Origin of the sequence: Acinetobacter sp. Brlt_5 (assembly GCF_051949055.1) — a bacterium.
In the GTDB taxonomy this organism is placed as follows: domain Bacteria; phylum Pseudomonadota; class Gammaproteobacteria; order Pseudomonadales; family Moraxellaceae; genus Acinetobacter; species Acinetobacter indicus.
Genome location: NZ_JAYJLP010000010.1, coordinates 57672 through 115342, shown reverse-complemented (window position 1 = coordinate 115342; position 57671 = coordinate 57672). Strand labels below are relative to the sequence as shown.

Annotated in this window: 52 protein-coding genes, 6 tRNA genes and 1 other RNA gene (1 of these 59 only partly in view); 28 read left to right on the top strand and 31 right to left on the bottom strand. The window is 46.7% G+C overall.

The window, feature by feature from the left end:
* The 3 genes from trpS to VF685_RS08685 all read left to right on the top strand — a co-directional run.
* A protein-coding gene (gene trpS / locus VF685_RS08695; RefSeq protein ID WP_005176282.1) for a tryptophan--tRNA ligase crosses the window boundary here: on the top strand, positions 1–782 show its 3' portion. The gene continues 232 nt to the left of window position 1, outside the view; the window shows 782 of its 1014 coding nt (coding positions 233–1014); its start codon lies beyond the left edge, outside the window; the stop codon is at positions 780–782.
* 405 nt (positions 783–1187) lie between these two features.
* The gene (locus VF685_RS08690) at positions 1188–1835 is read left to right on the top strand and encodes a YqiJ family protein (RefSeq protein WP_005176281.1); all 648 of its coding nucleotides are present in this window, start codon (positions 1188–1190) and stop codon (positions 1833–1835) included.
* A 25-nt stretch (positions 1836–1860) separates the two neighbouring features.
* Positions 1861–3591 carry a flotillin family protein gene (locus tag VF685_RS08685; protein ID WP_242911955.1) on the top strand — a complete coding sequence of 577 codons (1731 nt, stop codon included), beginning with the start codon at positions 1861–1863 and terminating at the stop codon, positions 3589–3591.
* A 59-nt stretch (positions 3592–3650) separates the two neighbouring features.
* Here the strand turns inward: VF685_RS08685 and pgaD are convergent, their stop codons facing one another.
* Genes pgaD through pgaA form a run of 4 tightly spaced genes read right to left on the bottom strand, consistent with a single transcriptional unit; the run spans position 3651 to position 9709 of the window.
* Positions 3651–4139, bottom strand: coding sequence for a poly-beta-1,6-N-acetyl-D-glucosamine biosynthesis protein PgaD (gene pgaD / locus VF685_RS08680; protein WP_242911954.1), 489 nt, complete (start codon positions 4137–4139; stop codon positions 3651–3653).
* On the bottom strand, positions 4132–5400 hold the full coding sequence (gene pgaC, locus VF685_RS08675) for a poly-beta-1,6-N-acetyl-D-glucosamine synthase (RefSeq protein WP_171521968.1): 1269 nt from the start codon (positions 5398–5400) through the stop codon (positions 4132–4134). The genes pgaD and pgaC overlap by 8 nt, the downstream gene beginning before the upstream one ends.
* Positions 5400–7250: a poly-beta-1,6-N-acetyl-D-glucosamine N-deacetylase PgaB gene (pgaB, locus tag VF685_RS08670; RefSeq protein ID WP_242911953.1), complete on the bottom strand. Its 1851-nt coding sequence runs from the start codon at positions 7248–7250 to the stop codon at positions 5400–5402. Before pgaB ends, pgaC begins: the two co-directional genes overlap by 1 nt.
* Entirely contained in the window at positions 7250–9709 is a 2460-nt protein-coding gene (pgaA, locus tag VF685_RS08665; RefSeq protein ID WP_242911952.1) for a poly-beta-1,6 N-acetyl-D-glucosamine export porin PgaA, read from the bottom strand. The genes pgaB and pgaA overlap by 1 nt, the downstream gene beginning before the upstream one ends.
* Before the next feature lie 219 nt (positions 9710–9928).
* On the opposite strand from pgaA, the gene VF685_RS08660 reads away from it, so the two are divergent.
* A protein-coding gene (locus tag VF685_RS08660) for an IS3 family transposase (protein WP_440203607.1) occupies positions 9929–11316 on the top strand; the annotation gives its coding sequence in 2 pieces (ribosomal slippage) (positions 9929–10423 and positions 10426–11316; 1386 coding nt in all).
* A gap of 59 nt (positions 11317–11375) precedes the next feature.
* Here VF685_RS08660 and sucD read toward each other — a convergent pair.
* From sucD to sdhC, 9 genes are all read right to left on the bottom strand, one after another.
* Entirely contained in the window at positions 11376–12266 is an 891-nt protein-coding gene (sucD, locus tag VF685_RS08655; protein ID WP_005176265.1) for a succinate--CoA ligase subunit alpha, read from the bottom strand.
* Positions 12267–12277: 11 nt separating this feature from the next.
* A complete protein-coding gene (sucC, locus tag VF685_RS08650) occupies positions 12278–13444 on the bottom strand; it encodes an ADP-forming succinate--CoA ligase subunit beta (protein WP_005176263.1) in 1167 nt (388 codons plus the stop codon).
* Between the two features lie 170 nt (positions 13445–13614).
* Positions 13615–15048, bottom strand: coding sequence for a dihydrolipoyl dehydrogenase (gene lpdA, locus VF685_RS08645; protein ID WP_045796462.1), 1434 nt, complete (start codon positions 15046–15048; stop codon positions 13615–13617).
* 99 nt (positions 15049–15147) lie between these two features.
* Entirely contained in the window at positions 15148–16356 is a 1209-nt protein-coding gene (odhB, locus tag VF685_RS08640; RefSeq protein ID WP_242911951.1) for a 2-oxoglutarate dehydrogenase complex dihydrolipoyllysine-residue succinyltransferase, read from the bottom strand.
* 16 nt (positions 16357–16372) lie between these two features.
* On the bottom strand, positions 16373–19198 hold the full coding sequence (locus VF685_RS08635; RefSeq protein WP_216075455.1) for a 2-oxoglutarate dehydrogenase E1 component: 2826 nt from the start codon (positions 19196–19198) through the stop codon (positions 16373–16375).
* 817 nt (positions 19199–20015) lie between these two features.
* Positions 20016–20726, bottom strand: a complete 711-nt coding sequence (locus tag VF685_RS08630; RefSeq protein WP_005176256.1) for a succinate dehydrogenase iron-sulfur subunit — start codon at positions 20724–20726, stop codon at positions 20016–20018.
* 14 nt (positions 20727–20740) lie between these two features.
* The gene (locus VF685_RS08625) at positions 20741–22639 is read right to left on the bottom strand and encodes an FAD-binding protein (protein WP_005176254.1); all 1899 of its coding nucleotides are present in this window, start codon (positions 22637–22639) and stop codon (positions 20741–20743) included.
* Positions 22640–22651: 12 nt separating this feature from the next.
* Positions 22652–23017, bottom strand: a complete 366-nt coding sequence (gene sdhD / locus VF685_RS08620; RefSeq protein ID WP_005176252.1) for a succinate dehydrogenase, hydrophobic membrane anchor protein — start codon at positions 23015–23017, stop codon at positions 22652–22654.
* Positions 23017–23415: a succinate dehydrogenase, cytochrome b556 subunit gene (gene sdhC / locus VF685_RS08615; protein ID WP_005176242.1), complete on the bottom strand. Its 399-nt coding sequence runs from the start codon at positions 23413–23415 to the stop codon at positions 23017–23019. Before sdhC ends, sdhD begins: the two co-directional genes overlap by 1 nt.
* Positions 23416–24426: 1011 nt before the next feature.
* Here sdhC and gltA point away from each other — a divergent pair.
* Positions 24427–25701, top strand: a complete 1275-nt coding sequence (gltA, locus tag VF685_RS08610) for a citrate synthase (protein ID WP_005176240.1) — start codon at positions 24427–24429, stop codon at positions 25699–25701.
* A gap of 119 nt (positions 25702–25820) precedes the next feature.
* Here the strand turns inward: gltA and VF685_RS08605 are convergent, their stop codons facing one another.
* The 5 genes from VF685_RS08605 to VF685_RS08585 form a co-directional block, all read right to left on the bottom strand.
* Positions 25821–27275: a flavin-containing monooxygenase gene (locus VF685_RS08605; RefSeq protein ID WP_168383302.1), complete on the bottom strand. Its 1455-nt coding sequence runs from the start codon at positions 27273–27275 to the stop codon at positions 25821–25823.
* 175 nt (positions 27276–27450) lie between these two features.
* A complete protein-coding gene (locus tag VF685_RS08600; RefSeq protein WP_034597594.1) occupies positions 27451–28302 on the bottom strand; it encodes an SDR family NAD(P)-dependent oxidoreductase in 852 nt (283 codons plus the stop codon).
* 15 nt (positions 28303–28317) lie between these two features.
* Complete coding sequence (locus tag VF685_RS08595) at positions 28318–29274, bottom strand: metal-dependent hydrolase (protein ID WP_016659915.1); 957 nt, start codon at positions 29272–29274, stop codon at positions 28318–28320.
* Positions 29275–29483: 209 nt separating this feature from the next.
* Positions 29484–30947: a VWA domain-containing protein gene (locus VF685_RS08590; RefSeq protein WP_286384962.1), complete on the bottom strand. Its 1464-nt coding sequence runs from the start codon at positions 30945–30947 to the stop codon at positions 29484–29486.
* Positions 30935–32437: an AAA family ATPase gene (locus VF685_RS08585; RefSeq protein ID WP_286384963.1), complete on the bottom strand. Its 1503-nt coding sequence runs from the start codon at positions 32435–32437 to the stop codon at positions 30935–30937. The genes VF685_RS08590 and VF685_RS08585 overlap by 13 nt, the downstream gene beginning before the upstream one ends.
* Before the next feature lie 154 nt (positions 32438–32591).
* On the opposite strand from VF685_RS08585, the gene VF685_RS08580 reads away from it, so the two are divergent.
* The 3 genes from VF685_RS08580 to VF685_RS08570 all read left to right on the top strand — a co-directional run bounded on the left by VF685_RS08580 (position 32592) and on the right by VF685_RS08570 (position 35618).
* Positions 32592–33092 (top strand): hypothetical protein, encoded by a 501-nt coding sequence (locus tag VF685_RS08580; RefSeq protein WP_087662150.1) that lies wholly within the window; start codon positions 32592–32594, stop codon positions 33090–33092.
* 374 nt (positions 33093–33466) lie between these two features.
* Positions 33467–35092: an NAD+ synthase gene (locus VF685_RS08575; RefSeq protein ID WP_005176221.1), complete on the top strand. Its 1626-nt coding sequence runs from the start codon at positions 33467–33469 to the stop codon at positions 35090–35092.
* Positions 35093–35345: 253 nt separating this feature from the next.
* Positions 35346–35618 carry a hypothetical protein gene (locus tag VF685_RS08570; protein WP_016659913.1) on the top strand — a complete coding sequence of 91 codons (273 nt, stop codon included), beginning with the start codon at positions 35346–35348 and terminating at the stop codon, positions 35616–35618.
* A gap of 115 nt (positions 35619–35733) precedes the next feature.
* On the opposite strand, the gene VF685_RS08565 is transcribed toward VF685_RS08570, so the two are convergent.
* Positions 35734–35810, bottom strand: a tRNA-Met gene (locus VF685_RS08565).
* Positions 35811–35996: 186 nt separating this feature from the next.
* On the opposite strand from VF685_RS08565, the gene VF685_RS08560 reads away from it, so the two are divergent.
* Complete coding sequence (locus tag VF685_RS08560; RefSeq protein WP_225876425.1) at positions 35997–36410, top strand: hypothetical protein; 414 nt, start codon at positions 35997–35999, stop codon at positions 36408–36410.
* 40 nt (positions 36411–36450) lie between these two features.
* Here the strand turns inward: VF685_RS08560 and VF685_RS08555 are convergent.
* The 4 genes from VF685_RS08555 to coaD all read right to left on the bottom strand — a co-directional run bounded on the left by VF685_RS08555 (position 36451) and on the right by coaD (position 37763).
* A tRNA-Met gene (locus VF685_RS08555) sits at positions 36451–36527 on the bottom strand.
* Positions 36528–36600: 73 nt separating this feature from the next.
* Positions 36601–36979, bottom strand: an RNA gene (rnpB, locus tag VF685_RS08550) — RNase P RNA component class A.
* Positions 36980–37006: 27 nt separating this feature from the next.
* Positions 37007–37270, bottom strand: a complete 264-nt coding sequence (locus tag VF685_RS08545; RefSeq protein ID WP_034597403.1) for a YfhL family 4Fe-4S dicluster ferredoxin — start codon at positions 37268–37270, stop codon at positions 37007–37009.
* 1 nt (position 37271) lies between these two features.
* The gene (gene coaD / locus VF685_RS08540) at positions 37272–37763 is read right to left on the bottom strand and encodes a pantetheine-phosphate adenylyltransferase (RefSeq protein WP_005176208.1); all 492 of its coding nucleotides are present in this window, start codon (positions 37761–37763) and stop codon (positions 37272–37274) included.
* Between the two features lie 181 nt (positions 37764–37944).
* Here coaD and smpB point away from each other — a divergent pair, with 181 nt between their 5' ends.
* Entirely contained in the window at positions 37945–38421 is a 477-nt protein-coding gene (gene smpB / locus VF685_RS08535; protein ID WP_005176206.1) for an SsrA-binding protein SmpB, read from the top strand.
* A gap of 80 nt (positions 38422–38501) precedes the next feature.
* Here the strand turns inward: smpB and VF685_RS08530 are convergent, their stop codons facing one another.
* The 3 genes from VF685_RS08530 to rluD all read right to left on the bottom strand — a co-directional run bounded on the left by VF685_RS08530 (position 38502) and on the right by rluD (position 40965).
* Positions 38502–39065, bottom strand: a complete 564-nt coding sequence (locus tag VF685_RS08530; RefSeq protein WP_104500249.1) for a flavodoxin family protein — start codon at positions 39063–39065, stop codon at positions 38502–38504.
* 33 nt (positions 39066–39098) lie between these two features.
* Positions 39099–39848, bottom strand: coding sequence for a peptidoglycan editing factor PgeF (gene pgeF / locus VF685_RS08525; RefSeq protein ID WP_163146056.1), 750 nt, complete (start codon positions 39846–39848; stop codon positions 39099–39101).
* Between the two features lie 64 nt (positions 39849–39912).
* Positions 39913–40965, bottom strand: a complete 1053-nt coding sequence (gene rluD, locus VF685_RS08520; RefSeq protein WP_104470400.1) for a 23S rRNA pseudouridine(1911/1915/1917) synthase RluD — start codon at positions 40963–40965, stop codon at positions 39913–39915.
* A gap of 71 nt (positions 40966–41036) precedes the next feature.
* Between rluD and VF685_RS08515 the strand changes: the two genes are divergently transcribed.
* Both VF685_RS08515 and VF685_RS08510 read left to right on the top strand, forming a co-directional pair.
* Positions 41037–42020 carry an outer membrane protein assembly factor BamD gene (locus VF685_RS08515; RefSeq protein ID WP_286384965.1) on the top strand — a complete coding sequence of 328 codons (984 nt, stop codon included), beginning with the start codon at positions 41037–41039 and terminating at the stop codon, positions 42018–42020.
* Positions 42021–42480: 460 nt separating this feature from the next.
* Positions 42481–44379 (top strand): DNA primase, encoded by a 1899-nt coding sequence (locus VF685_RS08510; RefSeq protein ID WP_104488032.1) that lies wholly within the window; start codon positions 42481–42483, stop codon positions 44377–44379.
* Positions 44380–44414: 35 nt separating this feature from the next.
* On the opposite strand, the gene hemA is transcribed toward VF685_RS08510, so the two are convergent.
* Positions 44415–45698, bottom strand: coding sequence for a glutamyl-tRNA reductase (gene hemA, locus VF685_RS08505; protein ID WP_016659909.1), 1284 nt, complete (start codon positions 45696–45698; stop codon positions 44415–44417).
* Positions 45699–45776: 78 nt separating this feature from the next.
* On the opposite strand from hemA, the gene VF685_RS08500 reads away from it, so the two are divergent.
* From VF685_RS08500 to panD, 11 genes are all read left to right on the top strand, one after another.
* Entirely contained in the window at positions 45777–47489 is a 1713-nt protein-coding gene (locus VF685_RS08500; protein ID WP_035363052.1) for a tetratricopeptide repeat protein, read from the top strand.
* A gap of 5 nt (positions 47490–47494) precedes the next feature.
* Positions 47495–48073: a lipoprotein insertase outer membrane protein LolB gene (gene lolB / locus VF685_RS08495; RefSeq protein WP_016659907.1), complete on the top strand. Its 579-nt coding sequence runs from the start codon at positions 47495–47497 to the stop codon at positions 48071–48073.
* Positions 48074–48085: 12 nt separating this feature from the next.
* On the top strand, positions 48086–48916 hold the full coding sequence (ispE, locus tag VF685_RS08490; protein ID WP_005176175.1) for a 4-(cytidine 5'-diphospho)-2-C-methyl-D-erythritol kinase: 831 nt from the start codon (positions 48086–48088) through the stop codon (positions 48914–48916).
* Positions 48915–48989: transfer RNA gene (locus VF685_RS08485), tRNA-Gln, on the top strand. The genes ispE and VF685_RS08485 overlap by 2 nt, the downstream gene beginning before the upstream one ends.
* Positions 48990–49015: 26 nt before the next feature.
* A tRNA-Gln gene (locus VF685_RS08480) sits at positions 49016–49090 on the top strand.
* A 19-nt stretch (positions 49091–49109) separates the two neighbouring features.
* A tRNA-Gln gene (locus VF685_RS08475) sits at positions 49110–49184 on the top strand.
* 91 nt (positions 49185–49275) lie between these two features.
* Positions 49276–49350, top strand: a tRNA-Gln gene (locus VF685_RS08470).
* Between the two features lie 36 nt (positions 49351–49386).
* Entirely contained in the window at positions 49387–50340 is a 954-nt protein-coding gene (locus VF685_RS08465; RefSeq protein WP_286384966.1) for a ribose-phosphate pyrophosphokinase, read from the top strand.
* A 99-nt stretch (positions 50341–50439) separates the two neighbouring features.
* Positions 50440–50736: a 50S ribosomal protein L25 gene (rplY, locus tag VF685_RS08460; RefSeq protein ID WP_005176167.1), complete on the top strand. Its 297-nt coding sequence runs from the start codon at positions 50440–50442 to the stop codon at positions 50734–50736.
* A gap of 19 nt (positions 50737–50755) precedes the next feature.
* Complete coding sequence (gene pth / locus VF685_RS08455) at positions 50756–51340, top strand: aminoacyl-tRNA hydrolase (RefSeq protein WP_016659905.1); 585 nt, start codon at positions 50756–50758, stop codon at positions 51338–51340.
* A gap of 134 nt (positions 51341–51474) precedes the next feature.
* A complete protein-coding gene (panD, locus tag VF685_RS08450) occupies positions 51475–51855 on the top strand; it encodes an aspartate 1-decarboxylase (RefSeq protein ID WP_005176160.1) in 381 nt (126 codons plus the stop codon).
* Between the two features lie 77 nt (positions 51856–51932).
* Here the strand turns inward: panD and VF685_RS08445 are convergent, their stop codons facing one another.
* The gene (locus VF685_RS08445) at positions 51933–52550 is read right to left on the bottom strand and encodes a LysE family translocator (RefSeq protein WP_171065068.1); all 618 of its coding nucleotides are present in this window, start codon (positions 52548–52550) and stop codon (positions 51933–51935) included.
* Positions 52551–52599: 49 nt separating this feature from the next.
* Complete coding sequence (locus tag VF685_RS08440; RefSeq protein ID WP_075174416.1) at positions 52600–53091, bottom strand: DUF1289 domain-containing protein; 492 nt, start codon at positions 53089–53091, stop codon at positions 52600–52602.
* A gap of 199 nt (positions 53092–53290) precedes the next feature.
* On the opposite strand from VF685_RS08440, the gene trhO reads away from it, so the two are divergent.
* The 5 genes from trhO (at position 53291) to VF685_RS08415 (ending at position 56714) form a co-directional block, all read left to right on the top strand.
* The gene (trhO, locus tag VF685_RS08435; protein ID WP_005176153.1) at positions 53291–54223 is read left to right on the top strand and encodes an oxygen-dependent tRNA uridine(34) hydroxylase TrhO; all 933 of its coding nucleotides are present in this window, start codon (positions 53291–53293) and stop codon (positions 54221–54223) included.
* A 209-nt stretch (positions 54224–54432) separates the two neighbouring features.
* Positions 54433–54735, top strand: coding sequence for a hypothetical protein (locus tag VF685_RS08430; RefSeq protein WP_005176151.1), 303 nt, complete (start codon positions 54433–54435; stop codon positions 54733–54735).
* Positions 54736–54809: 74 nt separating this feature from the next.
* On the top strand, positions 54810–55424 hold the full coding sequence (locus VF685_RS08425; protein ID WP_005176142.1) for a DedA family protein: 615 nt from the start codon (positions 54810–54812) through the stop codon (positions 55422–55424).
* A 39-nt stretch (positions 55425–55463) separates the two neighbouring features.
* On the top strand, positions 55464–55871 hold the full coding sequence (locus tag VF685_RS08420; RefSeq protein ID WP_075167535.1) for an ABZJ_00895 family protein: 408 nt from the start codon (positions 55464–55466) through the stop codon (positions 55869–55871).
* Between the two features lie 282 nt (positions 55872–56153).
* Positions 56154–56714, top strand: a complete 561-nt coding sequence (locus tag VF685_RS08415) for a glycine zipper domain-containing protein (protein ID WP_016659900.1) — start codon at positions 56154–56156, stop codon at positions 56712–56714.
* 60 nt (positions 56715–56774) lie between these two features.
* Here the strand turns inward: VF685_RS08415 and VF685_RS08410 are convergent, their stop codons facing one another.
* Both VF685_RS08410 and VF685_RS08405 read right to left on the bottom strand, forming a co-directional pair.
* Positions 56775–57299: a YecA/YgfB family protein gene (locus tag VF685_RS08410; RefSeq protein WP_005176137.1), complete on the bottom strand. Its 525-nt coding sequence runs from the start codon at positions 57297–57299 to the stop codon at positions 56775–56777.
* Between the two features lie 69 nt (positions 57300–57368).
* The gene (locus tag VF685_RS08405; protein WP_005176134.1) at positions 57369–57575 is read right to left on the bottom strand and encodes a PA3496 family putative envelope integrity protein; all 207 of its coding nucleotides are present in this window, start codon (positions 57573–57575) and stop codon (positions 57369–57371) included.
* Positions 57576–57671 lie beyond the last annotated feature (96 nt).

Genomic DNA, 57671 nt, shown 5'->3' with positions numbered 1-57671 from the left:
ACCCGACCAAAACCACCATTTGTGTTCAGTCTTGCCTGCCGGCCTTGAATGAACTGACTATGCTGTATTTAAACTTTGTCACTGTGGCACGTTTAGAGCGCAACCCGACCATTAAATCTGAAATTCAGATGCGTGGTTTTGAACGTGATATTCCAGCTGGTTTCCTGTGCTATCCAGTTGCCCAAGCGGCCGATATTACCGCGTTTAAAGCGACTGTAGTGCCCGTGGGTGAAGATCAGATTCCTATGATCGAACAGACCAACGAAATTGTACGCCGCATTAACCGTCAGGTAGGTCAGGACCTGCTGCCTGAATGTAAAGCACTGCTGTCGAATGTGGGCCGTTTACCTGGTTTTGATGGTAAAGCCAAAATGTCAAAATCATTGGGCAACACCATTGTGCTCGATGCTACTGACAAAGACATTAAAAAAGCAGTAAATGCCATGTACACCGACCCGAACCACCTCCGCATTGAAGATCCGGGCCAGGTTGAAGGCAACGTGGTATTTACCTACCTAGATGCTTTCGATCCGAACAAAGAAGAACTGGAAGAATTAAAAGCCCATTATCGCCGTGGTGGTCTGGGTGATGGTACCGTGAAAAAACGTCTGGAAGGTATTTTAAAAGAGCTGATTGGTCCAATCCGTGAACGCCGTTTAGAACTGGCCAAAGATCCAGATTACATCATGGATATCTTAAAGACCGGTACCGATAAGTGCCGTGACATTACTCAAGCCACTTTAGATGAAGTTAAAGCCGGTTTAGGGGTGTTCCGCTTCTAAGCCCCACGCTGATCTTGAAAAGCCTTTCCTCGCGAAAGGCTTTTTTATGCCACGTTTACAATGATGGAGGAAATATGGAGAGAAATGTCACACAATTTTTATAGAAGCAACAATCTTTAACATGAATTTACCTGAACGCTGCTGAACCCAGCCCAACGCCGGCGTATTATAGTCACATGTTCTAGGAGCAATCCTAATTCATAACATTTCTCCTTTACCGAAACTGTGCAAGCAGATTCGTTGTTCTACGCAATGATCACCCCAATCATTGCGTATTTTTTTGCCTAAAATATGCAGGTTTTTTAGACAAAAACGCGACCTAATGCTATGCTAGGCGCATTCAATAATAATATATATTTTGAATATCAATAATTTAAACACAACAGAACAATAGAGTATTCAGTTATGTGGGATTTGCTCACTCACCCTTCCAATCTGATTTTTAGTGTCTGTATCTGCCTGCTGTTTTTCTTTGCCCTGCTGGAAGTGTTTCTGTTACTGGCCGGTGGCGGCAGTCAGGGCATTCTGGACCAGTTTCTGCCAGATGACTTAATTCCGCATAAAGATGTAGAAGTGAATATTGATGGTTCTAGTGGCCTGTTGGTCCAGTTTCTGGACTGGCTGTACATTGGCCGGGTACCGCTGCTGATCTGGCTGATTATTTTCCTGACCTTATATGGTTTGTCTGGCCTGATTTTACAATCAGTGCTGTTTCAATGGATCGGTCAATATATTACCGCCTGGATAATGGCACCGGCCTGTCTGTTTCTGAGCATGCCCCTGGTGCGTTATAGCGCCATGCTGATTGCCCGCATTTTACCGCAAGATGAAACCACCGCCATTTATAGTGACGAGCTGATTGGCCGCACAGCCACCATTATTTTAGGTGTGGCTACTCCCAATTCTCCGGCAGAAGCCAAAGTGCAGGATCAGCATGGTCTGACCCACTATATTCTGGTAGAACCGGAACAGGACGAAAGTTTTCAACAGGGTCAATCCGTAATTTTAACGGGGAGAACCAAAATTGGCTTTTATGCCATGCATTTAAATTAACAACTGAAAAACACAAGAGATAACAATGTTAAGTTCAAATATGTATAACGTCTTGATTATTGCCGGAATTATTTTTCTGGCCTTATTTGTGATTGGTTTAATCCTGGCCCGCCTGTATCGCCGCTCTAGCAAGGAAATTTCCTTTGTGCGTACCGGTTTTGGCGGTGAGCATGTCATTCTCGGCGGGGGGGCGATTGTGTTACCGGTGCTGCATGAAATTATTCCGGTCAATATGAATACCCTGCGTCTGGAAGTGCGCCGTGCTGAAGATCAGGCCCTGATTACCCGCGACCGTATGCGTGTCGATGTCATGGCCGAATTTTATGTGCGGGTTAAACCGACCGCTGAATCTATTGCCACCGCAGCACAAACGCTGGGGCAAAAAACCATGTCCCCGAATGAATTAAAAAATCTGGTCGAAGGCAAATTTGTCGATTCTTTACGTGCCGTAGCCGCAGAAATGGCGATGGAAGAACTGCATGAAAAACGCGTCGACTTCGTACAGAAAGTACAGCAGGTGGTGTCGGAAGATCTGTTTAAAAACGGTCTGGAACTGGAAACTGTATCTTTAACCGGACTGGATCAGACCAGTTTCCGCTACTTTAACCCGCAAAATGCTTTCGATGCCGAAGGTCTGACCAAATTAACCGAAACCATTGAAGACCGTCGTCGTAAACGTAACGACATTGAACAGGATGCCGACTTAGCCATTAAAGCCAAAAACCTGGAAGCCGAACAGGCGCGCCTGCAGATTCTTCGTGAAGAAGAATATGCCAAGTTACAGCAAGAACGTGAAATTTCGGTACGCCGTGCTGAACAGCTGGCGGAAATTGCAGCCCAGGAAGCAGCCAAAAAACGTGAAGCGGAAGAAGCCCGCATTGCTGCTGAACGTGAAATTGAACTGAAACGGATTGGCTCAGCACGTGATGTCGCCAATGAAAATATTTTAAAAGAACAGCTAGTCCAAAAAGCCCAAGTGGAACAGAAGAAAACCATTGAGCTGGCCGAACAGGACCGCGCCATTGCCATTGCGGAAAAATCCCGTGCCGAATCTGAAGCCAAAGCGCAGGCCGATTTAGCCCGTGCTCAAGCGGTAAAAGCAGAAGAAGAAGTGATTACCGTACGTGAAACCCAGCGCGCAGAACGTGCCAAGGCAGTCGAGCTGGTGGCTGCCAAGCAGGCCGCTGAGAAAGATGCGATTGCCATTACTGTTGCTGCTGAAGCGGGCAAACAGGCGGCGGTCGATGAAGCGGAAGCGGTGCGGATTACCGCAGAAGCCAATGCAGAACAGCTGCGTTTAAAAGCGCGTGGTGAAGCCGATGCCAAAGTCCTGCTGGCACAAGCGATGGAAAAACAGTATCAGGTTGATGCTGAAGGTACCCGTGCAGTCAACGAAGCCAATAACATCCTGTCGACGGAACAGGTCGAAATGCAGGTACGTCTGGCCATGCTGAAATACCTGCCAGAAATTATCCGTGAAAGCGTCAAGCCAATGGAAAATATTGATGACATCAAGATTCTGCACATCAATGGTTTAAATGGGATGGGCAGCGCACATGTCGATGGCAGCGAATACGGTCATGGTCAAGTGGCCCTGTCTGATCAGGTGGTGAACAGTGCCCTGCGCTATCGTTCGCAAGCGCCGTTAATTGACAGCCTGATGAGTGAACTGGGTATTCATGGCGGTGATATTAACGGTCTGACCCAAAGCCTGAAATCTCAGCCGAAAATCAATCAGGAAACTTCATCAACTTAAATGAGGTGAATAAAAAAACGCAGCTAAGGCTGCGTTTTTTATGGCTGTTTTTCAATGTTCTATGATGAAGACAGTGTCTGATGAACTTCAAATTTTTCCAGCTGTCCATCTTGATCATAATGTAAGGTCAGATTTTTGGCCTGCTGCAAATACGCCATTTCAGTTGTGTCGACCTGAAAACTTTCCGCCAGCTGCTCAGTCTGAATATGCTCCGGAAAAGCCCGGCGCTCATTATCACGAAAACGCAGCCAGTTATACACAGCCCAGATCAGCAGAATCAGAATAAACACCATAATCGCCAGCCCCAGATAAAACAGGCTGAACGAGCTTTGCGGCGCCGACATCACAAACAGCTGCTCATATACAGTATAGCCCTGAAACAGCCACAGCAACATAGTGATCAGAGGCAGGAATAACCAGATCCAGGCCAACCAGCCCAGAAAGAATAGTCCATAGCCTGCGGCCTTGTTACGTACATAGCGCGGCTCATCAATATATTCTGGTAGCTCCAGCTGAGCTTCATCCTCAATCATTTTAAATTTAGCCATGCTCGTGCTCCTTGGTAAAACCACGGTCCGGGCTGACCCAGCGTGCACGTTTCTGCTTTTTCAGCAAAATTTTTGGCACAGACACCACCGTGGTCAGCGCGGTAATCAGCCAGAAAAATAGCGGATACCAGATTACCCAGAAATAGGTTCTCAAGGTACGGTTTTTATCATATTGATGATCGATCATTAAGCTGACCAGAAACTGCAGCAAACAGGTCAGGCCCAAAATCACCCCGTACCACTGCGGCAGAATCGATTGAATTGCCCACTCGCCCGGCAAGGGGAAAAACAGCCCATAAAAATACAGCACAAAGATGCCCATAATCACATAGGCCCATAGCACGCTGATGATCGATTCAATCACAATCGGCCACATCCGTCTAAGGCGCCATTTAAACAGTTTTGGCACATAGGCAATCAGCACTTCAATCCCGCCTTGTGCCCAGCGTAAGCGCTGTTTCCATAACCCTTTGAAGGTTTCCGGCATATAGATATAACACAGGGCTTTGGGCACATACTGCAAATCCCAGTGGTCGAACTGCAAACGCCACGAAACATCAATATCTTCAGTAATCATGTCATCACGCCAGTAGCCAATCCGGTCCAGCGCGGTTTTACGAAAACCGGCAATCGCACCTGATACGGTAAAAATCCGGCCATAGGTACGCTGCGCGCGTTTAATCAATCCAATAATTGAAGAGAATTCACCGACCTGAATTTTACCGAGCACGCTGGAACGGTTAATAATCCGTGGATTACCGGTAACCGCCCCGACACGCGGAAAGCTGGTCAGCTGATGCATCATCCAGAATACTGCGTGTGGATGCAGCAGCGCATCACCATCAATACAGACCAGAAATTCATAGCGACTAACCATTGCCCCGGCTCTTAAGGCATAGGCTTTGCCCTGGTTTTCGGCCAGATGGACCACCCGTAGCTTTGGATATTGCGTGGCCAGCTCATCCAGAATTGCTGCAGTCCGGTCCTGACTACCATCATTGACTGCAATCACTTCAAATTCCGGATACTGGCTTTGCATGGCAAACTTGATGGTACGTCTGACCTGCTCTTCTTCATTGAAGCAAGGAATGACGATACTGCAGCCTTCATCGCTCGGTTCAGGGAAATGATCCTGACGATGTTCCCGTTTAAAATAAAACCAGATCCCGCCCGCAATCCACAGCCAGGCCATCAACAAGGGATATAAAAATGCAAAACCAAAATAAAAATCGTTAAAACTCAATTTCGAGAACACTTCCATCATTGCGGCTCTCCCTGTTCCAGGACATAGGGATCACGATAACTCAGCGGACTTGTATTCAGGCTCAACGCCCGGTACAGGTGCTGATGCACGGCCTGCCCATGGGTCGGCTGATAATTATCAATACCAATTTTTTGAATGCCCTGACGTCTCAGCTGCTGATATATCTGCTGATAATGTCGCCAGTCTGCTGCAGTGCTGTCCGGATTAATCTGCAAGTTAATCATCAAATGCTGCTTTTCACGATCATTTAACTGGTTTAAAGCCTGATGCAGATGTTTGATGGCTTGGGGTGATGCCAACGGATCGACAGCCAGATACAGGAAATCGGCATGATCCGGCAGTTGCTGCAGCAGTTTTTTCAGTCCGTCAAGTGGCTGATTCTGAATCTCCAGCTTTAATGCAGTCTGATAGTTGTTACTGATATTGGCATAGTATTTACCCTGGCTTTTGGTCCGGTTCTTGATGCTCAATACCTGTTGCAGCTGTGCCTGACAGCTTGCATTCCATTCGGCCTGAAATACGGCGCAATGTAACGCATCGCCGGTTTCAATCATCAGTCCTTCAATCGAGCTGTTGTTTTTCACCAGATCTGCGGTCAATTCTGCCAGATCATAACCTTGCCGGGTTTCCAGACTCAGCGGCATTTCTGCATATACCCGATTAGCAATCCGGGTCCGGGCCTGCCATACCACCCGGTTCAGCAAATCCTGAGCCACCGGCAAGGTCCGATTCGGAAAATAAGCCACATCAATTTTACCATCGGCATTCTGATCGGCCACCGCATTTAGGACCAGCGTATTGGATTGAAAGGCATTGACCTGATTGAGCAGCTGGCTCAAATGTGCTTCTGATGCGGTGATATTGCTCCCTGCCAGATCTGCCAGGTTGATGCGTAATAAACTTTTACGCTGCTTATGCGGCGCCCGGCTATTCATCAAGAAGTCTTTAATTTCACCAAACACTTCTTCTGGCGATGGGTTTTCCGTAATCAGGGCACGCTGATAGGTGGTATCGGCATCGCCCAATGTCAGTACGCTGCCCAGACTAAACGACATTGGTAGACCGGCTTCACGGGCCAGCGCTTCAGTTTCCTTGGTCACCGCACCATACGGCCAGAAAATAGCACGGGTATTAATTCCTAATTCACGATCTAGAATCTGCTTCGATTGACGCAAGTCTTTTACCACTCGCGTCGCATAGGCGCGATCAGATTCATAACGCTGCTGGGCCGGGAAATATTCACGGGTAATCGCGGCTGGCTGCTGGTTTAGCTGCGGATTGGCAATAATCCCGTGATGCAAGTCATCACTGTGTGAGGCAAACTCGACCAGACCGGATTGCTGCATTTCACGCATCTGCGGCCAGTTCATCAGGTTGCCCTCCCCGTAGGCTTCATAGGCATCTTTGGTATTGCCATTAATCCAGCTGGTCGGAATAGCAAAAACAGCCGGAACCTGATGCAGTTTTAATAAGGGGAAAATATGGCTATAGCTGCTGAGCGCGCCATCATCAATAGTTATTAATACTGCTTTTTCCGGTAAGGCTGTCTTATGCTGACGGGCCTGCCAGACATCTTCTAACCGAATAGGCTGCCAGCCATGTTCCCTGATCCATTGCAGGAACTGGGCAAAGTTATGGGTGCTGATGGCGTATAGATCACGGTCACCCTGTTTGGCAACGTCATCACGCACATCATGAAAAGTTAAGGTAACAAATTCATAGGCCTGCGCATCAAGCGGCGCTGTAGTTGCTGCTGGCGCTGTGCTGGTCTCGGCCTGCACGGTCAAAGGAGAATAAACACATGCAGCGATACAGGCACTCAGGAGTAAAGCGGGTTTCATTTGCATTAGAATCGTCCTTCAAAGCCGAATACTGCATAGGTTTTTTCTTCTGTTTTGCCATCGTATGGATGGCTGCCCCAACCAATGCCATAGTGCAGTTTCCAGGTTCGTGACACATGCCAGTCATGGCGATACAACAGGTTATATATCGGCTCATTGGAATAGTCTTTCTGTCCAAATGTGCCCAGCGTCAGTTCAAAATGCTGATTAAAATGTTGCTCATAACGACGCCAGGTCATCCAATCATGTTCCAGTTTCAGCTCTAAACTATGGCTGGATTCAGGATTAAAATAATCCACGGCGACGGGCTTATTTTTTCCATAATAGCCGCTGAGCGTGGCACGACTCAGATGATGCGGGGCCTGATAAAACTGCTGGCTAAAATAGGCCTGATATTCCTGACGGGTGTTGCCATCATCAATATCGGTCAATTGAAATTGTGCACCGGCTTTACGCGACTCGTTGGCCTGCCAGTTAAAAGCCGCCCGATACGACTGTCCTTCATGTGCTTTGGCCATTGCCTGCAACGGAATATCGGCCTGGGTATTCACCGCCAGATGATATTGCCAATGATCATTTAACCAGTGTGACCAGTCCAGTGCAGCGCCCACACGGTCTTCATCTAAAGATTGAGACAGCAACAGGCTGGCATACTTGCGATCTTTGGACCAGGCCACACCCAGACCTAAACGCGGATCATCCAGGGTGCCATCTTCATAACGCCCCTGCCGATGCTGATGGTCAATAAAAACCTGATAATGTTTATTCATCCATGGACTGTTAAGACGGGTCCAATGGGTACGCTCTTCTGAACCTTTTAAACGGTTCAGTAACTGTTCCTGATCGGAACGACTTTCAGAAAAATAACTTTCATGCTGAATGCTGAAATGATCGCGATCCTTTAATTCTTTGCGGCTTAATTGCACACCGGTATCATCTGCAGCCGTCTGTAACAAGGCCTGATTCAGCTGACGCCAGCCCCTAATATCATTCAGGGCTTGGGCATTTTGCATCTGGTTAATCTGGGTGATTTGACTGACCTGATCCAGACCATTCCACTGCTCCAGCGTTTGTTGGGAAGTCAGTGGTTTTTCACGCCAGCGCTGAATTTGTGCCAGATTGTTCTGATAGGCCAGATTATTCGGTGCAATTGAAACCAGGGTTTCAAAATACTGCTCGGCTTTGGCATGTTCGTTGCGGTAGGCATAGTTCAGCCCTTTTAAAGCCAGATACTGCTCCCGGTCTTCATGGGTACTGCGGTCCACGCCTTTGGCCTCGCTATAACGATAACGCGGTAACTGACGGTCCATGTCCTGAATCAGCTGATCAGCCTGCTTGAATTTTTCCTGTTCGATATAGGCATAATACAAACCGGCATACACCGTATAGTCTGCATAGTTCTTTTCCTGAAACAGGCTTAAATACACCGGTTCAGCCAGTTCCGGTTGTCGGGTGGCCAGATAGGCATCGGCAATGGCATGGCGTACATAAGCCGGCCAGTTTGCAATTGGCTGATGCTGCTGTTGCACAATTTTCAAGACCTGCTGATGACGCTTACGCTGTCCCAAGGCATACAGATAATCGGCATAGAATGCGCGCTGCAGTTCGGCGTCAGCTGCCACCTGTGGTTCATGTGCAGCCATATCGGCCAGTACCGCATCCAGCTCGGTATAGGCTGTTGCATATTCACTGCGCAGTTGTGCCGTTTTATAGGCCTGTACTGCAGTCTGAATCCGGGTAGAAAACTGGTGCTGTTTGACTTGCAATAATAAACGAGGATGGCTCTGTGCTAACTGTTGTTGCAGCAGATAGTTCTCTGCTGCATAATGCTTGCCATTAAGCATCAGCGACAGTACATATTGTTCATGGCCTGCAATGCTGCTTTGCTTTTTTAATCCGGCTTCGGCTGCCTGCAAGGCTTGTACCGGCATATTCAGGATACGATAGGTATAAGACAATAAACTCAGGTCATCGGCACTAAGCTGTTGCCATTGCAGGTTTTTCAGCAACGTTTTAGCGGCTGCTGCCTGACCCGACTCGGCTTCCAGTACCGCGTGCCAGACTTTGCCGCTGGCCTGGGTATTTAAAGGCTGAAACCGGGCCAGATACGCTTTGGCCTGAGCGTACTGCTTGGCATCACGGAGCACCTTGATAGCGCTGACCTGGGCATAGGCAGGAAAGGTTTTAGGTTGAATCTGCTGCGTTAGGCGGTATAAATCCTGTGGATGTACCACAGGCTGACCATAGGCCAAAACTAGATAATCCGCAATTAACTTTTGATCTGTGGGAAATTGAGCTAATAACGCCTGCAAGCGATTGAGTCCAGAGACCACCTGCCCGGACCGAACCATCTCCACCGCGTGCTCACGTTGCTGATCAAGCGTATTGGCATGAGCAGAAGAAAAAAATAAAAAAGAGCAAAGCGACAGACACTGAATCGGCATGATCGTTGTTATTTTGATCATATAAATTCTCAAGTTTCTGATAATTATTGTTCGATATTCTATTAAAGTGTGATGTAAATCACAATTACTAAAACAATCATTTTATTTGTTTTGTATGCTTTACTTTTTCCTCAATAGAAGCGTCATCATTATCTATGTTCTTTGCCATAAAAAACCCGCTCTAATGATCTGCACCCCGAAAGTTGGACACTCTTAGTCCAATTTGAAGGGTGCTTTTCTATGGCTAAATATTCTCAACAGTTTAAACTTGAAGTTGTTCAAAATTATTTATCAAATAAAAATGATGATGGGTTTAGAAAAACAGCTAATAAATATAAATTAGACAGAGCTACTATTCGACAATGGGTTGCTATATACCAGACTCTTGGCGAAGACGGCTTGAAACCTCAATCTCATCGCATAACCTACTCTACAGAGTTCAAACTTAAAGTTGTTCTTAAAATATTGAATGATGGCTTGTCACTTATCGATGCTTTAAGATTTTTTAAATTAAAAGAAGTTGGAACTCTTTCTACATGGTTGCCCAAATATCAGGCACACGGTATAGATGGCTTAAAATCTAAGCCCAAAGGACGCCCCAAACAGATGCCAAAGCCACAGCGACCTAGAATTAAAACCTCACAAGAAGATCGAAATAAAACTCAAGAACAGCTACTTGAGGAATTAGCGTATCTACGGGCAGAGGTCGCTTATCTAAAAAAGCGGAGAGCCTTGATTCAGAAGCGCAAAGAACAGGAAAAAGCCGAACAGCAACGGCTGCAAGATTCATATCTGAATTAAGGCAAAGCTATCAATTAAGGCACTTGTTACGTACATCAGAAATGGCTCGAAGCACTTACTTTTATCATGAGCAGCAATCAAAGCGTGAAGATAAATATAGTGACCTTAAACAGCAAATTAAGGCGATATATCATAAACATAAGGGACGATACGGGTATCGCAGGATTACACTTGCCTTGAAGAATTTGGGGTTTACCATTAACCATAAGTGTGTTCAACGCTTGATGCAGCCCATGCAGCTCAGATCATGTATTAGAGCTGTAAAGTATCGCTCTTATAAGGGGCAAATTGGTAAAATTGCCAATAATGTGTTGCAGCGTCAATTCAAGGCAGACAAGCCCAATCAGAAGTGGGTAACAGATGTAACTGAATTTAATGTACGCGGTGAAAAACTTTATCTGTCACCCATCATGGATTTGTTTAATGGTGAAATCATTGCGTTTCAGCTCCAACGTAGACCACTGTTTGGTTTAGTTAAAGATATGTTGAAAGATGCTATCGCCAAGCTCAGCCCGAATGATAAGCCAATTATTCATTCAGATCAGGGCTGGCAATATCAAATGAGATTTTATCAGCAACAGCTTCAACAGCACGGGCTTATTCAAAGTATGTCGCGTAAAGGTAACTGTCTGGACAACGCTTCAATGGAAAGCTTCTTTGGAATACTTAAATCAGAATGTTTCTATGGTGAGGAATTTAATTCAGTTGAAGAGTTGGAACAGACCGTGAAAGAATATATTCATTATTACAACCATGAACGAATCAAGGTTAAATTAAAAGGACTGAGTCCTGTAGAATACAGAACTCAGTCCTTAAAAGCTGCTTAATCAAACCGTCCAACTTATTGGGGTCAGATCAGAACTGGGGTTTTTTAGTCAGGTAGGTTTTACACCAAACCTTTGTCCTGCAATACTTTCAGCATGGTTGAACCGAGCTCGGCCGGGCTACGGGTATAAGCCATTCCGGCACGTTCAAAGGCAGCAAATTTCTCCTCTGCGGTTCCTTTACCGCCAGAAATAATCGCGCCAGCATGGCCCATGCGTTTGCCTTTTGGTGCGGTTACACCGGCAATATAGCCCACCACAGGCTTGGTCACATGCGCCTGAATGTATTCGGCTGCTTCTTCTTCGGCTGTGCCGCCAATCTCACCAATCATGATAATGGCTTCAGTTTGTGGATCGTCCTGGAACAGCTTCAGACAGTCAATCTGGTTCATGCCCGGAATCGGATCACCGCCGATGCCGATACAGGTTGACTGGCCCAGACCCAATTTGGTAGTTTGCGCAACCGCTTCATAAGTCAGCGTTCCTGAACGCGAGATAATCCCGATTTTCCCTGGCTGATGAATATGACCTGGCATAATCCCGATCTTACATTCGCCCGGGGTAATAATACCCGGACAGTTCGGGCCTATTAAGCGTGTACCATTACCATTGGTTTCTAAATAGCGTTTGGCTTTTAGCATATCTAGGGTTGGTACACCTTCGGTAATTACCACAATCAGTTCAATACCGGCATCGACTGCTTCAACAATCGAGTCCAGTACAAAAGGTGCGGGTACATAAATCACCGAAGCATCGGCCTGAGTTTCACGAACTGCCTGCTTCATGGTGTTAAATACTGGCAGGTCTAAATGGGTTTGACCACCTTTACCTGGAGTTACACCGCCGACAACACGCGTGCCATAATCCAGCGCCTGAGCCGAATGAAAGGTTCCGTTTTTACCAGTGAAACCCTGAACCAATACTTTTGTGTCTTTATTTACTAATACGCTCATGATGCATCTCCTTAAGCTTTTACCGCAGCAACAATTTTTTCTGCAGCATCGGCCAGGCCATTTGCAGAAATTAAGGTCAGGCCAGATTCATCCAGTAATTTGGCCCCCAGTTCAGCATTGTTTCCTTCCAGACGTACCACCACCGGCACGCTGACATTGACTTCCTGAACTGCTGCAATAATCGCTTCCGCAATCATGTCACAACGTACAATCCCACCAAAAATATTGATTAATACTCCCTGAACCGAATTGTCGGCCAGAATAATTTTAAATGCTTCAATCACGCGCTCTTTGGTTGCACCGCCACCGACATCAAGGAAGTTGGCCGGTTGACCACCATACAATTTGATGATGTCCATGGTTGCCATGGCAAGACCGGCACCATTGACCATACAGCCAATATTACCTTCTAGCGCTACATAGTTCAGATCGAACTCAGAGGCTTTCAGTTCGCGCTCATTTTCCTGACTCTTGTCACGCAGCGCCGCCACTTCCGGCAAACGGTACAGCGCATTGGAATCAATGCCAACTTTGGCATCGACACATAAAATTTCACCGTTTTCACGTACAGACAACGGGTTAATTTCAAACAGGGCAAAATCGTTTTCAATAAAGGCCTGATACGCCGCGGTCATGATTTTGACAAACTGGTTGATTTGTCCATCTTTTAAGTTCAGGGCAAACGCAACTTCACGTGCCTGAAATGGTAATAAGCCGACTAGTGGATCAACTTCGACTTTAATAATTTTTTCTGGGGTTTCTTCTGCGACTTTTTCAATTTCGACCCCACCTTCGGTTGAGGCCATAAAGGTCACGCGACGGCTAGAACGATCCACCACGGCACCCAAATATAATTCACGCTCTACCGGATAGACATCCTGGGCCACCAGAATACTGTTCACCGGCTGGCCATTGGCATCGGTCTGATAAGTGACCAGTCGAGTACCGATCAGCTGATTAGCATACTCTGCCGCTTCTTCAGCCGATTTCACCACTTTCACACCACCCGCCTTACCACGGCCACCCGCATGCACCTGGGCTTTCATGACAGCGAATTTGCCACCGAGCTGTTCAAATGCCTGTACTGCTTCATCTGCATTGGTTGCAAGCAGACCTTCCTGCACCGGCATACCATATTTTTTTAATAGCGCTTTGGCTTGGTACTCATGTAGATTCATTTATTTACCTTTTACTACTTTTCACGTTTTTTTATGACTCGCTAAAACTCCAACATCCATCGTCGTGAGTATTAACATTTATACAGTTTTATCGTTTTAGTTTTAGATGATTATTCAAACAAAAACAACCACCAAATGAAAAAGAGCGGTCGAAACCGCTCTTTTTTTATTTATTTACGCTTACGCTGAATCGCGTGGATGGCACGTCCATCGACGGCCAGTGCCGCTTCGTGCACCACCTCAGAGAAGGTTGGGTGACCGAATGTCATTAATTGTAAATCTTCAACTGAAGATACAAATTCAAGCGCGATCATACCTTGGTGAACAATATCAGACGCCGCAGGTCCGATCACGTGCATACCCAGTAAACGGTCAGTTTTTGCATCGGCAACAAACTTCACGAAACCCGCACCTTCACCGGCAGCTAAAGCCCGGCCGTTGACTGCGAAACCGAATTGACCGGTTTTCACTTCATGACCTTTTTCTTTGGCCTGCTCTTCTGTTAAACCTACCCACGCCGCTTCAGGGTGTGTATAGATGACAGAGATGATGGTGTCATAGTTCACTTGAGCAGCATGACCGTGAATACGTTCAACTGCCATTACGCCTTCTTCCATGGCTTTGTGTGCCAGCATTGGACCGCGTACCAAGTCACCAATTGCGTATACGCCTTCAACAGAAGTCGCACACCAGTCGTTCACTTCAACCAGACCACGTTCAGTCAGTTTGATACCACAGTCATCAGCCAGTAAGCCTTCAGCATACGCACGACGACCCACACACACGATCAGCTTGTCGAAAGTCTGTTCTTTCTCTTCGCCGCCTTGGGTGTATTTTACAGTTACTTCACGACCGTTGACTTCAGTGCCAGACACTTTCGCGCCTACACGGATATCCAGACCCTGTTTGGTCAGCAGTTTCTGGTAGTCTTTTGCCAGCGCTTTATCCGCCATTGGCAAGAAGGCATCCATTGCTTCAAATACAACAACTTCAGCACCTAGACGACGCCATACTGAACCAAGCTCCAGACCGATCACGCCGGCACCAATCACACCTAAACGCTTCGGTACTTCAGGGAACTCAAGCGCGCCAGTAGAGTCAACAATAATGTCTTGATCAACAGGAGCTACCGGAATGTTCACTGGTACAGAACCAGACGCAAGAATTACGTATTTTGGTTCTAGAACCTGAGTTTCACCTTCGTGAGGAACAAACTCAACTTTCTTACCCGCCAGTAATTTACCAGTACCTTTTAACCATTCGATACCATTGCCTTTCAGCAACTGGTCAATACCGCCAGTCAACTGGTCAACAATCTTGTCTTTACGTGCCAGTAATTTAGACAGGTCAAAGTTTACTTCACCTGTCGTAATACCATGATCAGCCAGGTGATGAACGGTATCTTCATAACGGTGTGAAGAATCAAGCAGTGCTTTAGACGGGATACAGCCCACGTTTAAGCAGGTACCACCTAAAGATGGTTTACCTTTGTGGATGCGTTTTTCGATACATGCCACTTTAAAACCAAGCTGAGCCGCACGAATGGCTGCTTCATAACCGCCTGGACCACCGCCAATAACAACTAAATCAAATTGTTGAGACATTTTTATCTCCAATCAATCTCTCTAAATTCCCCCTTTTGCTCAAGGGGGAACCTTTCCCCTCTTTTTTAGAGGGGTTAGGAGAGATTTTTAATTAATAAATTATAAGTCAAGGATAAGTTTAGCTGGCTCTTCTAACAATTCTTTGATTGTTACAAGGAAACCTACCGCTTCTTTACCATCGATTAAACGGTGGTCATAAGACAGCGCTAAATACATCATTGGCAAGATTTCAACCTGACCATTGACTGCCATAGGACGTTCCTGGATTTTGTGCATACCCAGAATAGCAGTTTGTGGTGTATTCAGAATTGGCGTAGACAGCAGTGAACCGAAAGTACCACCGTTAGTAATGGTGAATGTACCGCCAGTCATGTCTTCAATCGCAAGTTTGCCTTCACGCGCTTTCGCAGCATAAGCACCAATGCCTGATTCAACTTCAGCGTAGTTCATACGGTCTGTATCACGTAATACAGGAACCACCAGACCACGGTCAGAAGATACAGCTACACCGATGTCATAGTAACCGTGATAAACGATATCGTCACCATCAATTGATGCATTTACTGCTGGGTAGCGTTTTAGCGCTTCAGTCGCAGCTTTTACGAAGAATGACATGAAGCCAAGACGCGCACCGTGGCGTTTTTCAAATGCGTCTTTATATTGCTTACGCATTTCCATGATTGGTTTCATGTTCACTTCGTTGAACGTCGTCAACATTGCAGTTTCTTGAGTCGCTGCAAGTAAACGTTCAGCTACACGCTTACGTAAACGCGTCATAGGAACACGTTTCTCGATACGCTCGCCTACTGCTGCAGTTAAAGGCGCAGCCGCTGGTTTCGCTTGATGGTTGGCCACATCTTCTTTGGTGATGCGACCGCCACGGCCTGTACCTTGTATGTCAGCAGCGTTGATACCTGTTTCAGTCAATGCTTTACGCACTGCTGGTGCCTGGTCCGCAACTGGTTGAGCACGCTCAACTACAGGTGCTGCACCTGCTTCAGTTTTCGCAGCGGCCTGTTCAACTTTCTCTTCAGACTGAACTGCTTGAGTTTGCGCAGCGCCAGATACAGCACCTTCTTCAAACTGTGCAATCACTTCGTTTGAAAGTACAGTATCGCCTTCATTTTTAATGATTTGAGCAATCGTACCGTCTGCAGGAGCTACAACTTCCAGAACAACTTTGTCAGTTTCAATGTCACAGATCACTTCATCACGTGATACTGCTTCACCTGGTTGTTTGTGCCAAGTCGCGATTGTTCCATCTGCAACTGACTCTGGAAATACCGGTGCTTTAATTTCGGTTGCCATTACTTCGAATCTCCTGTTATTCAGCTACGATCGCAAGCGCGTCATTAATGAGCTGAGCTTGTTGTTTTGCATGCAAATATGGTGAACCACACGCTGGAGCGGCAGAAGCCTCACGACCAGCAAAGCTGATACGAACCTGTTTACCAGCTTTCATCACGTCATCATATAGACGCGGCGCGATGAACAACCAAGCACCTTGGTTCTTCGGTTCTTCCTGAGTCCAAACCAGTTCTTTCACGTTTGGATAAGCTTCAAGAATTTCCGCAATGCGTTGTTCTGGGTATGGATACAACTGTTCAATACGAACAATTGCCGTGTTGTTCAATTCTTTTTCACGACGTTTTTCAAGCAGGTCGTAATACACTTTACCACCACAAAGTACCAGACGGGTCACGTCGGCCTTGTTGATGTTGCTGTCGATTTCGTCAATCACGGTCTGGAAGGTACCAGTTGCCAGCTCATCAAGAGATGAAGTTGCCAGCTTGTGACGCAGCAATGATTTCGGTGACATCACAATCATTGGCTTACGGATTGGACGAATTGCCTGACGACGTAAAGCGTGGAAAATCTGTGCTGGTGTAGTCGGGGTAATCACTTGCATGTTGTCTTCAGCACACAGCTGTAAGAAACGTTCTAAACGTGCAGATGAGTGTTCCGGACCTTGACCTTCAAAGCCGTGTGGCAGCAACATGGTTAAACCACATACACGTTCCCACTTGGTTTCACCAGAGGCGATGAACTGGTCAATCACCACTTGCGCACAGTTAGCAAAGTCACCAAATTGTGCTTCCCAAATGATCAGACCGTGTGGAATCGTGGTCGCATAACCATATTCAAATGCCAGTACCGCCATTTCAGACAATAGCGAGTCATATAAAGCAAAACGCGGCTGGTTTTCTTTCACATGGCACAATGGAATATAAGTTTCGCCATCAACCTGGTTATGCAGTTTGGCATGACGGTGCGAGAAGGTACCACGACCTACGTCTTCACCAGTAATACGTACCAGGTAACCCTGATCTAGCAGTGTTGCATAGGCTAGAGTTTCAGCAGCACCCCAGTTCAGCGGCATTTCGCCGGTCTGCATTTTCAGACGTTCGTCAATCACTTTAGACACCTGACGCTGCATCACGAAACCTTCTGGAAGTTTACGCATGCCTTCACCAAGCTCTTTTAAGCGCTCAGCCGGGAAAGTGGTATCCCATTCGTCAGTGTATTCATGGCCCAGGTACGGCGTCCAGTCCACAAACATTTTCTTGTTCGGTTCAAGAACCAGCGCATTGGCAACGTGATTACCTGCTTCAAGATCGGCACGGTAGTCTTCAACCATTTGGTCTGCAGCAGCGCGATCTAATACGCCCTGTTGTACCAGTTGGTCTGCATACAAAGTACGTGTAGTGGCTTTCTTGTTGATCACCTGATACATCAGTGGCTGGGTTGCAGATGGCTCATCCGCTTCGTTGTGACCACGACGACGGTAACAGAACAGGTCAATCACTACGTCTTTACGGAAAGTATGACGGAAGTCGTGTGCCAATTGCGTTACAAAGATTACCGCTTCAGGATCATCACCATTCACGTGGAATACTGGCGCCTGAACCATTTTCGCGATGTCGGTACAGTATTCTGTAGAACGCGCATCACGTGGATCAGAGGTAGTAAAACCAACCTGGTTGTTAATTACGATGTGCACAGTACCACCCACGGTATAACCGCGTGTTTGTGACATCTGGAAAGTTTCCTGGTTCACGCCCTGACCTGCAAATGCAGCATCACCGTGTACGATTAATGGCAATACGTCATCGCCACCAATGTCTTTACGACGTACTTGACGGGCACGTACCGAACCTTCAACCACAGGTCCAACAATTTCAAGGTGCGACGGGTTAAACGCCAATGCCAAGTGAACTTCGCCACCTGGGGTCATTACGTTAGATGAGAAACCTTGGTGGTACTTAACGTCACCCGAACCTTTCTTGTGTAAAGATTTACCTTCGAACTCGCCAAACAGGTCAGCCGGGTTTTTACCCATGATGTTAACCAGCAAGTTCAGACGGCCACGGTGTGGCATACCAATCACGACTTCTTTACAACCAACCGCACCGGCACGTTGAATTAGTTCGTTAACCATTGGAATGAAAGATTCACCACCTTCCACACCAAAGCGTTTTGCACCAACGTATTTATTACCTAAATATTTTTCCAGACCTTCAGCGGCAGTTAAACGCTCAAGGAAGTGTTTTTTCTGTTCTGCATTGAAGCCATACTGACCACGAGCACTTTCAAGGCGCTGTTGAATCCAGCGTTTCTCTTTGGTGTCAACAATGTGCATGTACTCTGCACCAATTGAACCGCAGTAAGTTGCTTCCATCGCTTCAACCATTTCGCCCAGCGTGGTATCTGTTTTACCAATCGCCAGGTTGCCTGTGTTGAATACGGTATCTAAATCAGATTTGGTTAAACTGTGCGCAGCAAGATCAAGATCTGGCACTTCTTCGCGTTTTGCCAAACCTAGCGGATCTAATTTTGCTTTTTGGTGACCACGATTACGATACGCTGCGATCAGTTGAAGGACGCCTATTTGACGACGTTCATGCTCAGAGCTTACCGCGCTTTGAGCCACAGACTGAATACGATTTGAGTTGCGACCCAATAAAAGGAATTGCTCACGTACATTGCTATGAGGTTGATCACCTTTTGGGAATTTATCGAAGTACACTCTCCAGTCTTCACCAACTGACTCTGGAGACGTTAAATACTGCTCATAAAGTTCTTCAATATACGCTGCACTATCAGCGGAAAGTTCAGTGTCAAGACGCAGAGCGTCAGCAACTTCTTGCATTTGTGGACCCATTTCCTATTGCAAAAACATTTTTCAGGATGCTTTTTAAGCAAAACCCATGATTGATAATGTCAAATTGGTAACATGACATTCGTCCCCATTCGACAACTGTCATGAGGCGTTATCACTACATTAGGACTACCCAATGTGAATAATGAATCATAACGCCCTGATTGGCATCATCACTCATTTTATACTCGGCCAAAACCGAGCAATTTTTTTGCAAATCGACTTAGAAAAATTAATTCGGCAAATTAGCTTTTCTAAATAGGTTTACTCTAATTTCTGGCTTTCTACATCTCTTTAAATGTTGAAAAAATGTACATAAATTCAACCTCAATTTTTAAATATAGAAGTTTATTAATCGTAACATGATCTCCAACTCTCAATTGATTTTTTTGACGTATACCTCCTATAAATTGGCGAAATATAAGAAACATATTTTGCTCTAACATATGGTGCTTTATTTAATAATTAGAAGCAATTAAGACCAAAGTCCAACGGCTTCTTTATTCCATAAAACAAAAGAGAGCACATCTTTCAATCTGCCCTCTTCAACTTGCGTTATATAATAACATCTTGCACCACTTTTTGCAGTCTCATGCCCCATTTCTGGGCGTATTAAAACAAAATACCATCACTCTATTACACTTTTGTAGAGGATTGATTTAAAACTATTCACCTGCACTTTTCATACCCAGTTTGTATGCAGCAATGCATCTCATCAGACCAACCCCACTCAAGTGTTCAATAAAGCAGCATAAAAAAAGCACATCCGGAGATGTGCTTTTTTGAGTTCACCAAACTGGCGTTCAGATTAACCTGCAGTATCCAGAAGCATGTTACGGATGTGACCGATTGCTTTGGTTGGGTTCAGACCTTTCGGACAAACTGACACACAGTTCATGATGCCTTTACAACGGAACAGCGAGAACGGGTCGTCAAGACGCGCCAGACGCTCTTGAGTTGCAGTATCACGTGAATCGATGATGAAGCGGTAAGCATTCAACAGCGCTGAAGGACCCAGGAATTTGTCCGGGTTCCACCAGAATGATGGGCATGAAGTTGAACAGCATGCACATAAAATACATTCATACAGGCCATCTAGGTGCTCACGGTCTTCCTGAGACTGTAAACGCTCTTTTGGTGGCGCAGGCTGGTTGTTGATCAAGAATGGCTGAATCTTGTTGTACTGGTCGTAGAACTGATTCATATCAACAACCAGGTCTTTGATCACTGGCAGACCTGGTAATGGACGAATGGTGATTTCATTTGGTAAATCGTTCAGGTTCCAAAGACACGCCAAACCGTTTTTACCATTGATGTTTACACCATCAGAACCACAAATACCTTCGCGGCAAGAACGACGGAACGTTAAAGTTTCGTCTTGTACTTTCAACGCCAAAAGTGCGTCAAGCAACATACGATGCTTATCAGTCAATTCCAGCTTGAATGTTTGCATGTACGGTGCTTTATCCTTATCAGGATCATAGCGGTAGATATGAAATGTACGAGTACCTCTACTCATCTTGTTTCTCCTGATTAGAATGTACGTGGTTTAGGTGGAATAGCTGCAACAGAAAGCGGCTTGTAACGTACTGGTTTGTACTCAAGACGGTTGTCTGCAGAGAACCACAGAGTGTGCTTCATCCACTCATCATCACGACGACCATAAGAATAAGTCGGGTGATCTGGTGGTAATTCAAAGTCTACAACAGTGTGCGCACCACGACACTCTTTACGCGCAGCAGCAGAAATCAAGGTTGCTTTTGCGACTTCGTATAGGTTTTCAACTTCTAATGCTTCTACACGTGCAGTGTTGAAGACTTTAGATTTGTCTTTCAGGTGGATATTGCGAACACGTGGTTCAAGCGCAAGAATCTGTTTCACACCTTCTTCAAGCAATGCTGAAGTACGGAATACACCTGCGTGATCCTGAACGATGTTACGAATTGCATCCGCAACTTCTTGAGCGTTTTCACCTGAAGTTGATTCGTCAAGTTTACGAATACGGTTCAGCGTGTTTTCAAGTACAGTTGTAGGTAGTGGTTCGTACTCGCCATCGTGCTGTTTAGTTACATACTCAATGATATGTTGACCAGCCGCTTTACCAAATACCACCAGGTCAAGCAGTGAGTTAGTACCTAAACGGTTTGCACCGTGTACAGATACACATGAACATTCACCAATTGCATAGAAACCTTTTACAGGTTTCGCAAAGTCACGACCTTCCGCATTTGTAGAATATGTGTCAGTGTCTTTGTCGTAGTTAGCAACCAGTGGAGTCGTTTCACGAGATTCTGGAACAACAACCTGACCATGAATATTGGTAGGAATACCACCCATTTGGTAATGGATTGTTGGTACAACCGGAATTGGCTCTTTGGTACAGTCAACGTTCGCGAATTTCTTGCCAATCTCGAATACAGATGGCAGACGTTTCATGATCGTGTCAGCACCCAGGTGCGTCATATCCAGCAAGATGTAGTCTTTGTTCGGACCACAACCACGGCCTTCTTTAATTTCCTGGTCCATAGAACGTGATACGAAGTCACGTGGCGCCAAGTCTTTTAAAGTTGGAGCATAACGTTCCATGAACGGTTCGCCAGAATCGTTACGAAGGATACCACCCTCACCACGACAGCCTTCCGTTAACAATACGCCTGCGCCCGCAACACCTGTTGGGTGGAATTGCCAGAATTCCATATCCTGTAATGGAATACCTGCACGAGCAGCCATACCAAGACCGTCACCCGTGTTGATATACGCGTTAGTAGATGCACGGTAAACACGACCTGCACCACCAGTAGCGAATAGCGTCGCTTTAGCTTGGAATACCGCAATTTTACCTGTTTCCTGGTCAATTGCAGTTACACCCAGTACGTCGCCTGCTTCGTTACGGATTAAGTCAAGTGCAATCCATTCAACGAAAAATTGAGTACCCATTTTCACGTTGCTTTGATAAAGCGTGTGAAGCAGCGCGTGGCCTGTACGGTCAGCAGCAGCACATGCACGTGGCACAGCTTTTTCACCGTAGTTTGCAGAGTGACCACCGAATGGACGCTGGTAAATTGTACCGTCTGCGTTACGGTCAAATGGCATACCCAAGTGTTCTAATTCATAAACCACTTGTGGCGCTTCACGCGTCATGAATTCGATCGCGTCTTGGTCGCCTAACCAGTCAGAACCTTTAACTGTGTCATAGAAGTGGTAGTGCCAGTTATCTTCTTGCATGTTACCAAGAGATGCACCAATACCACCTTGCGCTGCAACCGTGTGCGAACGTGTTGGGAATACTTTGGTCAGTACTGCAACTTTCAAACCCGCTTGAGCAAGTTGGTAAGATGCACGCATACCTGAACCACCACCACCAACGATGACTGCGTCAAAAAATTGGTGTGGAATATTTGAATAATCTTCTTTAGGGTTAATCGCGCCCATGATATCTTCCTATCAATTCGCCCAGAAAATCTGGATTGCCCAGATTGCGTATGCAAAAACAGCAATAATCACTGCTGAAGTCAGCACTAGGCGTAAACCTGAAGCTGAAGGACCCATCTGACGAGTAGTCACGTAATCTGTGAATACCTGCCACATACCAATCCATGCGTGTGCAACAAGAGATAAGACTGCCAATAAAGATAAAATCTTCATTGGTAATGTCATCATAAAGCCGTACCACTGTTCAAAGTTAAATCCGCCATTCAGCAGAATCCAACCAAATACCACAACGGTATAAACAGCAAGAACAACAGCACTTACGCGTTGGATAAACCAGTCGCGAGAACCTGAACCCGTTAAACCTGTAGCACTTTTCATTAGAGAACAATCCATACAAAGGCTGCGAGAATACCAATCGCAGACAAGACTAATGCGATAGTAGCTGCAACACGACCACTTTGCAGTTCCTCTGCAACACCAAGGTCAGCAAGTAAATGCTTGACACCAGCGATGAAGTGATAGATTAATCCGGCTACAAATACCCATACGATAAAGCGGACAAAGAAACCGTTAAAGATTTCCTGTACTTCTGCAAAACCTTCTGGCGAAGACAAAGACTTGTCTAATAACCAAAGAAGTACCGGTACGAGTAAAAATACGATGACACCTGAAAGACGGTGTAAAATTGATGCAATAGCCACAGGTGATTTTAAGTTTACTGATAAAACTTGACCCATGGACAAATTGACAGGTCTGTTGCTTTTCACAGCGGGCATCCTGTAAGTAAAAACTCCATCCGGAGTTTGTTGGAATTAATTCGAAGGAAAGCTGGCATTGCTAGGCATTCGAATGCCTATATTCAAAACGACACTGAATTATAAAACGTCAACTATTAAAATACAAACAACCGCACTGGGCTTTTTGAACAAAAAACCCTTAAATAAGAATCATTAACAAATAGGTAATTTATGAAACACATCAACCGGATACATCTTTAAGGCATCATCTCACTGTTTTTTATTAATTTATTTTATATTTCTGCTATTGATTTTAGCTATAATTGCAATTTTCACCGGACTGAAATATTTAGACTAAAGCAGCACAGTAAATGTCTAGACACTATATTGTTGAATCTTTTCACTTTATCTTTGGGTGCCTGAATATTTTTTCCTTGAATATTTGCTATCAGGCAAACAACATGAAATATTTTCAGCGTGCTTCCCGCTTCAGGCCGGCATTTGGATTTTGAGTCTTGCAAAAGCTGACAGATTGCTCTGACTTTACTTGCAATTTCAGCGCATCAGAACAAGTTAACTGGCTGAATGGCTGATTTAATCAGCTATTTTTTAACCAGTTAAACCTAAAAAAATGACAGACTTAGCGCTTTTATTTATGAATAACAAAGCAGCAGCAGAACCGGCAAAGCCCAGCTAAGTTATGAAAAACAGATACATTTCGGAAAGCTTAAAATTCCAGCAGCCTGGCTTTTCAAGAGCTTTTAACGCTAAAAAATTGCTTACAATTAAAGCATTCCTATTATTTTTTTCTGCACCTGTCCGGGAATTTGACTTATTATAGCGCGTCGGTGCTGTGATTTTACTCAGTTTTTCATACGAATATTTTTTGACTAAGCTGCTGTGTCAGCGTCACTTTTTATCCATAAGTATAATTGACAAAATTTCAGTACACACTAATCTTATAGCAAATTTTCGATCCGTCTGATTCGCGCATTAAAAGATTGATACTACGAGTCAGATCAACATTCACCAGGACAGGAGATCTATTGAATGTCTGAAGCAACTGGCAAGAAAGCCGTTTTACAGCTTGATGGCAAAGAAATTGAATTACCAATTTACAGCGGCACATTGGGCCCAGATGTAATTGACGTTAAGGATGTGTTGGCTGCAGGTCACTTTACTTTTGATCCTGGTTTTATGGCGACAGCTTCTTGTGAATCTAAGATCACATTCATTGACGGTAACAAAGGTGTTCTGTTACACCGCGGTTACCCGATTGATCAATTGGCGACTAAAGCTGATTACCTGGAAACTTGCTACCTGTTATTAAACGGCGAGCTTCCAACAGCTGAGCAAAAAGAAGAGTTTGACGCGAAAGTTCGTAACCACACCATGGTTCACGACCAAGTTAGCCGCTTCTATAACGGTTTCCGTCGTGATGCGCATCCTATGGCGATCATGGTTGGTGTTGTGGGTGCATTATCTGCGTTCTATCACAACAACCTGGACATCGAAGATGTTAACCACCGTGAAATCACTGCGATCCGTTTAATCGCGAAGATTCCTACTTTAGCAGCTTGGAGCTACAAGTACACTGTTGGTCAACCATTCGTTTACCCACGTAACGACTTAAGCTACGCTGAAAACTTCCTGTACATGATGTTTGCTACACCTGCAGACCGTGACTACAAAGTGAACCCGATTCTTGCCAAAGCAATGGACCGTATCTTCACTCTTCACGCTGACCACGAGCAAAACGCGTCTACGTCTACAGTACGTTTAGCGGGTTCTACCGGTGCTAACCCTTATGCTTGTATCGCTGCCGGTATCTCTGCACTTTGGGGTCCTGCGCATGGTGGTGCGAACGAAGCAGTTCTTAAGATGCTGGATGAAATCGGCACTGTAGAAAACGTTGCTGGCTTCATGGAAAAAGTGAAGACTAAAGAAGTTAAACTGATGGGCTTCGGTCACCGTGTTTACAAAAACTTCGATCCACGCGCGAAAGTAATGAAAGAGACTTGCGACGAAGTTCTTGGTGCATTAGGTATCAACGATCCACAATTAGCGTTAGCAATGGAACTTGAGCGTATCGCGCTTTCTGACGAATACTTCATCAAGCGTAACCTGTATCCAAACGTAGACTTCTACTCTGGTATCATCCTGAAAGCGATTGGTATTCCGACAGAAATGTTTACTGTGATCTTCGCGCTTGCACGTACAGTTGGTTGGATCAGCCACTGGTTAGAAATGCACAGCGGTCCTTACAAGATCGGTCGTCCTCGTCAGCTTTACACTGGCGAAGTTCAACGCGACATCAACCGTTAATCCGGTTCGCGTTCAACGACGAAAAAACCACCCGTTTGGGTGGTTTTTTTATGGACATTCAAACTAAATGCGCGTTTCGACCAGACCGAGGCAACGCCAATATTCAGCGCAAAAGTACGTTAAGCTACCTGATAATGCTCCAGATCTAGGCGCTGTAAACGTCGCTTTAACTCGGCCAGTGACCACGGCCAGGCGGCAAAGTTGCGACCATTCTGGTCCAGATAATAACTTTGACAGCCGCCACGGTTAAACACAGTTTTCTGCACATGAGTCTGTACTTTGGCATTGTGGTATTTCAGCACATCCGGCTTGATTTCAATGCGCTTTAAGCCCTTGGCTTTCATTTGCAATAAACCACTGACAATATAGTCCAGTTGCGCTTCGGCAATGCCAATAAAGGAATCATAGACCAGAATATTCGGCCCGAGCACCAAAAAGGCATTGGGTAAATGCTGGATACTGGTGCCCAAAAAGGCTTCGGGTGAACTGCTCTGCCACAGCTCGGAAAGTCGTTGGCCTTGGGCATTCTGCACACGGCGACCAATCGGTGGATGTGACACCTCAAAGCCCGTTCCCCAGATAATCACATCGACCTCATGCCGGTCACCATTGGCGGAAATCACCGTATTGCCTTCAATTTCCACCAAGCCATGCGGAATTAAAGTGCTATTCGGGGCCTGCAAGGCCGGATAATAATCATTGGCAAACAGTAAACGCTTACAGCCGACCGAAAAATTGGGGGTAACCGCCTGACGTAAAGCCGGATCTTTGACCTGTAATTTTAACAGCTGCCGGCTGAGTACATTCACGGGCTCCAACAAAGGTGGATGACGCAGGCCAAAATTAATCAGATTCAAAGATTGCGATACCGCACCGCGCCAACGCTGCTGGATGACCGGAAACTTGGCCAGTGTACTTTTCATCACCTGATTCAGAGGCAGATCAGGCTTTGGCAGGACCCACGGCGCTGTACGCTGGAAAATATATAACTCTTTGGCCAGAGGCTGAATTTTCGGAATAAACTGAATGGCCGAGGCGCCGGTGCCAATGACCGCAATGCGTTTACCACGCAGGTCATAGGCATGGTTCCAGCGTGCCGAATGGAACATTTCGCCCTTAAAACTGTCGATGCCTTTAATTTTCGGCAGTTGCGGCTCGGTAATCGGGCCGGTAGAGAAAATCACGGTTCTGGCCCGATATCGCCCTTTGCTGGTGTTGAGCTCCCACATCTGTTCAGTCTCATTCCAGCGTGCATCTTGCAGTTCATTATGAAATTCAATCTTGGCATATAGCTGAAAACGGGTCGCCACATCTTCCAGATAACGCAGGATTTCCGGCTGCTTGGCAAATAAATGACTCCAGCCATGACTTGGCGCAAAGGAAAAAGAATATAAGGCCGAGGGCACATCACAACCACAACCCGGATAGGTATTGTCCCGCCAGGTGCCTCCTACCCGGCCGGCTTTTTCCAGCACCAGATAATCCTGATAGCCAGCCTGATTCAGTTTATAGGCCGCTGCCAGACCGGAAATACCCGCCCCAATAATAATGGTGTCATAGACCCGGCTTGGCATAGTAGTTGATCTACCGCGCTGCTCAGTTGTTTGAGAATTTGGCTGATTGGCCCCTGCCCTTGCTGATGCTGCACTGGCACTTTTGGCTTTTCGACTAGGCTTTTTGAGCACAAGATCGGCCGGCTCAGCGACCGTTTGCAACGTGACTTGATCATCTTGTTTCATTTTTTTCTACTCAGGATTTTTGTACATATTTATTGAATAATGGATAACCCACACCCAGCAGCTTGGTATATAAACGCGGCGCGGCACGCTTGAACCACCAGAACAGTTTGGCATCTGGCTGTGGAATGGTATACAGCTCGCCCCGGTCTAAATTGTTTAAGGTCTGCGCTACCACCTGCTCACAGCTGACAAAGGCATGATGGGTCAGCAAATGATCTGCCAGTCCCGAATAATGCGCAGGCAAACGGCCATTTTTCATGATATTGGTCGGCACCAGCGTTGGGCATAACACATTGATGCGAATATTGGCGCCACGTAACTCGGCAGACAGGGTTTCAGACAAGGCCAGTACGCTGGACTTGCTGACGTTATAGGCGGTCATTTCCGGCGCTGCGGTATAACCAGCAGCCGAAGCGACATTAATAATCGCACCACCACCCTGCTGTTTCAGTTTCGGTACGAAATAATGACAACCGTGGATCACGCCCCATAAGTTGACCTGCATACACCATTGCCAGTCGGCCAGGCTGACTTCATCAAACTTGCCACCCAGCCCCACACCGGCATTATTGATCAGCAAAGTCACCGGATGGCCCAACAGCTGTTCAGACTGTTCAGCCAGTTGCTGCACCTGCTCGGCCACACCCACATCACATTGCAACGCAAAGGCCGCAGTCGCAAACTGGTGTTCAATCTGCTTGGCGGTTGCTTGAGCCGCCGCTAGATTGATATCGGCACAGATCACGCTGCCACCACGCCTGGCCAGTTCCAGCGCAAAACTGCGTCCAATCCCACTGCCTGCACCGGTCACCACCGCATAGGCCTGCTGGCTCAGTCGCACTTTTTTTGCAAATAATCCCATCATCCTTCTTCATCCTTACACTTTGAGCGCCGGGGTAAATTCCTTGACGAAATACGGCGTTAACACCCCGCTTTCCGGATGCAGCAAACGTTCCTTGTAATAGGCTAAAAAGGCCGAAGTATCATGGTCATTCGGATGAAAACCGGGACGCAGATAATCCAGAATATGCGCCCAGCTACTGCCATACACGCCATCTTGCAGACCAAAAATCAGCTTGATGCTACGCGGCAGGTCTTTCCAGTAACTCAGGCTAAACAAATTAGACGGTTTGCGATAAAACGGCACCAGCAGCGAGGCAATGGAAATCAGCACCAGGATGGTGATGAGCGCCGGGAAGAAACCGGCAATGCGCAAGCCATAACTGTTGGATAAAGACTGGAACACATCATAGGCAATGTCTTTGTGTTCCGATTCTTCCAGCATGTGCCACATCCAGATGGCACGCTGCTTTTCATCATGCGACTGGAAGAAAATTTCCTCATGATTCATCATGTACTCGGCCAGCACCGCGGTGAAATGTTCAATGCCAGCCATCAGCGACAGTTTCATCGGCTGTGGCAAACGGTTAAAGCCGTGATCAAAGACAAATCTGGCCCAGGAACGGAACAGCTCAACCGGCAGATCGGCATCCCGAAAGGCATCATTCAGCTCTTCATGCAATCTGGAATGTAGCGCCTCCTGGCCAATTAGGGAGGTGACCCGCTGTTTTAGCACGGGATCATTTAACAGCTCACGATGATAACGCGCGGTGTCAATCACCAGATCTTCGCCATAGGTCAGGAAAATCGACAGCGAGGCAAAATAGGCACTGGCCAGTTCGGCATTCAAGTAAAATTTGGGATCTATTTCTTCGGCCTTAAAGTCGAATTTCATATGCCGGATTGGGAGGGCAGCCGACTGTTTCTCGGCATCAAAAGGTGTCGCGCTGAAAAAATGGCGAACAGGCTGAGGTAAAAACTGAGCAATCTGCATGGCTATTCTCTTTGTTTTGTCCATTTGAGCCAGGTCAAGACACCGTGGTCATCGACCTGAATGAGACCAAAACTAAGCCAGCCCTGCATTGAAACCAGTTGCCAAAATCGTCATAAAATTGGCAAATCGTGACTTTAAAAAATATTGTCTGACAATTTGCTCACACTTTTTTCCGCAGAGCTCATTTCCTTGTCAATTGGGGTCAGCGCCTATTTGGACACTCTGTCACTGCGGTTACTGGGCAGATAACGCACTTTGCGTTCTTTGGACTGATAAATCCACTGATGATCGAACAGGCCCTGATTCAGATGTTCAAAACGGAAGTTACCAATCGCTACCGCATAAAAACCGGTGCCCTGCTGTTTCTGCTGCTCGACTTGGGCCATCAGTTCTGTCGGTAACTGCCCCATGATGAAATCGGACACCACCAGCACATCGGCATTGTGAAAATTTGGCTGGGCCAGCATCGACAGGGCATGTTCGATGGCGGGAATAACATCGGTGCCGCCATGAAAAGACTGGCTAAGAAAGTGAATCAGATCATCCAGCGAATAGCCTTCGAGTAAATTCAGGCTGGTCAGCTGGGTCGAGAAGTTAATTAAATACATCGGACGTTTGGCTTTCATGGCCTGAATCGCCAGATACAAACTCATGGCTTTGGCAATCAGCTCCGGCTGGCCGTGCATGGAACCGCTGGTGTCCAGACACAAAATCATCGGGCCTTTTTGCCCCAGACGCTTATGCCGTGCTGTTTGATCCTGAATTACCCGACTGCTGTGCTGACCTTGCAGGTTAAAGCTCATCAGGTTGGATTCCAGATATTTCAGGTCAAATAAAAGCGCCAGATCGGGATCGGCCAGTAAGGCCAGCTCGCTCGGCAGCGCCAGATTCAAATCCTGCGCCAGCTGAATACCGGTAATTTCTTCATGCCAGTGCTGCTCCAGCAATTCCAGCTCCTGCTCTGGCCGATGCTGCTGCACGGCCTGGCGCGGATAATGTGCAGGCTGGGCAGAACCGATTTTCTGACACAAGGCTTGCAGCTCACGATCCTCCTGCAAATAGCTGGCCCATTGCTCAAACTGCTGGATATCCTGTGGTTGTAACTGGCCTCTGGAATAGTCAATAAAAATACCGGTTTCGATGCCGGTGGCATCTTTGTATTTGGCCAGTCGCTGCATCTGGCTGAGAAAATCGCGAATCTCATCCAGAAAAGCATCCCGCTGCAAGGCCAGCTGCTCAAATTCCCAATGAGCAATGGCTTCGGTCAGTTTACGTTGCCATTTTTCTGTTAATAACTGTGCCTGTAGCTCGCGCTGTCCGGCAGAGAAAGTAGCGCTTTGAGTCCAAAACGGGCTTAAATCAGGCAGCCCCAGCTGAGCCTGAAAATCCTGATATTGCACCTGCATCTGCTGAAACTCGGCGCTATTGATGGAGGGCTGCGCCAGCCAGTGTTCCAGTTGCTGCTGCACTTCCCTATAAGGATGCTGCCGATCGAGACTGGATTTGGCCTGATAGGCCCAGGCCCGGACTTTATCATCCAGATGCTGACTGACTTTCTGATCATCCAGCCAGTGTTTTAAGGAGGAGTCGGCTAGTTCCTGATACAGCTGTCCGGTCAACTGCTCTAACGCTGTATGCTGACGCTGATGCTGCTGCAGGTCTAGCCTTGACATAGCTGTTCCAGCCGCGCGCAGTCTTGCAGTTGCAGCTGATAGCGCTGTAACTGCTGCTGCACATGCTGTTGTAACTGGGCACTGTCGGCGGCGGCAACAAAGACTGAAGCAAAATGTGCTGACTGGGCATCAAAACGCTGCTGTAACAGGGCTAAATCTTCGCTCAGTGCATTTTGTAGCTGGGCAAGCTCTCCCCGCAACTGCTGCACCAACTTTTCATCAATGACACGGCGTGCGCTGCCTTTCGGGTATTTAATATACGGTGTGACCACTTCTTCCAGCCCATAATAGCCGCCTTTTAAGGTACAGACCCGGCCGCCATTAAAGTTACACACGATGCCGCGAATTTCCTCACCGGAAGCATCCACAGCAAAGAAATCCTGTTTGCTGTCCATTTTATTTAATAACAGATACAGCACTTTATCCTGATAATGATGATCCAGGTGAGTCACTGCTCTTAAGTATTCCTTGTCCTGAATCAGATAGCTTTCATAGACATCATCGGTATAGTAAAAGGCGTTCAGCATCTGCTGTTCCAGCTCGTCTTTGCGCTGAATTAGTGACTCCAATTGCAAATCGGCGTGCAAGCCAATCTCCAGAATGGCCTGATCAATCAGCTTGTGCATCTCCCGAATATCTTCCAGCTGATTCCACAGGCAGGATTTCAGAAGATACAGATCACTGACCAAGACCTGCGGCCGGCCATTTAAAAATGCCGCAGCTTTGAGCAGATAGGCTACACGTTGCCAGCGCCGGTCCGAAATATAGACCGACAAGCCATCGACATGCTGCTGTAAATACTGGCGAATCAGATCAATCACCTGTAATACCAAAGCCGGTAGCTCAATTTCATGAATCTGTTCGCGCCATTCGGCCAGCTCGGCCTGGGTAATTTTAAGCGGTTCATCCATCTGCAAATGAGCACTGCCCGGTTTGGCTTGTAGCAGCTGATGAAAATTGCCGGCCTGCTGAATGGGTTCGACCACCAGACGCAAAATAAAACGGTCATACAGCGCATCCAGTCCCTGATTCGGTTCAGGAATTTCATTGGATGCACCAATCAGCACACTTAAGGGCACCTGCTGCAGCTGCTCGCCATTTTTAAAGACTTTTTCATTCACCAAAGTCAGCAAGGTATTTAAAATGGCCGGGCTGGCCTTCCAGATTTCATCCAGAAAAGCAAAATCGGCACAGGGCAGATAATGCTCGGTTTTACGGATATAGTGATCTTCTTTTAGGGCTTTAATTGACACAGGGCCAAAAATTTCTTCGGGTGTACTAAAGCGGTTCATCAAATATTCAAAATAGGCATCGACCTCAAAAGCGGCTGCAACCCGTCTGGAAATCAGGCTTTTGGCCGTGCCCGGCAAGCCGTATAAAAAGGTATGACTGCCAGCCACAGCAGCCAGCAAGGTTTGTGCGATCACCTGTTCACGTTCATACATCTGCTGGGACATTTGCGAAATAAGTGTATGAATACGTGCTTTCATCGAATACCTGAACCTGCGCGAAAAACTGCATTGTAACGGTTTGCGGAAATGAAGAAAAACCGGCAAGCCACCGCAGATGAAATTTTTGCTACATATCTGCCTGCCAGTTTTGTTATAACTGGGAAAATTGAATGACCCGACCTGATCTTTCACCATGCTGTTATTGAAACTGTTACCGCTGCTACTGCGCCTGCTTAAACTGGAGCAGTTTCGCTGCCGGGCTTTAACCCCGGGCGAAATTGCGTTATGCCAGCGCGTGTTCGGGCAGCTGATTGATTACAGCCGGGTCAGCATCATGAATCATCCTTATTTGCCCTGGCAACCGGCGCATATTCTGATGGCGCCGCAAGGTTATATTCATGTGCGTGATCCGCTGTACCGGGAAGATTATAGCCAGGCACCGCTTGCCTTTCAGGCGGTGCTGATTCATGAAATGACACATATTTACCAGCATCAGCAGCAGATTAATGTGCTGCTGAAAGGTGCGCTGCTGCAAACCGCTTTTTATCTGTCTGCCGGGCAGTATAATCCCTACCGTTACCAGCTGATTCCCGGTAAGCCGTTTTTTGCCTACAACATTGAACAGCAAGGCGATATTGCCCGCGATATTTTTTTAAACAAGATTGACAATATTATTCTGCATCCACCGGCCTAAACTGCGCTGCAATAGCGTTTTCATGTTGCAAGCTGCCGGTTTTTTGTGCCATCAGGCCTGATTCACCGAACCCATGCTTTTGTTACTCAAGCTTACTAAATAAAGCATTATGCGCCTTCTCTCACGGCGCGAATTGCCGCTACTATGCAATTATCCTGAATATGCTCTAGCATCTGAATTAATTTAAGATAAAATAAACCCGTCTGATTTTTTGCATTGCAAAATAAGATTTTATCAAGTCGTATGCGTATTACTTTTTATACTTGAGCCAGTCGGCAGTACTTTTTAGTATCAGAATGCACCGCTGCCCGATCACCATAATTACAAGCGGCAGCCCGTGTATTCAAAACCCTATAGGAATAGGACGTAAATTAATGAAATCTTTTAAAATTGCCCTTGCACAGTTCTCTCCATACATTGGCAATCTCGAAGCAAATGCGCAAAAAATGCTTGAACAAGCAAATGAAGCGAAAAAACAACAGGCTGACCTGATCATTTTCCCAGAGCTTTCTCTGATTGGTTATCCAGCAGAAGATTTGCTGTTACGCCCAAGCCTCAAAAAACGCACGCAAAAGGCCTTTGAACAGCTCAGCCAGATTAAAGACATCGTCGTGGTATTTGGTTTTGTCAATGAAACTGAAGATGGCCAGCGTTATAACTCGGCTGCGGTAATGAAAGATGGCCAGATTCTGGGTATTTATAACAAGCAGAATTTACCGAACTACGGCGTGTTTGATGAAAAACGTTATTTTAACGAAGGTCATCAACATCTGGTCTTTGAATACTTGGGGCATAAATTTGGCGTACTGATTTGTGAAGATGTCTGGTCTTTAGCCACTGTACAGCAACTGGCCCAGCTGAATGTAGAAACCGTGCTGGTGCTGAATTCATCGCCATACGAAGTTGGTAAACCACAGCACCGTATTGATACCATGACTGCGCTGGCCAAACAGCTGAATCTGAACCTGGCCTATGTCAATCAGGTTGGTGGTCAGGATGATCTGATCTTTGATGGCACCAGCTTCCTGATCAGCAAAGACGGTGAACTGGCTTTACGTGCGCCAACCTATCAGGAAGGCCTGTTTGTGGTGGAGTATGAAGCCGAACAGCAGCGCTATAAAACGGGCGAACAGGCGGCAGCCCTCGACACCATGGCTGAAATTTATCAGGGTCTGGTGCTGGCAACACGTGACTATGTACAACGTTCAGGTTTCCCAGGCGTGATTCTGGGTTTATCTGGCGGGATTGACTCTGCACTAACCTTGGCCATTGCGGTTGATGCCCTGGGTGCAGACAAAGTACAAGCGGTGATGATGCCGTATACCTATACCGCGCAAATTAGTGTAGAAGATGCTGCACAGCAAGCCAAAACCATGGGTGTGACCTTTGGCATTGCCGAAATTCACTCGATTGTGAACAGCTTTATGCAAACCCTGTATCCATTCTTTGGCAATAGCCCGGTTGATACCACCGAAGAAAACCTGCAGGCCCGTGCCCGCGGTACGTTGCTAATGGGCTTATCCAATAAATTTGGCAACCTGGTCCTGTCGACTGGTAACAAATCTGAACTGTCAGTCGGTTACTGCACCCTGTATGGCGATATGGTTGGTGGTTATGCAGTTCTCAAAGATGTCTACAAAACCATCGTGTTTGAACTGGCCAAATACCGGAACAGTATAAGCGAACAGCCGGTGATTCCGGAGCGTGTAATTAGCCGTCCGCCATCAGCTGAACTGAGCCCGGACCAGAAAGATCAGGACTCTTTGCCACCGTATGATGTGCTAGATGCGATCCTGTATGCCTATATTGAAGAAGACCTGAGCCAGGACGATATTATTGCCAAAGGCTTTGATCAGGCTGTGGTTGAAAAAGTGGTGCGTCTGGTTGACCGCAATGAATACAAACGCCGTCAGGGCGCAATTGGTCCGCGCATTACATCACGTTCTTTTAGCCGTGAACGCCGTTATCCATTAGTCAATGGCTGGAAACCGGGCCTATAAGCTCCTGATCTGATCCATCCTAAAAACCTCAAGCCAGTCTTGGGGTTTTTTATTGTCTGCTGGAATGAGGCTACTTAGAATACGCATCTTCCCCTGCCATCTAAACCGATCCTATATTTTGGAGTTCTACGTCATTCAAAAAAACCAATATCAATGAATCGTCTAGGTTGACTAAAAACAGATAGACAACGGTCTATGTTTAACCCTATGTTCAAGATATGCATGAGCTAAAATTGGATGCAATGGATTTCATATGACACTAAGAAATACCCTGCAGACTTTAGAACAGATTTATCATTATTTAACTGAACGTCCGCATTTTCATCGCTATAGCCAGTATGAGCGCCTGAACGCGTTTTTCGCCGAAATCCATGATACAGGCAGTATCGAGTTTGAAGCTGGGCAGTCTTATCTGTTTAAAGGTATATTTAATGGCAAGCCTAAAGTGATTGATGGTTCTAAAGCGCCGGCCCTTGCGCATAAACAGGAATTCTTAAGCTGGGTACAGCAACAGCTGAATTCCTAAGCCAGCATTTTATTCATCGCTGGTATCTAAATTGCGCGGAGAGTTTGCACAACATTTTTTGGACTTTTTGAACAGACAAAAAAAGAGACCAAGCTGAGAGCTTGGTCTTTTAAAATGGTGGCTATGACGGGACTTGAACCTGTGACCCCCGCATTATGAGTGCGGTGCTCTAACCAACTGAGCTACATAGCCGTAAACTGTGTGCGTATTATCTAAAGTTCGGACTTTATCGTCAAGATATTTATCTACTCAAATGAACACTGTTTAAGCAAAACATGACGTTTTTATTAATTTTTAACCGGATTTGCAATTTTTTACTTGGGTCAAACCCTTTCGCTGACTATGATGAAACTTTCCAAGATCAATCATTTGAACACAATGCAGTTAAAAATATGGATCAGTAGTCTGCTAGTTGCGACATTATCGGGCTGTCAGCTGGTTGCCCCACTCATGGTGGACTATAACGGGGTACGCCGCGATGTCGCAGAATTTATTAATGGTCATCTCTGGTTCACCATTCCGCAAAAACGCATTCTGGTCGAGTATGCCAAAGGCCAGCAGAAGATTTTAACCGCAGATCGCCTAAGTCCTGAAGCACAACAGGCGCTTGCACAGGAACGCTATGAAGGCCGTTATTGTGCTGCACAAAAAATTACCGTGTCCAAACTGGATCAGGTCGATGAGAAAATTTTTGTCTATGCCGACCAGCAGCAACGCTGGCAACAGATTCAACAGCTACAGCAGACGCTGAAGCTGGATGTGCAGCAGCTCAACTGCGAGCACAGATTTTAAAGACAAAAAAAAGATCACATAAGGATGTGATCTTTAAAAATGGTGGCTATGACGAGACTTGAACTTGTGACCCCCGCATTATGAGTGCGGTGCTCTAACCAACTGAGCTACATAGCCGTAAACTGTGCGCGCATTATCTGCTGTAATGTTTATAACGTCAAGCCCTTCTACAGGCTAATTGTACAAAATTTGGTGAAGTGAACCGATAAGCCGGGTTCTGTCGAGAACGATCATTCCTCTAGGCGTACAATCACTCATACGCTCAAGCGACCTACCCGAATCCAGTACGGGCCGTACCTCAGGATTCCTATTTGGTCTTGCTTCTGGTGGGGTTTACCATGCCATGAACTGTTACCAGTCATGCGGTGCGCTCTTACCGCACCCTTTCACCCTTACCTTCGATTTCTTCCGAAAAAGAAACCTGAATGAAGGCGGTCTACTCTCTGCTGCACTTTCCGTCGGCTCACGCCGCCCAGGCGTTACCTGGCACCCTGCCCTATGAAGCCCGGACTTTCCTCCCCTGCTTTAGTCACGGAGACCTCCACAGCAGCGATCGTCTGGTTCACTTCGAGGGCGCATCTTAACAAATAAATGCACTAATTGCTCGTGCTTTTTTGATCAATCAGTTTTTGATACTTTTCCAGCAATTGTTCCTGGGTTTCGACATGATGGGGATCATGCGGAATACAGTCCACCGGACAGAATAACTGACACTGCGGTTTATCATGATGCCCGACACATTCGGTACACAGCGCCGGGTTGATTTCATAAATCAGCTCGCCCATGAAAATAGCCTCATTCGGGCACACAGGTTCACAGACATCGCAGTTAATGCATTCATCGGTAATATATAAAGACACGCTACCAACCTTGTTGATGTTTGCGTTCAAAGGCTTCGACCACGGTTTGCGGTACAAACTTGGTCACATCGCCTTTTAAACGCGCAATTTCACGCACCAGCGTGGATGAAATAAACGAATATTGCTCTGACGGCGTTAAAAATACCGCTTCAAAATTGGTATCCAGCTGACGGTTCATATTGGCCAGCTGAAACTCGTATTCAAAGTCAGACACTGCACGTAAACCACGCAGTACCGCCGTGGCCTGCTGTTCGCGGAAGAAATTCACCAGCAGGCCATCAAAGCCGACAAATTCCACATTGGGTAAATGGCTGAGTGAGGTTTTGGCCAGTTCTACCCGCTCATCTAGAGTAAACACCGGATTTTTATGATGACCAATGGCAATTGCGACCACCACTTCATCAAACATTCTGGCCGCCCGTGTTACTAAATCGATATGACCATTGGTGATTGGATCAAAGGTCCCCGGATAAATCACGCGAGTTTTAGACATCCATTTTTACTCTAGTTGGTTTTGTAGAGCCATATTTTAGCAAAAACTTGATTTATTGGTGAATAAACTCGGCCAATTTCACAAAAATCCTGCGATAGTGCTGCAATTCAGCGCTGATTTTGGAATTGTCAGCATGCCTGTGTTTGGGGCACAATAGGCCTAACGTTGGAAGTGACTCATTATGGCGAAAGCAACTGTAGTTAAAAAAAATACCAGTGGCACGATTGCACAGAACAAACGTGCACGCCACGATTATTTTATTGAAGAAAAATTTGAAGCCGGACTGTCCCTGCAAGGCTGGGAAGTCAAGTCTTTGCGTGCCGGTCGTATGAGCCTGACCGAAAGCTATATCACCTTTAAAAATGGTGAAGCCTTCTTATTTGGCGCCCAAATTCAACCTTTACTGTCGGCTTCGACCCATGTGGTGCCTGAAGCGACCCGTACCCGCAAGCTGTTACTGAACCGCAAAGAAATTGCCAAACTGCTCGGTGCGGTGAACCAGAAAGGTTATTCCTGTGTGCCGCTGGTCTGTTACTGGAAAGGTCCGCTGGCCAAACTGGAAATTGCCCTGGTGAAAGGGAAACAGCTGCATGATAAACGTGCCACTGAAAAAGACCGTGACTGGCAGCGTGATAAAGCCCGTTTAATGCATAAATAAGCACGTTTGAACACAAGTACTTGATGTAAAAATGCCTCCAACATGGGAGGCATTTTTTATTTCATCATTGGAAAGCAAACTTATTTCTGTTTTAAGCCCACCAGATAAGCGCCAAACTTCACCGCTGTTTCCAGGTCACCTTCTGGCGGGGTAACGTCAACGCTGGCATTGTCAGACTGGGTCATTAAGCCCAGAAAGCTCGACATCCGGTTAATATCATGCGGACTACGGCCTGTTGGCATAAACGGCAAGCCCGACCATAACATGCCATGCTGCATGGCAAATAAATTGATCTGCTGTAACACCGCCAGCTTGTCACCGCTTAAACCGCCGCCATTGGTAAAGCCAGCAGCAATTTTGCCCTGCCAGCTTCGCGCCAGCCAGCGTTTTGAAGATTGTTCCATAAACTGTTTCAGTGCCGAAGTCAGACTGCCCATATAGGTTGGACAGCCCATGACCAGAATATCGCTCTGATCCAGCACATCCCAATCGACCTCGCTCACTGCCATTAAATGTACTTCAGCTCCGGCTTTTTCGGCGCCCTGCACAATATGCTGTGCCACCTTGGCGGTATGGCCATAGGGACTATGATACACAACACAGACTTTTACTTGCGACACAGATGTTTGATCAGTAACAGACATGGAAACTTTAAAAACCCAATAATTCAGTCAAGTTTAGCATTGATCAGCGATAAAAACGAATGTTGCCATGCGTCCGGTTTTGGCCTGACGACGATAAGAATAATACTCCTCGGCCTGCCGATAGGTACACTGATCACCACCTAAAATGGTGGTTACCCCCTGCTCGGTCAGGATATAGCGGGCAATCGCATATAAATCGGCATAGAATTTTCCGGCCTGTTTCCCTGCCTGAAAGGCGCTGCTTAATGCGGGATATTTCTCACAAAATACCTGCTTTACTTCGGCCCCTACCTCAAAACACGGCTGGCTAATGGCCGCGCCTAACCAGGCCCAGGTCGGTGGGTGCTGCATGGCGGCAATGGTATTTTCAACAATACCATGGGCTAAACCTTTCCAGCCGGCATGTAAATTGGCCACTTCCGTGCCCGCCTGATTGCCCAGCACAATGGGCAGGCAGTCGGCGGTCATCATCATTAAGGCATGGCCTTTGCGCTGCGTGACCAGCCCATCGCCTTCCGGTGCATTAAAATGCAGCTCATCATTTATCACATGACACAAGGTGCTGTGAGTCTGGTTCATCCAGCTGATTTTATTAACACCGTATTCGGCCAACTGTTCCAGTAATAGCATACGATGCTGCTGCACCCGTTCCGCTGCATCCTGCACATGCAAGGCCAGGTTAAAACCGGCCAGTTCCGGCACTTGCGCTGGGAAGGCCTGCTGATGCTGAATCCGCGTTTGCGCCACATAAACCTGTGCCGGTAATCCCTGAATAAATTGCATCTCAGCTCCTGTGTTCACTTAAAAGCGGCGTTGAGATCATACTTTCTCAACGCCGCAGAACGGTTTAATAGGCAGCGTTTTCGCTACGCAACACATCCACCAGCTGGCTGAAATCTTCCGGCCACGGCGCTTCAAACATCATGTCCTGTTTGGTACGTGGATGCACCAGCCCCAGTTTGGCCGCGTGCAGTGCCTGACGTTTAAAACCGCGCAAGGTTTCATTCAGCAGCTCGGAGGCTCCAGCCGGCACACGCACACGTGGCATATACACCGGATCGCCAATCAGACCATGACCAATATAGCTGAAATGAACCCGGATCTGATGGGTACGGCCGGTTTCCAGACGCGCCTGAACCCGGGTGAAATGCTGGAAACGCTCTTTCACGTTATAATGCGTCACGGCATCTTTCCCGCCCGGAAGCACTGTCATTTTGACACGGTCGACCGGATGGCGCTTGATCGGTTCATCAATGGTGCCGCCGGCAATGATATTGCCATATACCACCACGTCATAAATCCGGTACACCGACTTGTTGGCCAGCTGCTTGCTCAGGTCAAACTGCGCTTCCAGATTTTTCGCCACCACCAGCAAACCGCTGGTGTCTTTATCAATACGATGTACCAGCCCGGCACGTGACAATTCTGCCGATTTTGGATAATGGAACAGCAAGGCATTGACCAGTGTGCCGGTAATATTGCCCGCACCAGGATGCACCACCATACCAACCGGTTTATTAATCACTAAAATATCATCATCTTCATAGACAATATCGAGAGGGATGTTTTCAGGCTGACTGTTGGTCTGTGCTTCAAGTTCAACATTTAAACTTAACAGTTCATTGCCTTCGCACTTGTACTTTGGTTTGACAGTGTTACCATTCACCAACAAATGGCCATCTTTTAGCCACTGCTTCAGTTTTTCACGTGAAAAATCACTCCAGATGAGAGCTGCAACCTGGTCGATACGTTGCCCCAGATAGCTTTCATCCAGTTGAAATTGCAACGATAAACGTGTTGCAGTTGGGTCTGAAGTATGATTATCTGCATCCTCAGAATCATCAAGTAAATTGAAGTCAGTTTCAGGGATGTTGGAATTGGAAGATTGTGCTTGAGACATTTGATCATTCAGACAAAAGTGGTTTAATAGCGCAATTGTAGCTCATTGCCCGTAATAACAGAGGAATTTTTATGTCGCTACCACGTTATAAAATTACCATGCTAGCTCTTTCACTTGGCGTTGCATCTGCAATCGTGGGCTGTAGCAGTAATCCAAAAAAAGAAGTGGTCGATACAGGTCCGCAATCTAGCGAACAAGTTTATATTCAAAAAGCAGAACGAGCACTGGAACGCGGGCAATATACCGATGCTATCCAGCATCTTGAAGCATTAGAAACCTATTATCCTACCGGTGAATATGCCCAGCAGGCACAACTTGAGCTGCTGTATGCAAAATTCCAGCAAAAAGATTATGAAGGTGCAGTCGCACTGGCCGACCGTTTTATCCGGATGAACCCGCAGCATCCAAATGTTGACTATGCCTACTATGTGCGCGGCGTGGCCAATATGGAACAGAACTATGATGGTTTAATCCGTTATACCTCGTTAAAACAGGCGCATCGTGATGTCAGCTATTTAAAAGTGGCTTATCAGAACTTTGTCGATTTCATTCGCCGTTATCCATCAAGCACCTATGCTGTGGATGCTGCACAACGTATGCAGTTTATCGGGCAAGAGCTGGCAGAAGCGGAAATGAATGCGGCACGTTTTAATATTAAACGTAAGGCCTGGGTCGCCGCGGTGGAACGTTCACTCTGGGTAATCGAACATTATCCGCAAACCCCACAGATTCCGGAAGCAATTGCCACCGCAGCCTATGGTTATACCCAACTGGGTGACCGTGCCACTGCACAACAGTATATTGACCTGTTAAAACTGAACTATCCAAATCTGGTTAAAGCCGATGGCTCTGTAAACCTGCGTGCTGCACGGAATGAAGGTAGCTGGCTAAACCGTGCGACTTTGGGTATTTTTGGTCGTGAAGCACAGGCCACCACCGAACAGCAGCAAAAACTGGCCAACCAGCAGGAAGAACCACGTAGCTGGACCAACCGTTTAAGTTTTGGTTTGCTGGACCGTCCTGAAAAACAGGAAAACAGTGAAGCAGCCGAGTAAACATAATTAACATCCATGACTGTCTTAAATTTGATTTAAACATTCCATTGGATACGCAGATGTGGCAGGGATGCCACACGTTCCCCATCACAACAAGGATGTTGTGTATGGGGAACAAAGACTTTTGCCTACTTTGGGTCTTTCCAAAGTAGGAAGTTCTCCATACAAAGCCCTTAACAGGCCGAATGAAAATAGAGGCCCGACACACTTAAAATAAAATTTTTTTCTTCCCTTTATTGTCTTAATACAAGTACAGCTTTGAAAAATAGCGAGTAAGGATAGAGCTTTTAACCTGCTTTTCAATTTTGCAAAATATAAAGCATACGTTACTATACTTGCCCTTTTATCTTGGCCACTTGCCTGAACACGCAAAACCGGATAGAAAGGAAACAATACACTGTAATCTCTATACCCTGTCGATCTGTTCGACCTACCGCTTAACCGACCCGATAAAAACAGTATGGCTATTCCTCAACACACGATTGATCAGATTCTGGATCGGACCGACATTGTCGATCTGATTGGTCAGCGCGTGAAACTGAAAAAAACCGGGCGGACCTATTCGGGCTGTTGTCCATTTCATCAGGAAAAAACCCCGTCTTTCCACGTTTATCGCGACAAACAGTATTATCACTGCTTTGGCTGTCAGGCCAACGGCAATGCAATTCGCTTTTTAATGGATATCGACAGCCGTAACTTTGTCGATGTCATGAAAGATCTGGCCAGTCAGACCGGTATCGAGCTGCCAAAAGACAATCAGGACAGCAAAAAACTGGTCTATAAACGCGAGGCCAAAAAACCGGCGCCACCGGCCAAAACTGCACCCGCGCCAGCAACACCCACACCGACCGAAACTGATCAAGTCCCTGCTGCACATTTTGATCCTTTTGAGCAGTTCCAGCCAGCAGATGATCCCTTTGCCGGTTTTGAACAATATCCGGATTTTGATCAGGAGCCGATACAGGAAGGCAACCTGTTTGATCTGCTGGAAAATGTGGCGCAGTTTTATGAACAGCAGTTACCGCACAGCCAGTCGGCACAGCAATATTTTCGCCAGCGCGGTTTAAGCGCACAGACCATCCAGTTCTGGCGTTTGGGCTATGCACCGGAAGACTGGCAGCATCTGGAAAAAGCCTTTCCACAAGATATTGAAGGTTTAAAACTGCTGGGGCTAATTCGTACCAGCGATTCCGGCCGTGATTTTGACCTGCTACGTGACCGGGTGATTTTCCCGATCCGCGATCACAAAGGGCGTGTGGTCGGTTTTGGTGGCCGTGCGCTCAATGATGAAATCAAGCCGAAATATATCAACTCGCCCGATTCGGAAGTCTTCCATAAAAACCAGCTGCTGTATGGCCTATACGAAGGCCGCAAGCAGAAAGCCCAGGACTGGCTGATGGTGGAAGGCTATATGGATGTGATTGCGCTGCAGCAATATGGCATTTATGGCGCCGTGGCAACACTGGGGACTGCCAGTAATACCGAACACCTGAATATTCTGTTTAAGCAGAACTCACGCATTACCATTGCCTTTGATGGTGATGCCGCAGGTCAGAAAGCAGCACGACGTACGCTGGAAATTGCCCTGCCCCTGCTGAATGATGGCCGTGAACTGAAGTTTTTTGTGCTGCCGGATGATCATGACCCAGACTCGCTGATCCGCCGTGAAGGCATTGAAAATTTCCGCCGCCTGCTCGATCAGGCGCCGCTACTGTCTGATTTTGTGTTTGCGCATTTAAGTCAAAACCATGATATCAGCAAACCGGAAGGCAAAAGTCAGGTGATGGGCGAGTTAAAACAGCTGACTGAACTGTTACCGAAAACCGGCTCTTACCGTTATCTGCTGCAACAGTTTTTCCGGGAAAAACTCGGCTTTAACCGCAAATGGCAGCCACATACCAATAATGATGCCTCACTCAGCTTTAGCACCAAGGTTGATGCCGAAGAATATGTGGTGGCGATTCTGATCAACCATCCGTATTTATATATTCATTTTGAACCGTTACGCGCACTGATTCCGGCCGATCAGTTACTGGCCAAAATCCTGCAAATCTTTAACGGAATTTTTGATGAATTACCGGATGACCCAGAACTGGCCAAATACTATGTGCTAGGCGCCTGTGCGGCTTATCACTACGAATTACAGCGCATTTTACAGCAGGCCAATGTCGGCGATTACACCACTTCGCCGGAGAAAGCCGATAAGCTGGCCGAAGATTTTTCCATTAAACTGCAATACCATTTCTTGCAGCAGAAAATCCGCTCGAAGAAATTTAGCAGTATTGAAGAAATGCGTAATCTGAAACATCAGATTTATCAGATTGATAAAAAACGTTCTCTGACCTTACTGGAAGAATAAGCGGCATTAAAACAATGCTAAACCATCACAATGGCTTAGCGTTTAGATTTACGCCGCTTGGCACTGACCTGCTGCAGTTCGCTTTGCAGCATTTCAAAGTATTCCGGATCTTCGGCTTTGGCCGCCTGACGCAGCACAATCGAGGTGGGATGCAGCAATTTCTGGGTCAAACGGTAAGAAAATTCCTGTAGCACCTGTGCCGCATTTTCACCTTTGGCAATTCGCGCCATCGCCAGTTGCAGTTCTTCCTGACGTAACGTTTCACCCTGCTCACGATAAGCCTGAATGGTACTGCCGGCACTTTTGACCTTTTGCTGGGTTACCAGTTCGGTCGCCAACTGATTCACCATCACCTCGGCTTCTACCGCGGCCTGACGACGCTGTGCCAGATTCTCATCAATCACGCTTTGCAGGTCATCGACACCGTATAAATACACACCATCTAGTGATTCGACTTTCGGGTCGATATCACGCGGAACAGCCAGATCGACCAGCAACATCTGCTGGTAACGACGCTTTTTCAGCGCGGCTTTGACTTCTTTATAGCCAATCACCTGATGCAGGCTGCCGGTACAGCTGGAGATCACATCGGCGCGATGCAAATGTTCTGCCAGCTGTTCAAATTCAATAATTTCAACTTCTACCCGATGGGCAATTTCCTGGGCCAGATTTTCAGCACGGGCACGGGTGCGGTTGCAGATCATGACCTTGGCCACGCCCATTTCCGCCAGATGCTTGGCCACCAGACTGTTCATTTCACCTGCCGCCACCACCAGCACGGTCAGCTTGTCCGGATGGCTAAACACCTGTAGCGCCAACTGTGCTACTGCATAGCCCATGGACACCGCATGACTGCCGACTGCCGTTTCAGAACGCACCCGTTTGGCCGCATAAAAGGCGTATTCAAAAATATGGTTTAAATCTTGCGAAACCGTGTGGGCATCTTTGGCCAAAGATAAGGCCGATTTGACCTGCCCCAGAATTTGCGGTTCACCGAGCATTAGGGAATCGAGGCCGCTGGCAACGCGCATTAAGTGGGTGACAGCCTGCGCATTTTCATAGCGATAAACGTGATTTTGTAGTTGTTTGACATCCAGACCATTTACCTGGGCGAGCCAGCCCAGCACCGTGTCTGCATGGTCAGACATGGCGTACACTTCAGTTCGGTTACATGTAGAAACCACCACCATGTCATTTAACAGGTGGCTCTGGCTTTGTTCGGCAAGTAATTGAGTTAACTTTTCAGGGTTAAAAGCAATTTGCTCACGCAATTCTACAGAGGCGGTTTGATGGTTGACACCCAATGCAAAGAAAGACATATCAGATCATCATTTCGCTAAATTTATGCTATTGTGCAATAACGGTGTCATAAAAAGCATTACTTGGATCAAGAAAAATTGCGTCAAACAACCAGCCGGCTTAGCGGCGCGACAATTAAGCAATATTCTACCACAATCTTACTCGTGGGTAGCATGGCTTCTAGTGCTCATATTAGAGCATCTGGAGATTTTTTCCATGCACCTACAAATCTGAATGCCATAAAACAAAGCATGGTGGCGGAATTTGCCCTCGCCTCGAATGACGTGGCCACCGCCTTACATAACTATACTGTACTGGCAATTAAAAGTAATTCAACCAGTATTAAACAGCGCGCACTGAATATTGCACTGGAACACAATGACTTAAATGCAGCTTTGGACATTGCCACCCACTGGGTGATTCAGGAACCGGAAGATGTTCCAGCCCTGTTTTATCTGGCGCATATTGCCCTGAAAGCGCATGAATATGACCTGGCCGCTGAAACTCTGGACAAGATTCTGGCCATTGATGCCACCGCCGATTTAGAACAGATTCTGGCCGGTATTGCCCCGGAGTCGCCAGAAGATCGTGAGTTTCTGATTCAGGCACTACGCACCAGCAAAGAAAAAGATAATCCCTCAATTCTGATTCTGATTGCCGGTTTAAAAGCCCAGAACGGCCAGTTAGAAGAAGCGCTGGAAACGGTCAACCGGGTGCTGCGCAAACGTCCGAAAGTGACCGGTTATATCCTGCTCAAAGCCAGCCTGCTAAGTGCGCTGCAAGACTCGAAAGCTGCCCAGGAATGGTATGCCAAATCCAGCCGCAAACATAAAAACAATCTGGAAGTACGTCTGGCTGAAGCCAAATATCTGTTAAAAACCAATCAGCCGGAATTGGCCCTGACCAAACTGGAAGCGATGCTGGAAAAATGGCCAAAGGAAGATGAAGCCCTGTTTCTGGCTGGTCTGACCAGTATTGACTTGAAGCAGTATGAAAAGGCCGAGAAATATCTGGTCGAGTTGCGTTATTCCAACCAGTATCAAAATGAAGCCTATTACTATCTGGCGGTCAATGCCGAGCGTAAACAGCATTTTGAAACCGCCAAAGCCTATTACCGTCTGGTCGATGGCAGCCTGTATACCGTTTCGCGGCGCAGCATGATCAATATTTATAGCCAGCAAAGCCGCCAGCATGAAGCCTTACGCTTTTTGACCCAGGAACGGGTCAATTATCCGCAGCACGCCAGTTTTTTATATCAGGCTCAGGCGGAAATTCTAAAGCGCATGAACAACAAGACTGCCGCCTTAAGACTGCTGGATGAAGCCATCCGCAATTTACCCGATGATCCGGAACTGCTGTATTCAGAAGTGTTGCTGCTAGACCCTTATCAGGACAAAGACAAACTGGATCGTTTACTGAAAAAGCTGTTACAGGTCGAGCCGAACAGTCCGACTTATTTAAATGCCTATGCCTATACCCTGGCGCTGCAAAACCGCCGGCTGGATGAAGCACGCCAGTATGTGGAACAGGCACTGGAATTCGCCCCGGAACAGGCCTCAATTCTGGATACTTTAGGCCTGATCAGCTATCTGCAAAATGATTTTGACACCTCTGCCCAGGTGCTGGAAAAGGCTTTTGCCTTAAGTGCAACAGTCAAAATTGGGGTCCGTTATGCCAAGGCGCTGTATATGCAGGGTAATTTGACAAAATTTAGTCAAGTTTTACAACAACTCCAACAAAAATATCCAAATGATCCGCAATTAGAACAGCTTCATTCGTTATTGTTACCGCAACACAGCCCTCAGAGTTAATACGCATGCAACTTATTTCCAAACTCAGTCTTAGTCTTGTCACGGTCAGCACCCTGGTGCTGGGTGGTTGTCAGCAGTTCACCCAACCGCAAACACCCGCAAGCCCAATGGTTGAGGCAGAAAATCAGTTTCATCTGCAAGGAAAAATCGGGGTACGCACACCACAGCAGTCAGGCAGCGCCTTTTTTAACTGGCTGCAACAGCAGGAACAGTTTGATATTGAACTAAGCGGCATTTTAGGCGTCGGTAAAACACAGATTTCCGGCCAGCCGGGACAAGTCACACTGAATAGCGCCAAAACCGGCACTATTCAGGCAGCAACAGCCGAAGAACTGCTGCAGCGGGCCACCGGATGGCAAGCGCCAATCAGTCATATCATTGACTGGGTGCAGGCACGTCCGGCCACTACACAGGCCAAAGTCGCTTACGATAGCCAGCGTCGTCCAACCCAGTTTCTAGAAGATGGCTGGACCGTTGATTTAAGCTATAACGAACAGGCGCGTTTGCCAAACCGTTTAATTTTAAAGCAAACATTTGAATCCGGTCAGGAGAACCGTATTACAATGGTGATCCAAAACCGTTAATTTTGTGCTGTCATGATTCGTGTTCCCTCACCTGCCAAACTGAACCTGTTTTTGCATATTACTGGCCGCCGTGAAAATGGCTATCATGAACTGCAAAGCATTTTCCAGCTGATCGATCTCTACGACTGGCTTGAATTTGAGCCATTGGATACAGCCGAGATTCAGATCGACGGTTTAAATTCAGTCGATCTGGAACAGAACCTGATTTATCGGGCGGCGCAGATCTTAAAACCTTTTGCCCAAGCGCCGACCGGTTTAAAAATCCGGCTGGACAAACAGATTCCTATGGGTGCCGGACTTGGTGGTGGCTCATCCAATGCCGCCACCACCCTCATTGTGCTGAACCAACTGTGGCAATGTGGACTCAATTCTGAGCAGCTGGCCGATTTAGGGGTGCAACTGGGCGCCGATGTGCCGATTTTTGTCCATGGCCGCAATGCCTGGGCAGAAGGTATTGGTGAACACTTAACATTCATAGACTTAGAACAAAAACAGTACATAGTGCTAAAACCTGACTGTTTTATCAGCACTCAACTGCTTTTTTCACAAAAAACGTTGACAAGAGATACGAAGCCATCTAAATTTTGCGCCTATCAGTTGAAGCCATCTGATTTCGGAAACAACTTTGAGCCACTGGCCAGAGCCTTATATCCTGAAGTCGATGAAGCCATGCAATATCTGGATCAGTTCGGAGTTGCCAAGCTTACAGGTACAGGTGCCTGTGTTTTTATTGAAGTGACTTCAGAAATGAAGATTGATGAGATTCTGGCTCAGGCACCATGTAAAGCTTACCTGGTCCACAGTTTAGCCGAATCACCATTAATTCATTTCAAAGTTGAATAGGGGTATCGCCAAGTGGTAAGGCAGCGGGTTTTGATCCCGCCATCCGTTGGTTCGAATCCAGCTACCCCTGCCATTTTTCACCTGTAGATGTACTGTATTAGGGGTATCGCCAAGTGGTAAGGCAGCGGGTTTTGATCCCGCCATCCGTTGGTTCGAATCCAGCTACCCCTGCCATCTTACAGTCATCAAATTTAGGGGTATCGCCAAGTGGTAAGGCAGCGGGTTTTGATCCCGCCATTCGTTGGTTCGAATCCAGCTACCCCTGCCATTTTCTCGAAAAAGACAGAGCATTGGTTTGCTGTTCTGCTGTTAATTTACCTTGACATCGACCAGCAAAAATATTAAAGTTCTGCCGCATTAGGGGTATCGCCAAGTGGTAAGGCAGCGGGTTTTGATCCCGCCATTCGTTGGTTCGAATCCAGCTACCCCTGCCATCTATTTCCATACATTCCAACCGCCAAGGGTGCTTCATGCCCAATCTTGTCGTTTTTAGTGGAACTGCGCATCCACAATTCGCCCAAAAAGTCGTAAGCCATCTTCACATTCCTTTAGGTGCTGCCTCAGTCGGTCAATTTTCTGACGGTGAAATTGCTGTAGAAATTACCGAGAATGTACGTGGTAAAGACGTTTTCATCGTTCAGCCTACTTGTGCCCCAACCAATGATAACCTGATGGAAATCCTGGTGATGGCAGATGCATTGCGTCGTGCAAGTGCTGGCCGTATCACTGCCGTGATTCCTTATTTCGGTTATGCCCGTCAAGATCGTCGTCCTCGTTCAAGCCGTGTGCCAATTACTGCAAAAGTGGTTGCAGATATGTTGACCACTGTCGGTATTGACCGCGTGGTGATGATTGACCTGCACGCTGACCAGATTCAAGGTTTCTTCGATATTCCAGTAGACAACATTTACGGTACGCCAGCGCTGCTTTCTGACTTACGCCAGCAGTCACACGACAACCTGATGGTGGTTTCACCTGACGTGGGTGGTGTCGTACGTGCCCGTGCTGTTGCCAAACAAATGGGGGATATCGACCTTGCGATCATTGATAAACGTCGTCAAAAAGCCAATGAATCACAAGTGATGCATTTGATTGGTGATGTGAAAGATCGTGACTGCGTCATCGTGGATGACATGGTCGATACCGCAGGTACCCTGTGTAAAGCAGCAGATGCACTCAAAACTTTTGGTGCGCGTAAAGTGGTTGCTTATGCTACTCACCCGGTGCTGTCTGGTAAAGCGATTGAGAACTTAAAGAATTCTGTGATTGATGAACTGGTTGTTACTGACACCATTCCATTATCAGAAGAAGCTCAAAACCTTGGCAAGATTCGTCAGGTTTCAGTCGCAAGCATGGTTGCTGAAACAATTCGTCGTATTAACAACGAAGAATCTATTAGCGCAATGTTCGATTCTTATCTATAATAGTGCGCTAAATTTTCAAAAGCCCTGCTTTATGCAGGGCTTTCTATCACCAGATCGGTCGCAGGTCTGGTTTATTTAACCTGAAATAGGATGTCTATCATGGCAAACTTCGTATTAAACGCTCAAGCGCGTGAAGCAGCTAACCAAGGGAAAGGTGCGAGCCGCCGCCTTCGTCACGCTGCTCAAGTTCCAGCTATCATTTATGGTGGCGACGCTGAGCCAGTAGCAGTAACTTTAGAACTTCGTGAGCTTGTAAAAGCTTTAGAAAGCAATGCTTTCTTTGAAGAAGTTGTAGAAATCAAAGTAGGCGACAAAGTTGAAAACGTGAAAATCCAAGCGTTACAACGTCACCCTGCTAAAAACACACCAATGCACGCTGACTTCAAACGCGCATAAGTGTTAATGGTGTAAATTAGTGTCAAATATTTCACTGATTGTTGGTTTGGGCAACCCAGGTGCTGAGTATGCCCAAACCCGCCATAATGCAGGCTTCTGGTTTGTTGAACGCCTTGCAGATCAATATGGCATCTCTTTAAAAGCTGATCCGAAATTCAAAGGCATCAGCGGTCGCGGTAATATTGAAGGTCAGGACGTTCGTCTGCTATTACCAACAACCTTTATGAACCGTTCCGGTCAAAGTGTTGTGCCCTTCGCCAAATTCTATCAAATCGCACCTGAAGCCATGCTGATTGCCCATGATGAACTGGATATGAATCCGGGGATTATTCGCCTGAAAACTGGCGGCGGTCATGGTGGTCATAATGGTTTACGTGACATCGTTCCACACACCGGTCCAAATTTCCACCGTTTACGCATTGGTATTGGTCATCCGGGGTCTAAAGAACGTGTTTCCGGTCATGTGCTCAGCAAAGCCCCAAGCCAGGAACAAGGCTTGATGGACGATGCCCTCAGTCACGCGCTGTCTCGCATGAAATTACTGGTCAATGGCGAGATTCAGCAAGCCATGAACCAGATTAATGCCTATAAACCCAACGAATAACCTAATAATTGTTGAACAATCCTGCTTGCCATCTGGCAAAATTGGGCGCAAAATGCGCTCGTCGGCTGATTCGGTCGCAGTGATTGATTCAACCATAAGATAAAGATCTTAGGTCCACTAAGGAGACGCTAGCCATGCTATCTCGTTTATTAAAATGCAAAATTCACCGTGCTTTCGTGACACATGCGGAACTTCATTATGAAGGTTCATGTGCAATTGATGGCAAACTTATGGATTTAGCTGGCATTCGCGAATACGAAGAAATTCACGTCTGGAACGTGACCAACGGCAAACGCTTTACCACTTATGCGATTCGTGGTGAAGACAATTCAGGCATCATTTCAGTCAATGGTGGCGCAGCACATCAGGCAGATGTCGGCGATATTATCATTATTGCTACTTTCGGTGATTTCACTGAAGTAGAAGCCAATGCGCATAAACCACGTCTGGTATATGCCAACCCGGACAACACCGTGAGCCACACCGCCAACTGTATTCCGGTACAAGTCGCTTAAGACCTAAGATCATCCTACGAAAAAAGCCCGTATATTGAATTGCGGGCTTTTTTATGACGTCAATATTCATAGATCATTTAAAACAGATACTGTCCTGCTGTGCTAATCAGGCCATATAGCGCAATCAGAATTAAAAGAGCACCACACAGCGCCAGTACCGGCCGATAACCGCGTGACAGCGTTAAACGGTAAAAACCCAAATACAACAAAGACAAAGTCAGAAAATCCAGTACAATCCAGCTGGCGGTCAGCAAGATTAGACTATCATTAAAATGATTGGTGACCTGAATAAATTGCGGGAAAAAGGCACTAAAAAACAGAATATCTTTCGGATTGGAAATCCCGACCAGAAAACCCTGCCGAAATCCGCCTACAGCGCTGGCCGTCTCCTGTTTCGGTCCGGCCGCTGCCCGGCTTTCCTTGAGAATGTCCACCCCCAAATAGGCAATATAGACACAGCCTAGCAGCTTAATTAAATCCAGCCAGAAGGCCTGAATATTGAAGATGCCTTTTAAAATCAGCACCGAGCAGGCAATTAACAGCAAAGAAGCTAAATTAGTCCCGACAATGGTCTGAAACGCCCGCCGGTAACCACCTTTGAGTCCGGCACCAATCACCAGCATCATCACCGGGCCTGGGGTGGCAATCATGATCACCACCGCCAGACAGTACAACAGATATTCAGCCATATTGATCATCTGTGGTACTCCTGCGCTACTCTTGCTTAAACCTTAGGATGAAAAACTAGTCATCCTCTTCCAGACTGACTTTTAATAAATGCTGGCTAATGCCATCGGCACGTAAAAATGCCAGGTCATAACTCGCAGTCGCCAGTGCCAGTACCCGACGCTCAAATTCCTGCCACAGTGGTTTAACCTGCGCGGCCTGAATACCAAGACCACTGTCATCGGCCAGATGCTTGTTTTTTTCACATAATTTGAGCGCATGATATAACTTGCGGCCTGCGCTGGCATCGGGACGTAAACGCACCCGCTTTGACAGGACAAAATGCTCTACCTGCGGCAAGCGGGCAAATGGCAACATCGGCACCAGAATCTGGTCCAGCTGGGCATCCAGACGCTGCCAGACAGCCGTTTGCTGTTCGGGGGTATAGCCATTCCAGCGTATCACTTCATGATTAAAACGACGACAACCACGACACACTGAATCACCAAATACCGTAGAGCAGCGGCCTGCACACGGGGTCAATGAGGCGATTCGACGATCCGTACTCAAAATATACTCCAGAAAAGCGCAGTAATGCCGGCCTGAATGCGGCCGTATTACTTTTGGTAAAATCATAGGCGAGGATAGGCATCATAGCCGACTCTATCGCAGATTTAAAACCATATTTCTGTTCTGGATTTCTCGCTATCTGGGCACTTTCACGCTAAAATATGCCCCTCAAATTTTTTATATCACATTGGAGTACTCCATGAACGCTACTGTAGAACAGCTTGCACCTGTAGAACAGCAAGCGACCTCTGGTTGGGTTGTTGCCGCACTTTATCAATTCAAAGAAGTTCAAGATCCTGCGGATCTACAACAACGTCTTTTAGACTTGGTAAATAGCATCAACCTGTGCGGTACTCTCATTGTGGCGGGTGAAGGGATTAATGGTACGGTGGCGGGCGACCGCGAAGCCATTGATCAGGTACATCAGTTTCTTTTAAACGAAGGCTTTAGCGCGATGGAATATAAAGAGTCGCACAGCGCCGACAAGCCTTTCCGTAAAATGAAAATCAAGCTGAAAAAAGAAATTGTGACTTTGGGTGTAGAGGTCAAACCACGTGATCTGGTCGGCCATTATCTGGACCCGAAAGAATGGAACGAACTGATTGCACGTGATGACGTAATTTTAATTGATACCCGCAATGACTATGAATACAAGGCCGGGACTTTTAAAGGCGCGATTGATCCACAAACTGAAACCTTCCGTGAATTTCCAGACTATGTGAAAAAAGAACTGGAACAGCACAAAGACAAGAAAATTGCCATGTTCTGTACCGGTGGGATTCGCTGTGAAAAATCCACTTCGTTATTGCTGCAAGAGGGCTTCCAGGAAGTTTATCATCTGAAAGGCGGTATTTTGAAATACCTCGAAGAAACCCCGGCAGAAGAAAGCCTGTGGGAAGGTGAATGTTTCGTATTTGATGGTCGTACTGCGGTTACGCATGGTGTGGAAGAAGGTCAAAATACCAAGTGTCATGCCTGTGGTTGGCCTTTACTGCCAGAAGAAGTGGCAGAACCAAGCTATGAACACGGCGTATCTTGTAAATACTGTATTGATAAAACCACAGAAAAACAGAAAGCCGGCTTCCGTATGCGTCAATCTCAGATTGCAGCGGCAAAACGCAAACGTCTGTAATAATGTAAACCAGTACAAATAATTTTACAAAAAGCCCTATTTATAGGGCTTTTTTTACGTCTATTCACATACCAGAATCAATTCAATACCAAAGCACCCTCTGGTACTAACAGAAGCCAGTCATGCTTAGGCTAAACTCCAAATCACAACAAAAACAATGCAGTTTTATTTTGACGTACAGATTCTCACCCATGGACAAGGATTGACTTATGCAAAGAACGATAACAACACGCTATAAACACCAATTCCGTACTGCCTTACTGCAACGAGCGCATCAGCAGCAAGATCTGCAATTGCACCACCTGAAACAGCAGCTTGAACAGCGTTCACACTTGTTTATTGTGGGGTTTGGCACCGTGCTCGGCGCGATTCTGGCAATGTTTATTGCCTATCACCTTTCCAATATCTGGAGTGGTTACCTGATTGTCGCTGTCTTGCCGCTGCTGGTGGCGTATGGGCTTCGAAAAGTCTATGTGCACACCCTGTCGCATACCGCTGAGGAAGATTTTTAGTTACGTTTCAGCTCTTTACTGAAAAACCAATCCTCTTTAGCATGAAGGTCTAATTTTTAGGCCTTCTTGACTTTATGAACCTGACCGAATGGATTATTTCCATTATGGAACAGCTGGGCTACTTCGGTATTGCCCTGCTTATGTTTCTGGACAACGTATTCCCCCCTATTCCTTCCGAAATTATTATGCCTTCTGCTGGTTATTCGGCCTCACAAGGTGAATTACTGTTTGTTGGTGTCGTGGTTGCCGGCTGTTTCGGTTCGCTACTGGCCGCGGCCTTGCTGTACTGGGTCGGCTATAAATTCGAACATGATGCGATTTTCCGCTTTGTCGACCGCTACGGAAAATACCTGTTCCTAAAATCGGCCGATGTCAAAAAATCACTGGACTGGTTCGAGCAGTATGGGCATCGCATTGTCTTTGCCGGACGCATGATTCCGGCGGTACGCTCTTTAATTAGTATTCCCGCCGGCATGAGCCGGATGCCCTTCTGGAAATTCATGTTCTACAGCAGCCTCGGCACCATCATCTGGACCACTTTTCTGGCTGCGGTCGGGTTTTATTTTGGCGAAAATCAGGCGCTGATGCAGAAAATTTTTAGCCAGGTCGGCTATGTCATTATTGCAATTGTGATTGCGATTATCGGCTGGATTCTATACCGTAGGTATATGCGTAAACGCGCTTCGTGATGTGCATTGGCCTGCCTATAGGCCAAACTTGGGGATTCAATGAAACACTATTTGCTGCATTTGGCTGCGGTCTACAGCATTGCGCTGGTCCTGCTGACCATGGTTCTGGTTTATGGTTTAAATCTTGGGGTATTAACCCTTTTTCCAACACTGGTGGTAGTCGCGCTGATCAATGCCAAACATTTTGTAAAACGTGAAAAACGCCTACCGACCTCAGATGAAAGAATTCAGCTGATTTGGGGCAGCAGTGCCGTGGCCATCATTATTGGCAGCCTGTTTATCTTTTTTATGGTGCTGATGAACCCCTATGCGGAGCAGATTATTCAATCGGCTGAGAAAATGGGACTGGCCCTCATGGCAGTGTTGATGCTATGTATGGTCGCCATCCATGGTGCAGTATTTTATGCCGCCTATGTCTGGTATGCCGCTTATTGCGCCAAACAGTAGTTAGCAATTTCAAACACTAATCAAATATGCTTTAGAAATTCTGTTGTGCAGATGGGTGGCTTCCGGACAGCGCATCTGCATAGAAAATTTAACTGTATGTAAGTAAGCCCTGCTTTTCGTCACCAGAAACCGACATAAGTTATTTATCTTAACGTGAAAGGTGCAATTCTCCTGCCCGCGCCGGGTGCTGTCTGATCTAAGTTAAAACTCAAGAGATCCGATTGATCTTAATTTTTTGATTCATTTTACTTAGATCATCATCAGCCCCAAGAGGATACAGACATGACGAATCCAGAAATAGAAACCCAGCGCCAGCAGGAACAAAAACGCGAACAGGTCAAACAGCTACCGAAACAGCAGCAGCAACAGCTGAATGCCAACCCGAAAACCGGTGAAACCGGCACCCATCCGGTGGGCACCGGTGTCGGTGCGGTCGGCGGTGCAGCCACAGGTGCCGCAGTCGGAGCCACCACCGGCCCGATTGGCGCAGTGGTCGGAGGTACCATTGGTGCCGTGGTGGGCGGTCTGGTTGGTAAAACCGCTGCAGAAGCCGAAAACCCGACCGAAGGTGATGAAGATATTTACTGGCGTGAACACAGCCAGAGCCAGCCTTACTATACCAGCCTGCAAAACACACATCCGGACTTAAGCTATGAGCGCGATTATCAGGCCGCCTATCGGGTCGGTTATGCCCAGCGCTCACGCTATGAACCGGGTACACGCTTTGAAGATGTAGAACCCGATTTACGCAGCGAATGGGAGTCCACCAAGGGCGATACCCGTTTGGCCTGGGAAGATGCCAAACATGCGGTGCGTGATGCCTGGAACCGTATGACCCGCTAATGTAATCCGGCTATAAAAAAACACCTCCGAGGAGGTGTTTTTTTATTTATTCGGTTTGCATCAGTTTGGAGTGTGATACATCAAATACAGTTCATTAAGGTTGTCCGGAATTTCTTCCGCCAGCTCATCCATTAACTGACCATTACGACGGAAGCTTTCCATTTGCGGGTCTTCTTCATCAATGCCGCTAAACACCATGATTGGTAAAGTCAGATCTACCAGCTGTTCTTCAAATTCTGGCGTGAACCAGGCTTCTTCATTCAGGAACATGGCATCCACAAAGCCCACACTCCAGTCGCCCAAACTTGATTCTACATCTGCTTCTTCAATTTCGAATGGAAATTCAATGCCTTCTTCATTGGCCAGGTTTTGACGAATGGATTCGAGCCAGGTTTTCACCTGCGCTACGATTTCTGCCGGCACTTTTTTCTGGTTGCCTTCAAACAGTTCATCCAGCCATTGGTCAAATTGCGGGCCGACTGCAATGGCACACAAAAAACCATGAGTGGCAGCAAAATCTAGACCGTATTCGTTCTGGTCACCATCTAGATATTCACTCAACAGGTCTAAATCTAAAGCACTCATCTTAAATCCAAAAATCGTCTATACAAGGTATAGCATAGCATTTTCCGAAGACTTTACTGAACCCAAATTTCAGTCATCTTCGTCGTCAAAATCATCTTCGTCGAAGTCATAATCAAAATCCTTGAGATCACGCTCCAGTCGACGCTGTGCCAGCAGATCATCAATCAGGCGACGTTTTTCTAACGATTCTTTCGCACTGATTTTACCTGCCGCTTCATCGAAGCTGACATCATCATCACCGTAGTTATCATCTAGTTCAAAATCTGTTGAAGACACTAAAACTACCTCAGAATGAAAAAATGTGAATGGGTTTAGCCGCTATTTATCTGCCTTTGAAAAAGTTGTCAAGTTTTATTTATATTTTTTGTTTTT

Coding starts and splice junctions, on each gene's coding strand:
- VF685_RS08690 (WP_005176281.1), top strand. CDS start 1,188: ATGTGGGATTTGCTCACTCACCCTTCCAATCTGATTTTTAGTGTCTGT.
- VF685_RS08430 (WP_005176151.1), top strand. CDS start 54,433: ATGCAAAGAACGATAACAACACGCTATAAACACCAATTCCGTACTGCC.
- pgaC (WP_171521968.1), bottom strand. CDS start 5,400: ATGGAAGTGTTCTCGAAATTGAGTTTTAACGATTTTTATTTTGGTTTT.
- VF685_RS08530 (WP_104500249.1), bottom strand. CDS start 39,065: ATGTCTGTTACTGATCAAACATCTGTGTCGCAAGTAAAAGTCTGTGTT.
- pgaB (WP_242911953.1), bottom strand. CDS start 7,250: ATGCAAATGAAACCCGCTTTACTCCTGAGTGCCTGTATCGCTGCATGT.
- VF685_RS08560 (WP_225876425.1), top strand. CDS start 35,997: ATGCAGTTAAAAATATGGATCAGTAGTCTGCTAGTTGCGACATTATCG.
- VF685_RS08570 (WP_016659913.1), top strand. CDS start 35,346: ATGACACTAAGAAATACCCTGCAGACTTTAGAACAGATTTATCATTAT.
- VF685_RS08595 (WP_016659915.1), bottom strand. CDS start 29,274: ATGCAGATTGCTCAGTTTTTACCTCAGCCTGTTCGCCATTTTTTCAGC.
- VF685_RS08410 (WP_005176137.1), bottom strand. CDS start 57,299: ATGAGTGCTTTAGATTTAGACCTGTTGAGTGAATATCTAGATGGTGAC.
- VF685_RS08425 (WP_005176142.1), top strand. CDS start 54,810: ATGAACCTGACCGAATGGATTATTTCCATTATGGAACAGCTGGGCTAC.
- VF685_RS08585 (WP_286384963.1), bottom strand. CDS start 32,437: ATGAAAGCACGTATTCATACACTTATTTCGCAAATGTCCCAGCAGATG.
- sucC (WP_005176263.1), bottom strand. CDS start 13,444: ATGAATCTACATGAGTACCAAGCCAAAGCGCTATTAAAAAAATATGGT.
- pgeF (WP_163146056.1), bottom strand. CDS start 39,848: ATGCAATTTATTCAGGGATTACCGGCACAGGTTTATGTGGCGCAAACG.
- VF685_RS08510 (WP_104488032.1), top strand. CDS start 42,481: ATGGCTATTCCTCAACACACGATTGATCAGATTCTGGATCGGACCGAC.
- VF685_RS08590 (WP_286384962.1), bottom strand. CDS start 30,947: ATGTCAAGGCTAGACCTGCAGCAGCATCAGCGTCAGCATACAGCGTTA.
- VF685_RS08420 (WP_075167535.1), top strand. CDS start 55,464: ATGAAACACTATTTGCTGCATTTGGCTGCGGTCTACAGCATTGCGCTG.
- VF685_RS08625 (WP_005176254.1), bottom strand. CDS start 22,639: ATGGGCGCGATTAACCCTAAAGAAGATTATTCAAATATTCCACACCAA.
- gltA (WP_005176240.1), top strand. CDS start 24,427: ATGTCTGAAGCAACTGGCAAGAAAGCCGTTTTACAGCTTGATGGCAAA.
- rluD (WP_104470400.1), bottom strand. CDS start 40,965: ATGTCTCAAGCACAATCTTCCAATTCCAACATCCCTGAAACTGACTTC.
- VF685_RS08600 (WP_034597594.1), bottom strand. CDS start 28,302: ATGGGATTATTTGCAAAAAAAGTGCGACTGAGCCAGCAGGCCTATGCG.
- sdhC (WP_005176242.1), bottom strand. CDS start 23,415: ATGCCCGCTGTGAAAAGCAACAGACCTGTCAATTTGTCCATGGGTCAA.
- coaD (WP_005176208.1), bottom strand. CDS start 37,763: ATGTCTAAAACTCGCGTGATTTATCCGGGGACCTTTGATCCAATCACC.
- smpB (WP_005176206.1), top strand. CDS start 37,945: ATGGCGAAAGCAACTGTAGTTAAAAAAAATACCAGTGGCACGATTGCA.
- rplY (WP_005176167.1), top strand. CDS start 50,440: ATGGCAAACTTCGTATTAAACGCTCAAGCGCGTGAAGCAGCTAACCAA.
- panD (WP_005176160.1), top strand. CDS start 51,475: ATGCTATCTCGTTTATTAAAATGCAAAATTCACCGTGCTTTCGTGACA.
- lolB (WP_016659907.1), top strand. CDS start 47,495: ATGCAACTTATTTCCAAACTCAGTCTTAGTCTTGTCACGGTCAGCACC.
- lpdA (WP_045796462.1), bottom strand. CDS start 15,048: ATGTCTCAACAATTTGATTTAGTTGTTATTGGCGGTGGTCCAGGCGGT.
- VF685_RS08515 (WP_286384965.1), top strand. CDS start 41,037: ATGTCGCTACCACGTTATAAAATTACCATGCTAGCTCTTTCACTTGGC.
- sucD (WP_005176265.1), bottom strand. CDS start 12,266: ATGAGCGTATTAGTAAATAAAGACACAAAAGTATTGGTTCAGGGTTTC.
- VF685_RS08580 (WP_087662150.1), top strand. CDS start 32,592: ATGCTGTTATTGAAACTGTTACCGCTGCTACTGCGCCTGCTTAAACTG.
- sdhD (WP_005176252.1), bottom strand. CDS start 23,017: ATGAAAAGTGCTACAGGTTTAACGGGTTCAGGTTCTCGCGACTGGTTT.
- pgaD (WP_242911954.1), bottom strand. CDS start 4,139: ATGGCTAAATTTAAAATGATTGAGGATGAAGCTCAGCTGGAGCTACCA.
- trhO (WP_005176153.1), top strand. CDS start 53,291: ATGAACGCTACTGTAGAACAGCTTGCACCTGTAGAACAGCAAGCGACC.
- VF685_RS08630 (WP_005176256.1), bottom strand. CDS start 20,726: ATGAGTAGAGGTACTCGTACATTTCATATCTACCGCTATGATCCTGAT.
- odhB (WP_242911951.1), bottom strand. CDS start 16,356: ATGGCAACCGAAATTAAAGCACCGGTATTTCCAGAGTCAGTTGCAGAT.
- VF685_RS08415 (WP_016659900.1), top strand. CDS start 56,154: ATGACGAATCCAGAAATAGAAACCCAGCGCCAGCAGGAACAAAAACGC.
- pgaA (WP_242911952.1), bottom strand. CDS start 9,709: ATGATCAAAATAACAACGATCATGCCGATTCAGTGTCTGTCGCTTTGC.
- VF685_RS08635 (WP_216075455.1), bottom strand. CDS start 19,198: ATGCAAGAAGTTGCTGACGCTCTGCGTCTTGACACTGAACTTTCCGCT.
- VF685_RS08465 (WP_286384966.1), top strand. CDS start 49,387: ATGCCCAATCTTGTCGTTTTTAGTGGAACTGCGCATCCACAATTCGCC.
- VF685_RS08575 (WP_005176221.1), top strand. CDS start 33,467: ATGAAATCTTTTAAAATTGCCCTTGCACAGTTCTCTCCATACATTGGC.
- VF685_RS08605 (WP_168383302.1), bottom strand. CDS start 27,275: ATGCCAAGCCGGGTCTATGACACCATTATTATTGGGGCGGGTATTTCC.
- ispE (WP_005176175.1), top strand. CDS start 48,086: ATGATTCGTGTTCCCTCACCTGCCAAACTGAACCTGTTTTTGCATATT.
- hemA (WP_016659909.1), bottom strand. CDS start 45,698: ATGTCTTTCTTTGCATTGGGTGTCAACCATCAAACCGCCTCTGTAGAA.
- VF685_RS08685 (WP_242911955.1), top strand. CDS start 1,861: ATGTTAAGTTCAAATATGTATAACGTCTTGATTATTGCCGGAATTATT.